Source organism: Pseudarthrobacter scleromae (assembly GCF_014644515.1).
Lineage (GTDB): Bacteria > Actinomycetota > Actinomycetes > Actinomycetales > Micrococcaceae > Arthrobacter > Arthrobacter scleromae.
In genome coordinates this window covers 514900-571661 of record NZ_BMKV01000003.1, presented here as the reverse complement: position 1 = coordinate 571661, position 56762 = coordinate 514900, and the positions used below count along the sequence as shown (strand labels likewise).

The window sequence follows — 56762 nt, the reverse complement described above, 5'->3', positions numbered from 1 at the left end:
GAGAACCAGATCCACGCCCAGGGCAAGCACGTGGTGATCCTCGGCGGCGGCGACACAGGCGCGGACTGCCTCGGCACCGCACACCGGCACGGTGCCGCCTCGGTGACCACTTTGGCAATCGGCAAGCAGCCGCCGGCGGAGCGCGCCGGCCACCAGCCGTGGCCGACGTTCCCCACGCTGTTCGAGGTTGCCAGCGCCCACGAGGAAGGCGGTGAGCGCACGTACCTTGCCTCCACCGTGGAGTTCGTGGGCGAGGACGGCAAGCTGACGGGCGTCAAGGTTGCCGAGACGGAATTCGTTGACGGCAAGCGCCTGCCCAAGGCCGGCACGGAACGGATCATTCCCGCGGACCTGGTGTTCCTGTCACTCGGCTTCACCGGAGCGGAGCCCGCAGGCATCACCGAGCAGGTCAAGGCGGAGTTCGACGGCCGCGGCAACGTGTCCCGCGACGGCTACTACATGACTAACACCGAGGGCGTCTTCGTGGCCGGTGACGCCGGCCGCGGCCAGTCCCTCATTGTGTGGGCCATCGCCGAAGGGCGCGCCGCCGCCGCAGCCGTGGACAAGTACCTGATGGGTAGCACCATCCTGCCCGCTCCCGTGGCCCCGACGGACCGCGCCATCGCCGTCCTCTAGCGATGCACCGGAGGTTCACCTCCGCGACAACTTAACCAATGCAAGAGACCAATAGGGTAGGTATATGAGACGCGCAAAAATTGTGGCTACGTTCGGCCCGGCCATCGCCAGCTACGAAAACACACTCGCGGTACTGGAAGCCGGTGTTGACGTTGCCCGCATGAACATGAGCCACGGCGACTACTCCGTGCACGACAACACCTACGAGAACGTCCGCAAGGCAGCGGCGGACCTGGGCAAGGCCGTAGCCATCATGGCCGACCTGCAGGGTCCCAAAATCCGCCTGGGCCGCTTCGTTGACGGCCCGCACGAACTCGCCGTTGGCGACACGTTCACCATCACCACCGAGGACGTTCCCGGCACCAAGGACATCTGCTCCACCACGCTGAAGAGCCTCACCGATGACGTCAACGTGGGCGACGCCCTGCTGATCGACGACGGCAAGGTGGCCCTGCGTGCCACGGCTGTTGACGACGTCAAGGTGGTCGCCGAGGTCACCGTGGGCGGCATGGTGTCCAACAACAAGGGCATCAACCTTCCCGGCGTGGCCGTCAACGTGCCGGCGCTGAGCGAAAAGGATGAGGACGACCTCCGCTGGGCCATGCGCCGCGGCGTAGACCTGGTGGCCCTGTCCTTCGTCCGGGACGCGTCGGACATTGTCCGCGTGCACGAGATCATGGACGAGGAAGGCCGCCGCGTGCCGGTCATCGCCAAGATCGAGAAGCCCCAGGCCGTGGAGCAGCTGTCCGAGATCATCGACGCATTCGATGCCATCATGGTGGCCCGTGGCGACCTGGGCGTTGAACTTCCCCTGGAGGAAGTGCCGATCGTCCAGAAGCGCGCCATCGAGCTGGCCCGCCGCTGGGCCAAGCCGGTCATCGTGGCCACCCAGGTCCTGGAATCCATGATCGACAACCCGCGCCCCACCCGCGCGGAGGCCTCCGACTGCGCCAACGCCGTCCTCGACGGTGCAGACGCTGTGATGCTCTCCGGCGAGACCAGCGTGGGCAAGTACCCCATCGAGACCGTCAAGGTCATGGCCCGGATCATCGAGTCCACCGAGGTCCACGGCCTTGAGCGCGTCCCCCCGCTGGGTACCAAGCCCAAGACCCGTGGCGGCGCCATCACGCGTGCCGCCGTCGAAATTGCCGACCAGCTGGACGCAAAGTACATCTGTGCTTTCACCCAGTCCGGCGACTCCGCACGCCGCCTGTCCCGCCTGCGCCCCATCAAGCCCGTCTTCGCGTTCACCCCGGTGGAGCAGGTCTGGAACCAGCTGGCACTGACCTGGGGCATCCAGCCGGTCCTGGTCCAGATGGTGGACCACACCGACGAGATGACCGCGCAGGTTGACCGCAGCCTCATGGAGATGAACCTGGTGGACGACGGCGACCTGGTGGTTATCGCCGCCGGTTCCCCTCCCGGAAAGGCCGGCTCCACCAACTCGCTGAAGGTGCACAAGGTGGGCGACCTCGCCGACTCCACCCGCGTTGGCGAAGCAACCAGCAACAAGGAAAAGCTCGGCCCCTGGCCGGAAAAGAAGAAGAAGGCCTAAGGCTTTCGGACTGACGAAAAGGACCCCTGCCAGCCGGCGGGGGTCCTTCTCGTTTGTGGTCTTATTGGTTGCGCCTGCCGGAATTTTGGCAGACCCAACCGGGCGTAACTAGTTGACCTGGTTGATGATGGTCTCGGCGACCTCGCGCATGCTCAGGCGGCGGTCCATGGAGGTCTTCTGGATCCAGCGGAAAGCTTCCGGCTCCGTGAGGCCCATCTTGGTGGTGAGCAGGCTCTTGGCACGTTCCACGAGCTTGCGGGTGGCGAACTGCTCCTGGAGGTCGGAGACCTCGCTTTCGAGGGCCTTGATTTCCTCGTGGCGGGAGAGGGCGATCTCCAGCGCGGGGATGAGGTCTGCGGGGGTGAACGGCTTCACCACGTACGCCATGGCGCCGGCGTCGCGGGCACGTTCCACGAGTTCCTTCTGGCTGAACGCGGTCAGCAGCACCACCGGGGCGATGCGGGCCTTGACGATCTTCTCTGCTGCGGAGATGCCGTCCATGACGGGCATCTTGACATCCATCAGGACGAGGTCCGGCTTCAGTTCCTCGGCGAGCTGGACGGCCTTCTCGCCGTTGTCCGCCTCGCCCACCACGTCATAGCCTTCGCCGCGCAGGATTTCGATGATGTCGAGGCGGATGAGGGTTTCATCCTCGGCCACAATGACGCGGCGCGCCGGCTGGGACGTGGGCTTTGACTCCGTCTGTTCAGTCACGGGATCTCCTTGGAAAGGTACGGCGGGGACATCACTATCTTAGGTGCGCCCGGTCCTGTACATGATCTGCATGGTCGGTTGCGGCGTCGGCGGCGCGATTCTGGAATTCAGCCTATCTGGCTGTAGAGTAATTCCGCGTACGTGAAGCGATCGCGTTGCTCACAATCAGCTGTGGGCGTACCGGTTTGCTTTGCGTATTCCGCGCCCGAGTGGCGGAATTGGCAGACGCGCCGCACTCAAAATGCGGTATCGAAAGGTGTGTGGGTTCGAGTCCCACCTCGGGCACAGTGTTTCCCAGATCAGACGCATTCGAAAGCGCATCAAAACGGACGGGTCGTCGTCCTACATGGTGTTGCGGCGAGACCCGAAGAGCCGCGAGGCCTGACAGCCGCCACGTTTCGTCGAAGCTGAAACTCTGAAGAGGCTTCTGTGCGCGAATGGTCAGTCGTTCGAGATCGCGCAGCATGCCATCCTGTCCAACGAGAAGCTCACGCCAACTGTGGCTGAGGTCATTCAGGAACACATCGACCTGCTGATCCGTCCATCCAGCGGAACCACGAAGACGTACCGGACCATGCTGGACCTGCATATCGGGAAACGTCATCGGCTATTTACCGTGGACAAGCTGGATTACCGACTGATGGCGCACTGGGTGAAGTTCAACCATGAATACCGCGGAGATTCTGGGGTACATTCCGTGGAACCCTTGCCGCGGCGTGCAACTGCCTCGTATCGAAAAGGGGGAGGACGAGGCCATCTTCCTCACCCATGCGGAGTTCAGTCTCATCGTGGAGGGTATGGGGAGCGGTTCAAGGCCTTCACGAACTTCCTGGTGATGACAGGCACCGCTTCGGAGAAGCAAGGGCTGACCGTGGCTGATGTGGACCTGCTTACCAAGCCACCCACCGCTCGGATCAACAAGGCATGGAAGCGGGACAGGCAGAACCAGTTCTGTGTTGGCGCGACGAAGACAGGTGCCGGTAGGCGCACTATAGGGTGCGGGCCCTGATGTTTAGGCCGACTTTCTGAGGTTCCCCCGGGCCGGGGCTGGCGACAGAGAGCCAGTAGTTGAATTCGCCGTCCTTTCCCTTAAAGAGGCAGATGGTGCTGTTCCCGATGACGTTGGGCTGTCGCTTGCACGGTCCGTCGGCAGTCATCTCGACACCGACCCCCGAGACTACTGCCGCGACGTCGTTATCGGTGAGCTCTTTTCCGGTCTCCCACCGACGCGACATACTCGGGCACGGGTTCGTGCTGATGCACATGAACCGCTCGGGCCGGACAATCTCGTCGATCAGCTTCCAGTCGGCCGGGATGGCGAAACGGTCTGCCTGTGACAGCATTCGGTCGGTCACCTTGTCCTCGGCGGAGCGGACCATGAAATGGGCCGTGGCAGCAAGAACCAGGATCACGGCGAAGGTCAACCAGAGTTTGTGCTTCACTGATCGGTACTTTTCGGGGCTCGCCGGCGGGCAAAGACCCAGCTGCCGGCCCACAGTAGGACGACGAGAAGCAGGGTTTCTATGCCGTTGGGGGCCAGGTTGAACACCGCCAGAACGTACGGGAGCACAAAGACAAGGAAGACCGTCCCGACGACGGCTACGAGCCGGCCGCGGGCAGTCACACTCCCTCGCTGCTGCTGTTGATCCCATCCCGCGCCTTCTGCCGCCGCTCATCGGCTTGGATGATGCCGTCACGGACGGCTGCGCGGATGACGCCGTAGAGGACGTAAAAGAAGATCGCCGCAAAGACGACTGCCAGGACCGGGTTTTCGAGTGCGGTCATTCCGGCCCGACCTCCTCCGGCCAGTACTGCTGAACCGCTGCTGCGGCCGCTCGGAGCCGGCTGCCGTCCAGGATGATGGAGGATTCGGGCATGCCCATGCTTGTCCATTGGGCAAGCAGGCGGAGATCCCCGGCTGGCGGCAGCGGCCACAGCCAGAGGGTTCCCATTGCCGACATGTCATCCTCCCCGCCGTTGCCCCCTCTGGGGCGGAACTCGAACACCGGCCCGCCAGGTTCCTGGTCCCGGGGCACAGATTGCTCATACATCGCGAGGGATGATGTGCTGGCCTTGGTGCCGTCCGGGAACTGCATTCCGAACAGGAGGACGGAAGCGACTGAAATGGCCCCGTCACGCAAGTGCGGCGCAGGCCGGTGGAAGACACCGTTCATCTCGGACCATCGCCGGTCATCCTGGTCAGTGCGGCGCAGCATCCAGGACATTTCAAAGACGCAGCCGGTCGAGTACACCTTGGCGGCTTCAATGGCCACCACAAAGGTGGGGGATTTGTGGATGAACTGGCCCACGGGAACGACGGCGGGCAGTTCGTATCGCGGGGCAGCAACCCAAGGAGGCGGAGTGAACTGCGGCGTCCTTGGACGGGAAGGCGGTGTAGGGATCGGATAGTCCTGGAAGAATGTCACGGTCATCCTTGATTTGCTGGCGGCGACCGACCAGCGGAGCAGCGGTACGAGCCGCCGTGGATCCCCCAATCCGTCCTTACTCGGCACAGTCTAACTCCGGCTGGCACCAGCTTGAGGACACGCCCGCGAGCTCCGCGAGACTATCCGTGCCCGGGAGCACCGTGGTCCTATGACGGCTCCAACTGTTGAGGCGGCGATGCACGAACTGATGGATCTTGCCTGGCATGTTGTTTATGACCTGCTCGAGCAACGGGGCCTGCTCGGGGACGGGTTGTTCGTCGAGGAATACACCGGGATCCATTCCTGGGTGGAGGACCTCGCCCGGTACACGGTGGTCCACTCCCGGACGGTTGCGGTCCTGTTCGTGGACACCCGGCCCGTGGACGCCATCGCCTTCAACCACGACCTCCTGGGCGCCGACGACCTGAAGAGCGTCTTCCGGGTTCCGGGGTAGGCGCAGGCTGCTCTAGCCATACTGACTGCCTCTTCTCCGGGTGGTTCCCGAGGGCCATGATTAGCCTTACGGGCACATTGCACGGTCTGCCAAAAGACAGCTGAGTAAGCCCCAGAAGAGACATCGCCATGATCCTAAAACTGCTTTGCAGATGGGGCATCGGACATCACTGGCTTGCCCAAATGAACGACGGATAGCTTCGTCGCCACTGCATCCACTGTGGGAAGGAAGATCCCCACAGTGCCCGATGGTCGGGGAGGCTCGCTAGCAGTGATCACCCCGAATACCCCAAACCCGCGACTACTACTAGGAGCTGGATTGTCATGCTCACGCAAATGCTGTGCAAGCTCAATCTCCATCATCATTGGCACGTCGATCACAACGATGACGGTGGCCTATACAAACGCTGCCTGCATTGCGGCAAGGACAGCGCCGACGGGGACGGGGCCGCCAACGACTGGGCGCTAAGGCGGTGGTGGTAGGTGACCACCATGGGCGGTACATAGCATCGTGATTTGAACCGGACACACCAGTGGTGGGGGCAACTTTGGGGCTTGGGCAGGCGGTTGAAACGCGGCAGCGCTTGTTCAAGTCAGAGGCTGCGTCAGCGGGCCGTTGACCACCTTTAGTTGGCCGGCTTGCAGATGCGGTCCAATGTTTCGTTGAGTGTGGACTCGATCCGGTCGTTCAGGTAGTCACGCTTGTCTTGGGTGGAGGGGTCCTCGAGTTCCGTGGGCATTGGTGGTGTTGTGACTGTCATCGCGGCCTGATACCGCCCGTCCGCGCTGCTGACCGCCACGGTCTGGTAGTCCCAGAACCCGCCACGGCCCTCGTGCCGCGAGTCTTCCGAGCAACCGTCCGCATGCTCCCACACGCCCAGCCCGTACGGGTGAAAGCCTGGGCTGGTCTTCATTTCCCGCAGGGACGACGCTGAAACCGCCCGCCCCTGGAAGATTCCAGCCATGAGGAGGTTCAGGTCCGCCATCGTCGATATAGCGCCCCCGGCCGGGTTGCCGGCCAGGAAGGTGTTGTCAGTGGTGTCTACTAGTTCACCGCGCAGGGTTACGTAGCCGTGCAGAATACCGGTTTCGTGCGGGTCAATACGGTCCAGGCTGGTGTTCTTCAAACCGAGAGGGCCTAAGACCTCCTCCTGCAGAACGTCGACGATGGGCTTGTCCCGCAGCGTCTGGATGAGGAGGCCGAGTGCGAGATAGTTGGTGTTCGAGTACTTGAATGCCCCGACATCATCAGAGCTCCAGGGAAGGGTCCCTGCCAGTTGCAGGCCCCGCTCCATCGTCAACGTTTGTGCGAGCACAGGGCGGAAGTCAACATCCTTCGGCAGGGCATCGGTGACTTCGGGCATTCCGGAGGTATGGCTGAGCAGCTGCCTCACAGTGATCGGGGCTGGTGGCGTGAGTGAAGTCGTGAATCCGGGAATGACGTCGTTGACGGGATCGTCGAGGCCGATGAGGTTCTCGTCCACGAGCTTCAGCACGGCCACGGCCGTCACCGTCTTGGTGACGCTGGCGACAGCAGCACGGTCCGTTGGCTGCGCCGGGGTCCTGGTCTCAAGGTCACGCACACCGTAGGCCCTGGACCACTCGCCCTCGGGCCAGCGAATCTGGACGACAGCGGCCACCGCGCCCTCGTCCAGAAACAGCTGGACCTGATGCTCCAAGGAAGCGAAGGGATTCGGCGAGCTTGATGACGGTGCGGGCTCATCGGTGGACGAGGTACAGCCAGATACAAGGAGGACGACTGCGAGGGCCGCCCGCCTCCACACGCGGTTTTTCGTGCTCATTGCCGCATCCACTCGGGACGTCGTTACAGGTTCGGGGCCGCCCGCGGCACCGGATCCGGGCAGACCTGCGGCGGCACCGTCGCCCCAGCCCCTCAATCTTATGACTGGGCTTCGTCGTGGCGAACCCTTTGCCCAGTAGCTATCTTCCTGGGTGCCAGCCGTACGGGCGCGGACGCCCAGGCCGATGCTGGTGGAGCCTTCGAAGCTTCCGGCGTAAACCACTTGCCGGAAGGTCTGGTAGCCAGCCACGTTGGACAGCTCAGCCTTGGCGGCCGGGTTGTAGTTGACGTTGCAGTTTTGTTTGGTGACGATGCGGTCCAGGATGCGGCTGCACTCACCAGGCGCGTCATCAGCAAGGCACTCAGGCGCGACTAAGCGGCCCTTTCATCGGAGCCCGGCATCTCCGCCCTCTGGGCCGTGCGTCTGGCCTGGGATGGCGGCCGGCGCCGGGCTCTGACCACCACAATCAGCATCGTCAGGACGGTGACCGTCCAGGCGATCGCGGCGAGGAACACCAAGACGATCGCCACTAAGGGGTGCATGCCGAAAGTCTAGGACCTTGCCGCTTCGATTCCCGGACGCAACTCCGCAGGATGGGAGCACGAAAAAGGTGCGCCCCTTTAGCTGAGCGTACCCTTCTCGATTCCCCTTCACACCACCGGATCCCCATCCGATTGGATCTATCATGAGCATGCTTAGCAATAGGTGTGCAAGCCCGCGGCCCACACCGCGACAGGTGTTCCAGCCAGCACATGCTCGTGGCTGTCTTTTGGATAGCGTCCTCCATCTCAGGGACGAGCGGAGGCGCGTCTGAGTACGTGGCGGCCGACGGCGTGAGCGACGCAACAGCGAGTTCCTCGGCGGCGTCGGCCTGATCCTGACGGCCGTCTTCACAACGCTTGGCCTCATCCTCATCGTTGCCGGACTGAGGGGGAGACGACGGGACAGAGTCCGCAGTTCGAACGTGGGCAGTGGTGCGGCAGAGTCCGGACGGACGAACGTGGAGGTTCCAGCGCACACAGCCATCCTGTTCGCCAGGCCCGCACCATTCGTTACGGACGTGGCCGACACCCAGCAACGGGTGCTGGCCCATCTCTGTCCAGCTGACTCGCGTCCTATGAAGCCACTCCGCAGCGCCAGTGTCCCTGGCGCTGCGGAGAAGGCCCTGCGTTACAGCCTGGGCCAGTCAAAGGCTAGGCCCAGGACTGGTCCCGGTCGAGGCATGCCCCGCCGTTGTAAGCCACATAGATTGAGCTGACCCTGTTTTTCATCGTGCCCAGGTTGAGACGGTCCCCTGGTTGGATGTACCAGGCGTAGCCTTCGCAGCCGGGGCTGTCGTAGATGGTGATGTACGCGTACGTGTTGTTGATCAGGGATGCTGCGTTGTTGTTGACCTGGACGCCCCATCCGTTCCGTCCGACGGGGCCGTCGGTGAATAGCTCGTTGCCCATGGTGGCGTCGCTGTTGGCGTAGTCGGCGCGTGCGCCCTGAAAATCGGAGTTGAAGTAGAAGCACACGCGGGCTGACGGACACGCGGTTCCTGTGCCCGACGCATTGGCAGCAGGCGCGCCCGCCAGGAATGTGCTGGCTCCGAGCGCCAGTACAGCCGCAGCAGTAGCCGCTTTATGCGTTGCAAGTTTCATGAAGTTCCCCAGTCATTTTTGTAGTCGGACGAACCAATATCGTCCGGGTCACCCAGCGGAGGCACCGTCATCATTCTCTGGCATTGACCTCTTGCGGGCCATCGGGACACCTCCCCAAATCCCAGGGGAAGGGACAAGCCCTCCATCCGTCGTCGGCCCCTTAATCCTGTGGCGGCACGGGACTAAGTGTCACAGTCCCGGCAAAAGACTTAGTAGGCCTGGCTGAGCCGGAAACGGCAGCGCGGACCACAGGGCTACCTGAGCAGATCCCCGCCGACGTGCCACTGAGCAGCCTCAGCAGCACCGAAGCAACAGCCCTGCGCACGGACCAAGGTCCCGCCGCCCTGCTCTCTAGAGTCCACCGCAGCACGCAAGACAAACCGCTGGGGCATCGGCGCGACGACCGCGAGCACGATCATGGCCATGAAGCGGCCACATCTGATTCCCATCTGGGATGAAAGGATCGGTGATGTCATTGGAGCGGGCAGTTCTAAAGACCAGCGGATGAACTGGCACCGTCTCCTCACCGACGCAACCGGCCTGCCTGAGCGCCTGGCGGAGATCAACCGGCTCTCGGACGTGGAACAGTCACTCTCCGAGCTGCGCGTCATGGACGTGATCCTGTGGTGCTACGGGAAAGGCCATGGACGCGGTGTCAGCCGCGGGGCTGGCCGAAAGCGAACAAGAGTCCATCCCGGGAAGCTTGGTACAAGGTTTTTCTACCCTGGTCTCATCGCAGTGATGGTAGCGGTGTTTTTGTGGCTTGCCCGCAACGTACTCCTTGAGGCGCTGCCGTTCTTTGGTGCACGCCATAGACACTGATTTCACTGCCGCCCAAAGCCGGAGAAAACCGCCGCGTTATACGAGCTACTGGCACACCGAGCGCACGTCAGCGTGCGGCGACCCCGCCTACGACCTCTGAAGGAAGCGGAGCATTGGGGACCGACGACGAAGCCGGGGTCCGCTGGCATGGGGGGGCACCAGATGGCTGTCCGACGCCGGCCGCCCCAAGTTTACTCTGCGGTCTCGCGTCACTCGCTGACCCGATCCAAGTATCATCCCGGACGGCATGTGCGAAAGTAAGTGGGCAACCTACCTCGGGGAGACACGAAGAAGTCAGCTGTGCCCGATGACCTGCAAAGAAGGTTCAAGAAATGGGACGCGAACGGTCGACCGTTGACCTTTCGTCAGCTACGCCCCATGAAGGCGCTAGTAGAGCAGCGTTCATTCCAGCTTCGCGTGGCGGAGGCACTGGTAGACGGTCTCTCTGCTGATCTCAAAGTTACGGGCAAGGAGCGCTTGATCAGCTCGGCGGCCCTATCCGGCATCAGCGCGTTTTCCGCCCGTTGTCGGGCTGCGCTGCTTGGCGAGGGCGATGCCTTCCCGCTGGCGTTCTCTATTGAGAATACGGCGAAGGCGCTATGACGGAGAGCAAGAGCTCGGCATGGGGGAATGACCGCGAGTAAAGACCAGGCGCTCTTTGACGAACTCCACACGCACACCCTTGTGTGAGGCGTTGGACCAGGGCGCCCGCAGATCGTCCACGTTGAAGCCGAGTAGTCCATGCTGTGCACAACCACAGTGTCCCCATCCCGGTTTAATCGTAGAAGTTCAGTGAGTTGCGGGCGGGTGTGTTGGATTAGGCTGCATCACTGGCGTACGCGTTTTTGGACGTGGAGTTTGTCGGCGTGGAGGAACAGTCTGCGGGTGTCTGCGCCGTTTGGGGTGACCCAGAATACGCTGCCGTCCAAGGCGAGCATGTCTATGATTCCTGACGTCACGAGTTTGCCGTTCTCGTAGACATCTATCTGGTCGCCACGGTGTAGTCGCGTCCAGTTGGGGATCGGTTCTGTGTGGTGGGCTGGCATGGCCATCCTTCAAGGTGCTGACCGGCGGAGCAGCGAGACTGATGCTCACGTCGTTGGTCAGATTGGGGACAAGTGAGAAGGCGGGCTGAGAGTTCAACCCGCCTTCTCTTGGCAGGTGGTTAGATCACGACGAACAGGAGCCAGGCCAGCAGGGGTGCTGCGACGATCATGGACATTCCCCAGATCATCATGCCGCGGAAGGTCTTTTCTCGTTTTTCTTCTTCAGTGTTGGCGACGACGAGTGCGCCGCCGGTGGAGAAGGGGCTGGAATCGACGGCCGAGGCGGCGATGCAGAGGGCGATCACGAAGCCCAGAACGCCGATGGAGCCGGTAGTGAGCAGCGGTGCTGCCAGTGGGACGAGCACGACGAACATGGCGTTGGTGGAGGCGAAGGCTGATACCACGCCTGCCACGACCAGCATCATGAGTGCGGCGAGGAGGGGTGTGCCGATGCCGGCGACGGAGTTGGCGAGTTCTTTGATGACGCCGGCGGTTTCGAGCATGCTGATGTAGGTGACAATGCCGCCGATGAGGAGGATGACGTTCCAGCCGATGTGGCCGAGGGCTTCCTTTGAGTGCTGCGGGTAGAGGGCCGACAGGGTCACGGCGGCGGCGAGGGCGAGGAACCCAACGTCGAGCTTGAAGCCCAGGGCGCCAACCAGAATGCTGACCATCAGTACCAGGGTGACTATTTTCTGGCCGGTCCAGGTTGCGGTCTTCGTGATGGTCGCGGTCCCGCCCCCCAGGTATGAGGTGGTGGGGTCGGCGGTCTCTTCTTCGCGTCCGCGGCGCATGAGCTCGGGTCCTCCGAGGAGGATGAACGCGACGGCGTTGATGACTACGTTGGCGATGAAGGTCCAGAGGAAGAGTTGGCCGGCATCGACTGAGATGCCGACTTTGTCCAGGACGCCGTCGACGATGTTGTAGTAGACGGCGATGGGGGAGAATCCGCCGGCGTTGGTGCCGTTGATGATGCACAGGCCCACGAGCAGTGGGTTGATCCTGTAGCGCTGGGCGAAGGCAAGGCCCACGGGGATGAGGATGGCGTTGGTGGCTGCGGAGAGCGCGCCGGATCCGGTGATGATGGCGGCGAGGATGAAGAATACCCATGGGACCAGGGCAACCCGTCCCCGCACAGCGCCTACCGCGCCTCCAACGATCTGGTCGATGGTGCCGTTAGCCCGGGCCATGCCGAAGAGGTAGGTAACGCCCAAGAGTGTGATGAGGAGACTGCCTGGAAATCCGGAGGCGATTCCGGAGGCTGTCTGGCCGAAGTACAGTACGCCGAGGAGGAAGGCGACAACCAGGGCGACGGCGCCCATGTTGATTTTGCGCCACATTGAGAGGCCGAAGATGAGGACAAGGCCGGAAACGGCCACGAGTTCTTGCATGGCTTAGTTGATCTCCACTTGGTATCGGAATGATGATGCCAGCCCATAGGACTCGCGGTACTCGGCAACGTCGCCGGTGTGGGTGCGTGCGATGCGGTTGATTTTGACGAGGGGGTCCCCGCCTTTGCAGTTCAGAAGTACGGCCTGGCCGTCGGTTGCCCGGGTGACCGAAAGTTCCTCGGTGGCCGAGCCGATGATGAGGCCGATCCGGTTTTCGTATTCCGGATACAGCAGGCTGCCGAGCTCATTGAGGTCAATCTCAGCGATCGGCTGAAACTGCGGCAGCGGGAGCCAGATGTCTTCGACCAGGAAAGGGGTGTCCTGCCACAAACGAAGACGGTGCAGGTGCAATACCGGGGAATGTCCCTGGACGTTCAGCGCGGCAGCAACGTGGGCGGGCGCGTCCTGCGTGTTCCGTTCGAGGATGCGGCTGCCGGGGGTCTGTCCGGTCCCTCCCTGCATCCGGAAGAAACGGAACAGGGAGTGCTGGAATGTAGCCCGACGAACATACGTGCCGCGTCCCTGGTGACGTTCCAGGATCCCGTCGGCGGCGAGTTCGGCAAGGACGCGCCGCAGCGTTCCCACTGAGATGCCGTACTCCGCAGCCAAGGCGGACTCGGGCGGCAGCGGTGTTGTGCTGGCCCATTCGTTCGCCCGAACGCGCCGGATCAGGTCGTCTTTGACTCGGGCGTGAAGCGGCAGTCGCTGATCGGTCTGAGCCAAAGCCGGGGAGCTGGAAGCTTGTGTCATGCCTCACAGCGTAGAACAAATACCTATATAGGTCTAGTCCTATAAAGGTTTACTTGATTCGGCTAGAGTTGTTGCATGCTTGGACTGCCCCCCGCCGCGATAGACACCCACGCGCATATCTTTATTCCGACTCTTACGCCCGTGGCTGATGCCAGGTACGTGCCGGATTACGCCGCCACCTTGGATCAGTACCTTGACGTGCTGAGCGCCCACGATGTGGACCGGGGCGTTCTGGTTCAACCGAGCTTCCTGGGATCGGATAACAGCTATCTGCTGTCCGCCCTCGCGTCCGCACCGGACCGGCTTCGCGGAGTCATCGTGGTGTCACCCGCACAAATCCGCTCCGAACTCTCCGAAGGGAAAGTGGAAAACCTGCACGGGTCAGGGATCCGCGGTGTCCGGCTAAATCTCATAGGCCAGCCAATTCCGGACCTCTTGAATCCAGCATGGCAATCCGCAGCCGCCGCAATGGCAAAGCATGGATGGCACCTGGAAATCCAGGCTTCCGGGCAGCAGTGGCTCCACCTCGCCCCGGCTCTTCGAGCCTGGCCCGGGAAGCTGGTCATAGACCACTTGGGACTTCCAAAACCTGAACATCCCGACGCCACCAACATGGTGCTTAAACTCGCCCTTCTGGAACATGTCTGGGTCAAAGTTTCCGGCCCGTACCGGTCCTCGCGCCAAGAAACCGAAACAGTATTCGCCGGGCTCGTGGAGCGGGGTTGCGCAGACAGGCTGGTCTTTGGCAGCGACTGGCCATTCACCAGGCACGAAGAACATACATTTACGGAAGTCTTGGCCTGGGCCCAAGCCCTGGCGGGGGAAGATCTCCTCCGGAAAATGATGACAGCAAACCCTGCTTCCCTCCTCGGCTGGCCGGCACCATCCGATGACCAGGCCTCAGAGCCAATGCTCCATTTGTGATCAGCGTCTGTACCTCCAGATCCGGAACCTGAGATGACGCATTTCAGCTGAGTTTCACAAGGCTGACTGATTGTCGGGAAGGAACGTCGTCGCCGTGCACCGGCCACAGGGTGCGGTGCGTGGCCAACCCAAGGAGGCCAGTCGTCCTGACCGGGGGAGGCCGAATGGGTACCCAATGATTTACCCAGCAACAGCCGAGGCGCATAGTATCTGACGGCGTTTCTGCAGAGATCCTCGAGGCCCCGTCAGACGCTCCACCTGCGCGGATGCTGCCAGGGGTGGTCTGGCAGACCACTGTTTATCCCGCCCTTCCGAGAGGCCGTGGCAGCGGGTTGACTTGAGGGTGGACCGAGAGGATTTACATGACAGCGAAGACGATCTCCCTGAACAACGGTGTGGAGATGCCGGCTATGGGGCTTGGGGTATTGCAGAGTGAGGGCGGCGAGGCGACGTCGGCGGTGTCGACGGCGTTGAAGTCGGGGTACCGGCTGATTGATACTGCGGCAGCTTATTTCAATGAGCGCGAAGTCGGTCAGGGCATTCGTGACTCGGGAGTGGACCGTGGAGATATTTTTCTCACGACGAAGCTGTGGATGACTGATTATGGATTCGAAGGTGCGCTGCGCGCTTTCGATACGAGCATCGCGAAGCTCGGTGTGGACTACCTCGACTTGTACTTGCTGCACTGGCCTTGGCCAGCGAACGTCAGCCAGACCATCGCCGCCTTCAAGGCGGCCGAACGCCTGCTCGCCGAGGGACGGGTTCGCGCGATCGGAGTTGCGAACTTCAAACCCGATCACTTGCGGGCGCTCGTGAGGGAGACGGACGTGGTGCCGGCGGTGAACCAGGTCGAGCTGCACCCGAACTTCCAGCAGCCTGACCAGGTCGCCCTGCACCGGGAGCTAAGCATTGTGACACAGGCGTGGTCGCCGATCGGCGGTGTGTACGGCTGGGCAGGCGAAAACGGTGCTGTTCGCCCGCTGCAGAACGAAACCATCCAGGCCATCGCCGAGGCGCACGGAAAGACCCCCGCCCAGGTGATCCTGCGCTGGCATCTGCAGGAGGGGCGCAGCGCCATCCCCAAGTCCGTGACCCCCGAACGGATCGTCGAGAATGTTGACGTGTTCGACTTCGAGCTGCCTGCCTGGGACATGGCGGCCATCGCAAAGCTCGACACCGGCCGGCGAGGTGCAATCGACCCTGACGATGCAACTCCTGAGGTTATTGACCTCACCATCGATGCGGCCTGAGATGTCCTCTCAAGAGGAGATCAGCAGCTTCCTTACCTCGCGGCGGGCACGGATCAGCCCCGAGCAGGCGGGCGTGCCGGTTTTCGCCGGCAACCGGCGTGTCCCAGGCCTCCGGAGGGAAGAAGTCGCGCACCTGGCGGGCGTTAGCACGGACTACTACTCGAAACTTGAGCGAGGAAATACGCGGGGCGCTTCCCGCGAGGTCCTCGATGCTATCGCCCGCGCCCTGCAGTTGGACGACACCGAGCGCGAGCATCTGATGAATCTCGTAGACATCACAACATCTCCGCATCGACGAAAAGCCCGTCCTCAGAGCCGGACGGTAGTGGCCCCGGGAACGCAGGCGGTGCTTGATGCCATGACCGTTCCCGCCCTGGTGCAGAACTCCCGGTTGGACTTCGTCGCAGTCAACCGCCTTGGGGCCGCTTTATATGGTCTCCACTATCCGGCCAAGAGCGGCCAACTGTTCAACGCCGCGCGGTTCCAATTCCTCGACAGCCAGGCACAGGATTTCTTCGTCGACTTCGAGCGGGCCAAAAGAAATGCAGTCGCGTTGCTGCATCAAGCGGCTGGGCGGGACCCGTTTGACGACGAACTCATCAGGCTCGTCGGCCAGCTTTCCACTCAGAGCCCGGAGTTCCGGGCGCTCTGGGCATCCCACGACGTCATCCGCTACCAGCGCGGCACCAAAAGATACCGGCACCCGGGCGTGGGTGACCTCGAGTTCGGCTACGAGTCATTCGACCTCACTACCGAACCCGGCCTGACCATGCTCGTTTACACCATCGAGCCGCACTCTCCCACGGCCGAACGGATGGCACTTCTTGGCGCCTGGGCCAAAACCCCCGTCACCATCGACAGCCATGAAACAGACACAGACGCCGCGCCACACGCCGCCCCAGACGGCCAATCCCGATCACTTTTCCTACCGGAGGACCCATGAACAATGCAATGACACTGAACAACCCACTGGCACTGAACAACGGCGTGCGCATGCCTGCGCTGGGCTACGGCGTCTTCCAGAGCGCACCGGAAGAAACTGCAGTTGCAGTCGAGGCGGCCCTGGCCGCCGGTTACCGGCATATCGATACGGCCGCAGGGTACGGAAATGAACGCGAAGTCGGGGAGGGCATCCGCCGCTCCGGCGTTGACCGGGACGATGTATTCATTGAAACCAAGGTCTGGGTCAGCGACTACGGCTACGACCAGACGCTGCACGCGTTCGAAAAAAGCGCGGCGAAGCTCGGAGTCTCACAGATCGATCTGCTCATCCTGCACCAGCCCATGCCGCAGCACTTCGAGCGCACCCTCGAGGCGTACCGGGCCCTTGAGCAACTTCTCGCGGACGGGCGCGTGCGTTCCATTGGCGTCAGTAACTTCATGCCGCATCACCTGGCGGCGTTGCGCGAGCGAACCACTGTGGTCCCAGCGGTAAACCAGGTGGAACTGCACCCGTATTTCACCCAGCCCGCCGTGCAGCGTGCCAACACTCAGCTCGGAATTGTCACGCAGGCGTGGTCACCGATCGGCGGCATCACCTTCTACCCGGGATGGGGAGAAAACCGGGAGAGCGTTTTGGAGGATCCGACGATTGGCCGTATCGCCGAGGCACACGGCAAGACCCCTGCCCAGGTGATGCTGCGCTGGCACCTGCAACGGGGCCGGTCCGTGATTCCCAAGTCAACAAACGCGGAACGGATCGCGCAGAACATCGATGTGTTCGACTTCGCCCTCACGGACGACCAGCTCAAGAACATCGACGCGCTTGACCGCGGCGTGCGTGGCGGACCCGATCCCGACGACGTCGACCCCTCGACGTGGAACCTCGAGATCCCGGAACTCTGAGCCCGTCACGTTCGACGAAAGGAAAAACTACTATGCACACACGGACTCTGGGCCGCAGCCTCGAAGTGTCCGCAGTCGGTTTGGGCTGTATGGGAATGTCCCAGGGTTACGGACCCAACCCGGGGGACCGCGCCGACATGGTCCGTGTCCTGCGGTCAGCGCTCGATTCTGGGGTCACATTCTTCGATACGGCCGAGGTGTATGGCCCCTATGTTAATGAGGAACTCGTCGGGGAAGCCTTGGAACCCGTGCGTGACCAGGTGGTGATCGCCACGAAGTTCGGATGGCAGATCGAGAGCGGCAAAAGCATCGGCCTCGACAGCCGTCCCGAGCAGATCCGCCGGGTCGCCGAGGAATCGCTCAACCGCCTGCGCACCGACGTCATTGACCTGTTCTACCAGCATCGCGTCGACCCCTCGGTGCCCATCGAGGACGTTGCCGGGACGGTCGGAGAACTCGTTGAGGAAGGAAAGGTCAGGCATTTCGGCCTCTCAGAGGCATCAGCGGCGACCATCCGCCGTGCGCACGCGACGTTTCCGGTCACAGCGCTTCAGAGCGAGTACTCGTTGTGGACGCGGGACCCGGAGCCTGAGGTGCTCCCCACATTGTGGGAGCTTGGAATCGGGTTCGTTCCCTTCAGCCCGCTCGGCAAAGGCTTTCTCACCGGCACGGTCGGCGCGACGACAACGTTTGACCCGGCCGACATCCGCGCCAGCATCCCTCGGTTTGAACAACAGAACCGGACCGCCAACAGGGCTCTCGTCGACTTCATCACTGAGCTTGCCCGCAGCAAAGAATCCACGCCAGGGCAGATCGCCCTCGCGTGGCTGCTAGGCCAGAATCCGTCCATCGTCCCGATCCCCGGAACCCGCCGGACCCCGCGGGTCGAAGAGAATGCCTCCTCGACGACGGTGGCGCTGTCAGCCGACAACCTTCACGATCTCGACTCTCTCGCGCGACGCCTCGGCGTCGCCGGTGACCGATACAACCCCCATCACCTAGCACTCGTGAGTCGCTAGCCCGTCGACACGTTGATGGGATCGTAGATCGCTGGGCGAATGTTTCCCACACCGGGAGCATTGCATTGGTCCCGTGGGACCAGCCTTTTCTGAAGGAGGGGGCAGGCCCGCCCTGAGCTCGCTCTGAATGGGCTTTCGGGAGGGAGGCCCTGGAAGGGACTCCCTCTTGCCCGGGGGTTGGCCTAGCGTGGAAAGCATGGACAACCGAGCTGAAGTACGCGAATTCCTCGTTTCGCGGCGTGCCCAGGTTTCGCCCCAGCAGGCTGGTTTGCCTGCCGGGGCGAACCGGCGCGTCAAGGGTCTACGGCGAAGTGAAGTAGCAGTCCTTGCCGGTTTGAGCTTTGAGTACTACACGCGCCTGGAGCGCGGGGCCATCAGCGGCGCCTCTGGCCAGGTGCTGGAGAGCATCGCCAGGGCTTTGCGCCTGGACGACGCCGAGCGGGCGCACCTGTTCGACCTTGCGCAAGCTGCGGGCCCGGCCGCGCGGCCGCCGCGGCGGCGGAGCTCGAAGTCCTATGTGCCGCACCAGAGCCTGCAGTGGGCCCTTGATGCGGTCACGGCCGGTCCCGCGTTCGTCCGCAACGGCCGGATGGATCTGTTGGCCGGCAACCCCCTGATGCGTGCGTTCTAAAAGGACTGCTATGACATGCCCGGCCAGCCACCGAACATCGCCCGGTTCACGTTCCTGGATGAACGGGCCCGCCGGTTCTATCCGGATTGGGATGCCTTCGCGGAGGTGACTGTTTCGATCCTGCGGACGGAGGCTGGCCGGGATCCGCGCAACAAAGAACTCCATGACCTCGTCGGTGAGCTGGGAACCCGCAGCGAGGAGTTCCGCAAGCTGTGGGGTGAGCACAACGTCCGTCATCACGGCACCGGGTTCAAGACCTTCGACCACCCCATCGTGGGCGAGATGACCTTGGCGTTCGAGGGGTTGGAGATGGCCGCCGAGCCGGGACTGACGCTCACGATCTACACAGCTGAGCCCGGATCGCCGTCGGCTGAGCGCATGCAGCTGCTCGCCTCCTGGGCGGCCAGCGAGTACGGGAATGCCGTCCATGCTGAACCTGGACGGACCCGGACAGAGAGCTGACGCAGAGCCCGGCACTGGGGGCACCGTGCCGAAGGTCCTTCACGAAAGAGAACACATGAAAACCACCATCGCAATTATCGGTGCAGGGCCGGGCCTGGGTCTTGCCTCTGCCCTACGCTTCGGAGCCGAGGGCTTCAACGTTGCCCTCCTGTCCCGTAGCCAGGACCACGTTGACGCCCTTGCCGCTGAACTGGCCGGTGCCGGGGTCATCGCCCGCGGGTACGCCACGGACGTCCGTGACCAGCAGTCCCTGACGTCTGCCCTTACCCACGCCGCCGACGAACTGGGGCTTATCGAAATCCTCCAGTACAGCCCCGTGCCGTCCAAGGAGTATTTACGGCCCGTTCTTGAAACAACGTTCGAAGAGCTGCGCTCGGCGCTTGAATTCTCCGCGCTCGGCGCTGCCGCTGCCATGAACGCGGTCCTTCCCGGCATGCGTGCGCTGGGGCGCGGGACCGCCCTGTTTATCAACGGCTCCAGCGCCGTCCGGCCCAATCACAACTACGCCGGCACCTCCGCCGCCTTCGCCGCAGAATCCGCGTACGCCCAGATGCTCCACGACGCCCTGGCCCCGGAAGGAATCCACGTAGCGCAGCTCATCATCCCGTTGGGCATCGGCGGAGGCAACCCAGCGCACGAACCGGCCGCCCTGTCCGAAACCCTCTGGCGGATCTACAGCGACGGGACCGGCTTCCGAACCTTTGTGACACCACTCGATTGAGCTCCACGAGCCTCAACCACGGGCAACATCTACAGATGGGCAGGAAAGGACTATGACCATGGTCAGCTATGCCTTCAACGGCAAGGTCGCCTTCGTCACGGGCGGGAGCGCGGGGATGGGCGCAGCAACAGCGCGGGCGTTCGCCGAGGCCGGCGCCGCCGTCGCCATTGCAGATCTCGACGGCGGCGCGGCCGAGCGGTTTGCGGCTGAACTCCATGCCGCAGGGCACCGTGCCCTCGCCATTCAATGTGACGTCTCCGACGAAGCCGCGGTGCAAACGGCCGTTGCCCGCACAGTAGACGCCTTCGGCGGTCTCGATATGGCGTTCAACAACGCGGGGATCATGCTTCCGCCGGTGGACTCTGCCGACGAGACGGCCGAAGCGTTCGACAGGATCGTCGCCGTCAACCTCCGCGGCGTGTGGGCGTCCATGAAGCACGAGCTGGTGCAGATGCGAAAGCAGGGACACGGCGCCATCGTGAACTGTTCGTCGCTCGGAGGGCTCATTGGAGGCAACGGCCGGGCCACCTACCACGCGACCAAACATGGGGTGATCGGACAGTCCAAGAGCGTCGCGCTGCAGTACGCGCCGCTCGGCGTGCGGGTCAACGCTGTGTGCCCCGGGACGATTGAAACGCCGATGGTTGCCAGGATGACCGCTGGAGGAGAGCTGGATCCCGAAACCGCGGTTTCGTCCATCCCGCTGGGCAGGCTCGGACTGCCAGAGGAAGTAGCCGCCGCCGTCCTGTGGCTCTGCAGCGATGCCGCCAGCTACGTCACCGGCGTCGCACTTCCGGTCGATGGCGGCTACACGGCCTGAAGAAACCCAGCTGCCGGAGGCGCTGTCCCTGGCGTGCCCGCCGGGGACAGCGCGGAACCGCTGAAGATCGGCTACTACGCGCCCGATCAGGCCCTTGTCCTCTATTCCGAGGGCGTCGGGTACTCCCACGGAATTGTGGGATCGGATCGTTCGATGACCTCGAGTCGATCCGGGACCAAACAAACGGTTTTACCGCCAGGCTGGCTCCCGCTGACTGAGCGGGAGGATACGGCTGCTCCGAACAGTCTCCACAAAAGGGGACAGCACCTCCTGCTGGACGCCGGTCCGCGTAGGCGGCGTTCCTGCTGAGGGCGGCCTTCCTGCTTAAGGGGGCCCTCCCGGTACCCCTACCAAGAGAGGCTCCCGCCCGCCGTCGTCAGCTGGTTTGCTGGAATGGACCCGATGCAGAGAGAAGAGGACCATCAGCCATGCGAACAAAGAATTGGACCCTGCTTGCGGTCGTCGCACTGGCATTCCACATCACTGGGTGCAGCGCCCCTTCGCCAGGCCAGGCTCTGGCCGGTACGTCACCGTCCGCCGCTCCGGGAACATTTTCGGATCCGGTTCTGATCGTTGACCTTCCCCGCAAGCCCGGCTCCGACCCCGCTCCGTGCCCCGAAGGCCCGGAGGTTGCTGTGAAAGGCGTGGACGAGGCATGAGCACCGAAGCGCGCGCGGCAGGCACTCCGATCACCATCAGCTTCGACGGTGCCGCCGTCAGTGGACGACTGTTGGGCAACGCGACTGCGCGCTCTTTGATCGACCGGCTTCCCCTGAAGCTTTCCTTCAGCGGTTTCGGTGGACAGGAAAAGCTCGCAAAACTTCCGGCGCCCCTCTCGCTCGACGGCGTTCCGTCCGGTGACGACGCCGATCCACTGACGATCGGGTACTACGCACCGGGCCAGGTCCTGGTCCTCTACTACGAGCACGTCGGTTATTACCCCGGGATCGTCCGGATCGGGACTTTCGATGATCTTGGGGCCATCCGGGACCTCAAAGGCCGCTTTACCGCGACCCTCAGCCTTGGATCGTGATCACCGGCGACCGGGCGCACTCCCGTGAATTCAGCGAGAAAGCCTACCGGCGTGCCATCGGTCCGAAGGAACTTTTCTGGGTTCCGGGTGCCTGGCATGTGGACCTCCACGACCGCACCGGCCTCATACCCTTCGACAGGCTCACGAGCTTCTTCCGCTGGACCCTGGTCTGATAGGGACGAAAAGCCGAACGCAAGAAGACTGCTCCCGGGAGCTGGGCTGGGATCTCAGTTCCGGCTCCCGGGAGCAGTTCTCTTGCCATCATCGACCGGCCTCTGCCTGAAGCGGCTACGACCGCTTGAGCGCGTCCGCGGCCCAGCACCGCCAGATCCCACCACCTCCGAAAGGAAAGCCCTTGAAGACCGTCCCCCTCGGAACCACCGAGCTGAAGGTCCCAAACGTCGTGGCAGGCATGATGCGTATCGCCGGCGACTCCAACGAACAGATCCGCGCCCTCTATACGGCATCCCGGGATGCCGGGATCGACTTCTTCGACCACGCCGACCTGTATGGGTTCAACCACCCCGGCGGCGGCTTCCACCTGTGCGAGCGCCGCTTTGCCGAGGCCCTGCGGCTGCGCCCGTCCGAGCGGGAGCAGATCGTCCTTCAGACGAAGACCAGCATCGTCGACGACCCGTGGGGCTACGACCAGTCCTACGAGCACATCGTGTCCTCAGCCGAGGAGTCCCTGAAGGCACTGGGCACGGACTATCTTGATGTGCTGCTGCTGCACCGTCCGGACGCGCTTGTGGAGCCTGAAGAGGTTGCCCGCGCCTTCGACCACCTCCAGTCCAGCGGGAAGGTGCGCGCCTTCGGAGTCTCCAACCACACCCCCCGCCAAATCGAACTGCTGAAGACCGCGGTGAGGCAGCCGATCGTGGCGAACCAGGTGCAGCTGTCGCTTACGCATTCCACGATTATTGCCCAGGGCCTTTCGTCGAACATGACCGGCTTCGATGACTCGATCACCCGCGACGGCGGTGGGATGGTCGATTACGCGCGGATCAACAAGATCACCCTGCAGGCCTGGTCGCCCTTCCAGAAGGGCTTCCAGGACGGCGTCTTCCTTGGCTCGCCCGATTACCCGGAGCTGAACGCCGGGCTTGACCGCCTCGCCGCGAAGTACCAGGTCACGCCGACGGCGATCGCGGTCGCGTGGATCACCCGTCACCCTGCGGGCATGCAGGTCGTGCTCGGCACCACGAAACCTGAGCGTGTCGCCGACGCTGCGGCAGGCTCCGACATCCCGCTGACCCGGAGCGAGTGGTACGGGCTGATTCAGGCTGCGGGCCACAACGTCCCCTGAGACGTCGCCACAGCGATCGCTCGCTGTCAGCCCTGTACCGGCGACGGACGAAAAGAACCCCGAGTCAGGCTGGACTCGGGGTTCTTCGTGGTCGACGACCGCGACGTTTGCGCCGGTATTGGTTCTGTCCATGCATGCCTTGGTTGCACGGCACGAGCACATCAGATGTAGGCCAGGAATCGTCCCGCGAAGATCACGCCCGTCCATGTCGACATCGATACGATCGCCGAGATGCGGGCCGCGACGGGTGCCGCGTGGGCATCCGCCAACGCATCGAGTCGAGGGTAGACACCACGGTGAAACACGAGGACGTTGAGCCCAGCCAGGAGCAGGAGTCCGAGCTTCCACGGCGCAGCACCTGAGCCGGCAACGCCGACGGCCTGCGCGCTGAACATCAGGATGCCTGTTACGACGGCGATGGCCAGGCCTAGGTGGGACACGGGCAGGAGATAGCGTGCGGCCTTCGTAACGGACACCAGGCGACGCCCGACGCCCAGCAGCCGGAGATCAAACGCGAAAGCCGGACCGACGAGCACAGCGATGCCAAGGATGTGGAGGCTTTCGAGCGTCGGATACATGAAGGGGGTGGAACGCACGGCGTTACCGACTGTGGAGTCCTGCAGCCAGCGCAGGATCGGTTCAAGCCATTCAGGCATCCTGGTCCCGTTCATCCTGGCGGGTACGGTGGCGTACGTAGAAGACGCTGCCCGCGGCCGCCGCGACGACGACAGCAGCGAACACAGCCCACACGACCCACGCCTCTGAGCCGCTGTCAGCGGCGGCATTGGCACCCTGTGCCGGAGGGGCCATCTCCACGGGATCCTCCACCGTGGAGGGCACGTCGGCTGGCTCGTCGCTTGCCTGCGCGGCGCCTGGCAGCGGCGCCCGGACGGGAAGCGTGTTGCCGATCACCTGGTTGACGGGCGCATTGTCGTCTCCGTACCAGAATGCGACCGGACGGAAGAGGCCGTCATCGGTGCTGTTGATGTATCCGACGCCTTGGAAGCGTTCTCCGACCTCCAGCTCGCGGTTCAAACCGTTGCTGCTTGACCACCATGGTGGAGCGATGATGATCTCAAGCTCGTCATGGGGTCCGTCATACGCGAGGGCGGCTTCGACCCGGATGCTGTCCTCTGGGCCTGACAGGTCCTCGGGGATCGGCAGGTCTGGAGTGCTGGCCGGCAGCTGGGCATCCAGTGTCACATCGAAAAGAGAATGCGGATCGCCCCAGATCCCTTCGGACGAGACGGTGCCGGCGATGTAGACAAGGTCGTTGGTTTCGAAGCCGTCCCAGCCGTGGTGCGCGGCTGCCGGTGATGCCGGAACCAGCGCCATTGCGGCCGTGACGAGGAGGGCCGCCGAGGCCAGAAGGCCGCGACTGCGTGGTCGGCCTGAGTGTGTGGAGACGGTCATTGTCGTCGATCCTTCGGTGTTGGGTGTATGGGTTCTCGTCCGGCGGGGATGGGGCCGGAGATCAGCCTTCTGTGGGGAATGCGACGCCGGTCCGCTCGGCGTAGGCGGCTAGCAGCTGGTCCTGCGCCCGGGTGTCGTACACCAGTTCGTTCACGCGCGTCTCGACCTGCTGGTGGAAGAGGAACTCGCCGGTGACATCGCTGCCGGGCTCCACTCCCTCTGCGAGCCAGACCTGGGTCATGTAGCCGTCGCGCAGGCTGTCGGGCGTGGTGGTGTTGCCGTTGTGGAAGCCCATCAGGGTGGGGATCCAGCCGGGCGCGACGGCGTTCACCTGCCGGTCGGGCCACAGGCGGGCCGCCGCCGTTGCGATCATCGCCATGTGCAGCTTGCTGTCGCCGTAGCCGATACCCTCACCCGACCGCACCTCGTCGAGCCTCAGGCCGCCGCCGAGATGCAGGTCCGAAGAGAGGTAGCTCAACTGCCGCGGCGGGGTCACCAGCGCCGTGAGGAGGTACGGCGCGAGGGAGTTGGAGTTGAGCAGGTCGGAGTCCGGTAGCCCGTACTCGCCGGCATTGTGGATGATGACGTCGAACCTGCCGAGGGCGTTGATCTGCCCGGCCAACGCCCTCGTCTGTTCGAGGTCGAGCAGATCGCCGATCACGACGTCCTCGAGTCCAGGCAGGTCGCGGTGCACGTCCGCGGCGCGCTGCTCGTTCCGGGCGTGCGCGACGACGGTGTGCCCGCGCTTCAGGAGATAGGCGGCGGCGAGCTGCCCGGCGCCGGCGGTGGACCCGGTGATGAGGATGCGCTTCCTGTCGCCGTCGAGCGGTTGGACGTTCTCGTCGATCCACATCAGCTCGTCGGCGACCTGCCGGGTGTTGTACAGGCCGACTCCGTAGTGGTCGCCCTGAGCCTGTACCCCGGTCGGGTCGGGCGCAGCGTCCCTGGGCGCGGGCGTCGGAGCGTCCTGCGGTGGAGTGCTGGTGCAGCCTGCCAGAATCCCCGCGCCAAGCGCTGCTCCGGTCAACAGGAGACCGCGTCTTGTCAGAGGCGCCGTAGTGAGCGTCATTTTAGTCGTATCCTTCATTCGGCCAGCGACCGCCATAATGATCTGTTGCGCGTCCAGCAACTTGATCTGGTCGGCGTCCTTGGTCCTGCCGAGATGGCAGTTCCGGTCAGTCGCATCGCGGAGCCCTTACAGATTGGTCCGAGCAGTACTCCATCCATGGAACACGGAGAAGAAGCACAGCGGGAGTCCCTGTCGAGAGGGGTACCAGGAGGGACTCCCACCCCTGAGATCGCCGGGGTTCGCTGGATATGTACGGCCTCCACCAACCCAGAAAGGGCCATCATGACCCCTCGGCAGACTCCCGTGAATGGATGGGCGCGGAGCACACCGGCCGCGGGCTGCAGCGCCGTCGCCCGCTGAAGTGGACTAGGCGAGTTAAGGTGTTGCACTCACCACCTGAACTCGCCGCCGCAGGTCTATGGTCAACGACCCGGGTTTGGACGTAACGCCGCAGTAACGCCCACGCCATTAGGGTCCCACTACCTTTACGTTGCGTTCACGGTGCCCGGGGAGCTGACATGGCCAATCTCAAACCACAGGAACGCTGTCACCAGCAGACCAGGCGTACATTTATCCAGTGTCGAATAAGCGTGCGCTTGCACACGGGCGCAGAGGACGACGGCGGACCGTCGGCCACTGAGGACCGTTCCCGTCGAACGGTTCTGTCATGAGCCTCTGGGACGATCTCCCGTCCGACCTCCGCAACACTGGAGCACTGGATCCGCTGGAGAATGCCCTCAGGGCGATTGACACAGCCGGCCTGACGCCGCGCGAGGTCACCGACGTGGATGGCACCTGGAGCGTCCGATCCGTCGCGGTGGACGTGCCGCAGCTCGCTGGGGTCAGCGTCGACCCCGCGACCGGGCGCTGGGGCGGGGCAGGGTCATCCACGCCCATCGAGCTCACCGGCACCCAGGTCACCATCGCGTACGGCCGCCACCTGACCGGCCCGGGCGGCACGGAGGACGGCGGCTGGCACCTGGACCTGGACGTGCCCGGGATCCGGCTGCTCGTGCCCTATCTGCGGGGCGCGATGCTGGACACCCGCGGCCAGCTGGTCTTCGACCCGGCCAACCCGCAGGTCCGTTTCATCCTGCCGCGCATCGTCATCCGGACCATGCAGCTGGCCGGGGCCACGGTCGGCACCCGGCTGCGCTCGGCGTCGACCTCGGGCAGCCCCGTCGACGACATCTACTCCTTCATCCGCATGACCCCGGGCCACGCGCTTATCGGCCCGGGTAACACGGTCGGCTTCGCGTTCCGCACCGCCGAGCTCGACCTCTCAGCCCTGGCGGACCCGCCCGGCCTGCCACCCGGGGCGCGAGCCGTCCCCGGCGAGTGGCAGGGACTGCACCTGCCGGAGGTCCGGCTGTTCGTGGCCCCGGACGGGCTCGAGGGCCTGGCCGTGTCGGCGGGCGTCCGGGACCTGTGGATCGGGATCGGAGTGCACGACGGCGTGACGGGCGCCTTTAGTGCCGAGGTCGTCAACCGCGGCGGCTCCCCGACAGTGCTGGCCCGGTTCATCAGCCCGGCCGGGCGGCACATCGCGGCGGTCGCCAACGGGGCGGTCGAGGCAACGGACCAGAGCGTGTTCATCGTCGACGCCTCGGGCGGGCTGGCCCCGCACACCATCAGGATCGAGGTCGTCGGCGGGCCGACGGTCGCGGGGGACCGGCTGCCCGTGACAGTGCCCGCGGCCGGCACTGTCGAGCTGCGGGTCACGGTCACCGACGCCGGCGGGCACTCCCACGGCCCGGTCTCCTTCCGGGCGCTGCGGCCTGCCTCCGGTGAGGGGGCCGCTCCGGCGCTGGCGAACCCGGCCGCCCTGCGGCTGCTGACGCCCGAGCGCGGGCGGATGGTCGTCGTCTCCCAGACCGCCATCGACGTGACCGTGCGGCTCGACCCCGAGGTTGCTGCCGACTGGGTGTGGCCCGGCGGTACCTCGACCGGGACCCGGGCCACCGTAGCCGTGGCAGCCGGCAGCACCGCGGCGGTCTCCGGCACTCCCACCCAGCCCGCGGACGCCCGCCCGACCACGCTGGACTGCTACTTCCGGTTCAACCACCCCTTCCCGAGCGAGACCATCGACGCCTGGTGGCGCAACCCGGCCAACACCGGCTCGGCACCCGCGTCCGGGCGGACCGCCGCCCCCGCCGGGGACGCCTTCACCGACCTGGCGCGGTCTCGGCAGGCAGACATCGGCGCCACCCCGCTCGTCGTGGACGGCTACGCCTCTTACGAGGGCAACGACACCCCCACGAAGCGGACCAACAACCTGGAGCTCAGCCAGCGCCGCCTCGACGCGGCGGTCGAGATCCTGCGCGATCTGGGCTACGCCGCAACCGCCGGCACCCCGCACGGCCACGCCGACGCCCGCGACCACACCCCACTTGACCCGCCCACGCCGGCGCCGGCCGAGACGTCGGGGGAGTGGTGGCTCGCCCGGGCCCGGGCCGCCGCGGCCCCCGCTCCGGTGGCCGTCCGCGCCGAGCTGTCCCGCACTCCGGCCAGCCAACCGCCCGGGCAGCGTGACCCCCAGCCCCCGGCGTCCGGCCGGCCGGACTGCTTCCGCCGCCTCGGCGTGGAGGTCGAGCTGATCCGGACGACCTTCGTCCGGCTCGAAATCTGGGGCGAGTTCGACGTCCAGACGGCCATCGAGGCCTCGCTCGACGAGGGCGGCCAGCCGCCGCTGGGCGGGCGCGGTCCCAACCCGGGCGACGGCCTGTGCGCGTTCCGGGTCCGGCTCCGGCTGGCCACCGACCGGGAATCCTGGCAGGTGTTCGGGGAGTTCCGCGCCCTCGAGGCCGACCTCGACGGGCTCTGGGAGGGCCGCCACACGGACGCCGGCATCGATGCCGGCAGCCTCAATGTGCTTGGAGCGCTCTCCGTGATGGGTCCCCTCGCCGCCGGCGCAGCCGAACTCTCCCCGGCGGCCGGGACCCTCGTCCAGCTCGGTTCGGTCGCCCTCGGCGCCAGCAGCCTCGTACGGACCCGCGTCCTGACACTGCGCGGCGCCGAGGTCATGGTGAGCGACGGAATCATTGCGCCGGACGGCTCGACCACCACCGACCGCGGCACGCAGGTCAGCGTCCTGCTGGACGTGGAGGTGCAGTTCTGGTTCGACCTGGCCGTGATCCGCGTGCCGGAGGACCGGCCGATCCGGACCCGCTACAAGGCGGTCGGCGTCCGGTCGGAGTGGGGCACCGGCAGCGAGGCCGAGTACGTGCCGATCCCGGTGTTCGACCCCTCCCGGGGCTACGAGCTCGACATCCAGCCCGGCTCCCTGGTCGCCACGCCTCCGCTGGACGAGATCCTGCGCGTGTTCGGCGTGCGCGTCAGCCGCGACAACCCGACCTACCTCGAGGTCGAGGCCGGCATCGACGTCCCGCTGGGCCCCGTGACGGTGGATACCATCCGGGTCCGGGCGAGGCTCGACGCCGTCGAGCTCCCGCAGCTGACCAAGCTCGGCGCTACGCTTGACATCCCCGGCACGGTCCACGGCGCGGGCTCGATCGAGCTTACCGGCGCCGGGTTCAAGGCGGCGTTCGACCTGACCATCGTGCCGCTGGGCATCCGCGCCGCCGCGACCCTCGCGATCGAGACCAAGGCCGGCGTCACCGGCCTCCTGATCGGCGTTGAGGTCGAGTTCCCCGCGCCCCTCCCGCTGGGCAACTCGGGCCTGGCCCTGTACGGGCTGCTCGGCGGGGTCGGCGTCAACTACGGCCGGCTGGAGAACACCGCGGCGCGGGTCCCGGCGCTCGACTGGCTCATGGCGCAGCTCGCCCCGCCGCGCAAGAGCGTGATGCATCCGGACGGCTGGACCCACAGAGCCGGCTCCTTCGCCGTCGCGGCCGGATTGCTGCTCGGGACCACCGAGGGCGGGTTCATCCTGCACCTCAAGGGCATCCTCCTGATCGAGGTCCCCGGGCCCCGGCTCCTGCTCGTGATGAAGGCGGACGTCCTGAGCCTCCCGCCGGCCCTGGGCTCCACCCAGGAGGCCACCTTCCTGGCAGTGCTGGACATCGACTTCGGTGCCGGCACCATCACAGTCGGTGTCGTCGCGGACTACGCCGTCGAGCGGATCCTGCGCATCCACGTCCCCGTCACCGCCTTCTTCGACGCGCGGAACCCGGAGAAGTGGCTGGTCGACCTCGGCTCCTACGACGACCGGGTGACCGTGAAGGTCCTCGACGTGTTCACGGGCACCGGCTACCTCATGGTGCACGGCGACGGCATCGCCATCCCGCCCCTGCCCGCCACGACCGGCCTGTCCGTAGCCACCGGCTTCCACATCCAGGCCGTGCTGATGGGCTCCAAGGCGGCGAGGCTGTACGTCGAGGCGGCGGCGGGGTTCGACGCGGTGCTCGGCTTCGACCCGTTCTTCTTGGCCGGCAAGGTCTACGTCCGGGGAGAGCTGCGGCTGTTCATCGTCTCGATCGGCGTGAGCGCCGAGCTCACGCTCATGGTGGGCACCCGGATCGAGGACGGCGTGCCCCGTGACGACCCGTACGTCCACGGCGAAGTCTGCGGCCGGGTCGACTTCTTCTTCTTCAGCGTCAAGGGCTGCGTCGAGCTCACCATCGGCCACGAGCCGGACCCTGACCCGCCCGTGCGCGACCTCGTAGCCGGCCTGTCCCTGGCCGGACGGACGCCGGCGCTGCTCGAGGGCACCGCCGGCCGGCCCGCCGACTCGACGGTCGGCCAGGCTGCCGGGGTGGACGGTGCCATTGCCCACGGCGAGGTGCCGACCGTGCCGCTTGATGCCGTCCCCGTGCTCAGGTTCCAGGTGGCCCCCGACGCCGAGGGTCTGAGCGTGCTGGGCCAGGCACCGCTCGGCTCGACCGGGGCGGCGGGCGCCGGCGCCTGGCGCCGGATCGGGGAACGCTGGTGGGCCTACAAGGTTACGGGCGTCACCCTCAGCGGCGCCCTCACCGCGGGCACGACGCCGTCGGTCTGGTGGAGCGCGTCGGCGCCCGGCTCGTCCACCGCCGAGCCGCCGGCGCTGGCCCTGCTGCACTGGCTGCCGACGCCGTTCACCAGCACCGTCACGTATGGCGAGGTGCTGCGCGAGCAGGTCGAGCACCGCTGGGGGACCGTCTGCCGCCCGGCCGCGCCGCCCCAGCCGCAGCTCTGGACCTTCCTGGGTGAGGCGCTCGGGCCCAGCGCCACCGGTTGGCGGCTGGACCCGGTGCTGTGGCCGGACCCCGACGGGCTCCTGCGGACCTCCCCGGCCGGGCGCCGGCTGCGGGTCACCGAACCGTGGCGCACGGGCGACGAGGCGGCCGACCTGCTCGCGGGCGGATCCACGGCCGAGGTGGCCGGCGACGCCGTCGCCTGCCCCACCGACCGTACCCCGCCCGAGGACCCGTTCAGCCGCTGGGTCCAGGACAACGGCCCCCTTGACCCGACCACCTGGGCGGGTGCCGGGGCCGCCACCTACGCCGAGCTGGCCGGGCTGCTCGCCGCCGGGGCCACCGTCAATGACGTCACTGGGCATTGGCTCGAGCGCAGCCCCGACCCCGAGGCCGGCCGGCTCAAGGGCTGCGAGGGACGCATCCTCGCCTCGCCCGTGCGCACCGACGGCGAGCCGCTGACCGGCAGCCAGGCCGACCGGGAGCTCGTTGAGCGGGCCCGTCAGGAGGCCGACTGGCGGCCCGACCCGCTGGCCGACGCCGTCGCGTTCTCGCTCGGGGAGGACCTCGCCGCGTTCGACCTGCTGCTGCTCGTTCCCCGGGAGAAGCACCGGACCCTGCTCATCGAGGTCCGCTCGGGGACGGGGGAGACCCTCGACCGCCGCGAGGTGGACTGGGCGGCGATGGTCGGCCCCGCAAACCCCCTGCCAAAGCGCTGGGTCGCCCACGACGGGCCCTGGGCCGAACCGGTCGAGCTGGCCGGGCGAATGGCGGCGAAGGTCGCCCAGTCCGACCGGGACCGGCCGATGCCCGCCCTGATCCGCTGGGAGGAGCTGCCGGAAGGTGCGGCCGCCGTCGTCGTCGGCTGGGGCCAGGAGCACGGCCAGCGGATCCGCGCCCAGCGCTACTGGGTGGTCGCGGCCGCCGGCCTCACCCGGGCCGAGGTGCGCCGGTACGAGTACGACGAAACGATCGTCTCCCGCGACCGGGATGCGCTCGAGACCGGCCTGACGCAGGACCCCTCCGACCACGCCCTGCTCGAGCCAGGGCGGACCTACGATGTCGCCGTGAGCTGGACATACGACGTCGAGACCGGCGACGAGGTGCCGACGCGGACACCGTCCTTCGCCGACGAACACACGCAGACCTTCCGGTTCGCGACCGCCCCGGCATCCGAGGTCCCCGCCGACCTGGGGCCGTGGCTGCTCGACACCAACCCGGGGATGGGCGATGCCGGCGTGTTCTGCCGGGAGCCGCTGCGGGTCACGCTCGCCACCCAGAACGTGCTCCGGCTGTTCGATGCCTACCACCACCGGCTCGAGGTGACCGTGCTCGCAGCCTCCGGCCACCACCCAGCCCCGCCCGGCGGAGGAGCCCCCGGCCAGGCGCTCGTGCTGCCGGTCGAAGCGGTGCTCGCTGCCGGGTCGGCGTTGCAGCCCAAGGCCAACGCCGTCGTGCTCACGCCATGGGACCGGGCCGTCGGGGAACTCGTGGACGCCCTCGAGTGCATCGGGGCCGGGCACGTCACCCGCGAGGTGGAGGAGATCGTGCTGGCGTACGAGCTCGAGCCGCTGACCGACTACCTGCTCGACATCCACGCGGTGCCGGCTGGCGGCGCCGGGCCACGGAAGCGTGTGCACCGGGCGAACTTCACGACCTCGCGCTTCGACGCCCCCGACCATCTGGCCTCGTGGATCGCGCCGGCGCCGATCGATCACCGCGTGGTCCGCGACGCCGCCCCCCTGGCCGGCCTGCCGGACAGGCCGACCGGGCGGGAGTGGGACGACGCCGTGCAGCTGGCCGGGCTGCCCGTCCCGCAGACGCCGTCCGCGCCGGCGGTGCAGGTCTGGTGGTCGGCCGACGCCGTGCCGCAGCCGCTCGCCGTCGTCGTCGAGTGCTCCGAGCAGCTCGTGCGGGAGCGCGTCATGCCGGTCCAGCTGAGCTCGCCGCCCGACGGCGTCGACCCCTCGCACGCGTGGTGGGCCGCCCGCCCGGCAACCTGGCTGGACGTGCGGCCCACCACAGCGCCCCCGGACCCGGCGGCCGCCGCCAGCGTCGGACGGGTGGTCCGCGGGCCGGGCGGCACCCGGGCGATGGTGCTGCTGGCCGCGGGGCAGCGCGGCCGGCGCCTGACCCTCGAACTGGTGCAGGCCCCCGACCCGCTCGCGTCCGACCCGGGCCGGGCCGTCACGATCGTCGACGTGACCCTGACAGGGGCACCGTGGGAGGTGGAGTTCTGATGCGCACGCACGACGTGAGGAAGTTCCGGGCCGTGGGCGCACGGCTCGACTGGCTGGACATCGCCCGCCGCATGTTGCGGGCCGGGCACGGCGAGGGGATCGACGACGCGCTGCTGGAACGGCTCAAGGAGCGCGGCCCGGACACCCGGCTGGCCTGGGGGTGCTCCGCAGACCTGGGCGTGCCGCGCGATGCGTTCATGGTGTGGGGCCGGCCGGTGCGGGACCGCCGGCTGCGAAACGCCGAGCTAATCGGCGTCCCCGTCGACGAGGGGGAGCTGGTCTGGTGGGGCGGTGAGGAGGCCGCGCACGTGCAGGTCCGGTGCCAGGTGCAGGACCCGGCCCGGCCGGTCGCGCTGTTCCTGCTGCGGACCGGGCTGGACCCGGCCGGCGCCGTCGGCACCGCCGCCGTGGCACCTGCCGGCAGCCCCACCGTGACGCTTACCGCCAGCGCGGGTGCGGCCACCCACGCGGTCCTGGTCAATGCGCACGCGCTCGCGGTGCGGATCCAGACCGTGCAGGAGGTGGTCGACGCCGACGACTGGCAGCCGCTTGAGCGCGTCGGCCTGCCGGTCGACGGCCACGAGCTCGGCGAGTACGTTCCCGACGAGCAGGGCCTCGTCGTGGCGCCGGCCGCCCCGCCGAAGGCCGCCGCCCAGCGCATCGACCGGGCCGGGGTGCCGCTCGGCTGGTACCCCGTGACTGAGACCGGCAGGGCCGCCCCGCCGTGGATGTCCGCGGACCCCGACGGGCTGGTGGAGGAGACCCGCACGTTCCTCTTGCCCGAGCTGCGCCCGCTCTACGCGTCCGGGACCGCCGAGACGGACCAGCACGCGCTCGAGGACCGGCGCGCCGTCGACCCTCCCTCCCGCGCTGACGGCACCGCCGCCGACCAGCCCGCGACCGCCCGGCTCAAGCCGCTAGCCCTCCTGCTGCTGGCCGCGGGCACCGACCCTGCGGGGAACCTCGCGACGGGCTTCGGCACCGCCTACCGGGCCGCCGACCTGGCCCAGCTTATGCCCGGCCGGCAGGGCGAGCTCGAGTACCTCGTCACCGGGCACTACCGGCGCTCGGTCCTCGGCGACGGAGTCGAGGCGGCCGCGTACATCCCGCCGGTGCAGCGGCACGCGGTGGTGCCGCCGGTCGTGGACCTGCGGGCCGCCCGGGCGGCGTTGCTGCCGCCGGCGCTCCCCGACGGGCCGTTCCGCGAGGCGATCGAGGTCAGCTGGCGGCCGGGCCCGCGCCTGGCGACGATGTCCGGGCCGGTCGCGCACGCCTTCGCCGGCTGGCGTCACGGCGGGGGATCTGCCGAGGACCTGATGCCGGGGCGGCTGCTCGGCGGGTCGCAGCCGCGGGCCATCCCCCGCCCCGACGCCGATGACACCACCCTGGCCGGCGCGGACAGGCCAAAGGTCGTTCAGGGCGACCAGGAGCTGCCCGTCGACGGGTCGGTCGACCGGGGGTACGCGGTGGCGCAGTGCGACATCTTCGGCGTCTGGTCGCGCTGGGAGGACGTGGAGCTGACCACCTCCTCGCCGGGTGTGGCGCCGCCGCGGCTCACGCATCTCACGCTCCTGGCCACGTATGCGGGCTCCCCGGTTTGTCCGTCGCTGCTGACCATGGACCTGGCCACAGAGTGGACGCAGCGCACACCCGCGGCGATAGAGCTGCGCGCGGTGTTCTACCCGATGCCCACCGGCGCGACGCCGCCGCCGTTCGGGGCGCCGCCGACGCTGCCCCCGCCGGCGCCCAACCTCGGGCAGGCCAATACCCTCACGTTCACCGGCGACGAGGCCACGGCGTCTGCGGGGACCGTGGTGCCGCTGCGCGAGGACGGCTCGGTAGCGCCGGGCTGGGGCGCCCCGGAGCAGGGCGGCGAGGCGCGCTCCTACCGACTCACTTTGCTGGGACCCGGCCTGGACTTCGGGGCGGTCTCGCGCTGGGGAGTCCAGGTTTGGGCCCGGCAGGCCGCGCCCGGCATCGCCGCCCCCAGCGTCTGGGTGCCCGTGCCCGCACAACCTGCCACGGCGGTCGCGGGCAGCCCGGTCCCCGCCGTGCCCACGCCGCCGCCGCTGCCGCCGGGGGTGCCGCTGGGCAGCACCCCTGACGCGCAGGGCGTGTCCCACGTGAAGGTGGGCTGGTCGGGCCTGGCTGGCCCGCACGTGGACCGGGTCGTCGTCTGGGAGGCCTCGGAGACCACGCTGCGCCAGCGGCTCGCCCCCGGCAGCCCGCCGGACCGGACGCTTCCGCTGGGCGTCCGGCTCCAGCAGCTGTGGGACCTGTACGACGCCGCGCCCGCCGCCCAGCGCCCCCTCGGCTTCCGCCGGGCCGCCGAGGTGCCGGCCGTCCCGGCCGCCGCCGATCTGACCCTGGCCCGGGGGAGCGAGGACATCCACGTTTTCCTCGTCACGGCCGTCACCACCACAGGGGTCGAATCGCCCTGGCCGGCCGGGGGCGGCGGCCTGCCCCCGCACGCCCACCTGCAGGCGGTGGCCGCGCCGCGGCTGCGGCGGCCCGCCACGCCGCTCGTCCGGCCCGCCGTCCAGACCGACGGCGGCCTCACCGTGGCCATCGAGACGGCCTCGCCGATCCCAGTCACCGCCTTCGAGGTGTTCGCGACGCGGTCCGAACTCGCGGCCCGCGACCACCTGACGATGGGACCGCCCCTGGCCCAGGTTCCGGCGGGCGCCGCATTCGACCCTGTGACGGCGGATCCGCGGTTGGACCCGATCACTCGCCAGCGGGTCTGGACCGCGGACTGGTCCGGCGCCCTGCCGCCCTCGTGGGAGCCGTGGCACCTGCGGGCCGTCGCCGTGCCGGAGCGCACAGTACCCGTTTCCGCCGAGCGCGGCGTGGTGTCACCGGCCTCGGACGTGGTCACCGCCGTCGTCCTGCCGCCGGCGGCGCCGCAGCTCGACGAACTCGTCGCGGAGGTGGTCGGGGCAGACAACACGGGGCTTCTGGTCCGGACGGCGACCACCGCCGCGGACCGGGTGGTCCCCGCGGGGTCGCATACGGTCCAGGTGACGCTGGGCGCGGTCACCGGTCCGGTCCAGCCGCTCGAGGCGACCGCACGTGTGGCGGATGAGTCCACCCCGCCCGACACCACCGCAGGTCCGGTCGTGCAGCGGCTGCCGCGTACGGCCGGGCGCACGCCGCTGCTGGTCTGGGGACGCCGCGACGACCCGTCCGTGCCGGTTCAGGCGACCGTGCGGGTGGCAGACCCACTTGGACGGGTCGCGGAGCAGACCCTGCTCGTGCCAGGCTGGGTCGAGCCGCGGCCCGAGCTGACCCTGAAGATCATCGACGTGCTCCGGATCGCAGGGCGCGGCTACGTGGCCAGCCTGCTGACCAGCGCCGATCCAGAGACCGAACCGCCCCATGTCCTCACGGTCGTCGCTACACTGCCCGGCACCTTTCCGCCGGGCCCCATCAGGCGCCGTCCCTTGCGCGGCTCCTGGGAGCTCCCGGACATCCCGACACGGCGGTCCCCGGTGCCACCGCGGGGCGCAGAGATCATGGCCGTGCGGTCGACGAGCTCGCAGGGGACAGAGATCGGCCTGTGGATACCTGCCCAACGGATCATCGGCCTGACCGCGGCTATCACCCACCCGATCGAAGGTGAGGTGAACGACGGCTGGCGCCCGGCCTGAGCTAACTTCTTTCGCGGCATCGGCTCGGTCCTCATGATCAATGGGTATGTCCTGGATGATCTTTCAGGCAGGGTCACGACTGTCAGCGCTGCGCCCCATACCAGGTCGGCTTTGTTCGCGAAATGGCGGACCTTCTGCTGGAGGCCTGCGCACAGCGCACAGGGGCTACGCTCAGCTAACGGGACGCGAATGCCGCCACGAGCACGGACGCCTGCGCTGACTAGGATTTCTGGACGCGCCGGCGGTAGGTCCGCGGTGTTTCCCCGGCGTCGTTCATGAAATGTCGGTTGAAGTTGGAGAGGTTGGTAAAGCCGACTTCGTAGCAGATTTCGGAAATTGGTTTATCGCTGCGTTCCAGCAGGCTCCGGGCGTGGGCCAGGCGGAGCTTCCTTACGAGATCGCTGAAATTCTGGCCGGTGGCGCGCTTGAAGTACTTGGAAAAAGTGGGTTCGGGCATGCCCACCAGTGCCGCTGCCTCGGACATCTTGACGCTGCCGGCGTGGTTGCTGAACACATACTCCAGGACAAGGTCGACGACGGCGGCGGCCTGTCCGTCGAGCTGCGGCCTGAACCATTCCTCGGCAAGGTAGCGCCGCTCCTCCTGGGGGGCCCGGGTCAGGATTCCGAAGAGGGAGAACAGATGCTGGAGCCGCTCCAGTCCGGTAGAAGTGCCCATCGCCTCGATGGCCGCGGCCGCCTCCTCAGCTGAAACGCCCAGGAACTCAATCCCCCGCTGGGACTGCTCCAGCAGCGGCCTCACCTCGGCCAGTTCGGGAACCAGGGCCGCCGCCTGCTCAACCCATCTGCCGTCGAACTGGATCACGGCATCCCGGTTCTCAAGTACCTCACCGGGCTCAAGGTCACTGACCCAGTCGTGCGGCAGGCCGGACCCCACCAAGGCAACGTGGCCAGCCTCGAACGTGCCGATATGGTCTCCAACAATGAACTTTCCCGTGCCCTTGCGGATTAAGTGGATCTCGTACTCGGGATGGTAGTTCCACCGTGCCAGCGGGCTGGGATAGCTGTGCTGGTGCCACCGGACCGAATGGTTGGGGTCAGGCGGGATGACCTCGCGGTTTGCCCGCATCCCCAGCAAGCGTTCGGCGAGCCTTGCCGTGGCTCCGTCAGCAGTATTCACGGCGGTCATCGTGGTGCTCCGTTGGCGATGGGCGGTTATGAACTCCGGACAGGCGTTGGTGGTCCTGGTCCCAGAGTAGCGCCTTCCCCGGGGTGGCGGCGGGAAAATAAGTATCAGAAATCGGCAACCAGGGCGCTAGTTGTGACCTGCACCTCCCACCTAATCTGGAAGAACATCAGCGAGGCACAACGGAAACTCCGGTCAAAGTCCTCGCCCCGGTCCTGTACCCCGACACGGCAGTCGAGGTGCGGTGACTGTGCACCCCTGAAGAACAAAGGAGTCCTTAATGCGCCCAAAAATGCGTGCTGCGACCCTGGCCGCCGGCGCTCTGTGTGTTGCGCTGAGTGCCTCGGCCTGTGCAGGTGCCGGCGGCGGCAATTCCGCCGGAGACCCGAACAGCATCAGTGTCCTGATGGTCAACAACCCCCAGATGGAGGACCTGCAACGACTCACGGCAGATAACTTCACCAAGGAAACAGGGATCAGGGTCAATTACACGATCCTGCCGGAGAACGACGTCCGGGCCAAGATCAGCCAGGAGTTCTCCAGCCAGGCCGGTCAGTACGACGTCGCCTCCCTGTCCAACTATGAGATTCCGTTCTACTCCGCCAACGGCTGGCTGGCGCCGCTGGACGACGTGGCGGAGGACCCGGCATTCGACCAGGACGACATCCTGCCCGCCTACACAGCGTCCCTCACCGGTGAGGACGGCAAACTGTACGGCGAACCGTTCTACGGGGAGTCCTCCTTCCTGATGTACCGCAAGGACATCCTGGAGGCCGAGGGCCTGACCATGCCGGCCAAGCCCACCTGGGATGAGGTGGCTGACATAGCGGCAAAGGTGGACGGCGCGGAACCGGGCATGAAGGGCATCTGCCTCCGCGGGCAGCCGGGCTGGGGCCAGGTTTTCGCACCCCTGACCACCGTGGTGAACACCTTCGGCGGGACCTGGTTCGACAAAGACTGGAATGCCCAGGTCGACTCCCCGGAGTTCACCGAAGCTGTGGAGTTCTACACCAAGCTGGTCCGCGAGCACGGACAAGCAGGCGCCGCACAGGCAGGGTTCACGGAGTGCCTGAACAACATGAGCCAGGGCAATGTGGCCATGTGGTACGACGCGACGTCCGCCGCAGGCGCCCTGGAAGCTGACGACTCCCCGGTCAAGGGCAAGATCGGCTACGCGCAGGCGCCGGTCAAGGAAACCGCCTCTTCCGGCTGGTTGTGGACTTGGTCCTGGGCTATGCAGGCCGCGTCCAAGAAGCAGGACGCTGCCAAGCGGTTCATTGCCTGGGCCAGCTCCAAGGACTACGAGGAACTCGTCGCCTCCGAGCTCGGCTGGGCGAAGGTCCCGTCCGGCAAGCGCATCTCCACATACGAAAACGCGGAGTTCCAGAAGGCCGCCCCGTTCTTCGAGGCAGAACGCTTCGCCATCGAAAAAGCAGACCCGAAGAACCCCGGTGCGCAGGAACGTCCCGCCGTCGGGATCCAGTTCGTGGGCATCCCCGAATTCGCAGCCCTCGGCACAAACGTGTCCCAAGGCGTCAGTTCCGCCATCGCCGGCCAGGGCAGCGTGGCAGACGCGCTGGCCAAGGGCCAGGAAGCCGCCCAAAAGGTCGGCGACAAGTACAAACAGCCTTAACCGAACCGCAGGAGAACATCATGACTACCGCAACGGCGCGCATCTCCCGTCCGGGACGCAATGCAGCCACACCTTCACAAAATGCCCGGCAACGGGACCGCGCCCTGGCCTGGGCACGGCGTGCACCGCTGCTGCCGGCCCTGATCTTCCTTATCCTGGTCACCCAGCTTCCGTTCGTGGCCACACTGATCATCTCGTTCATGAACTGGAACAGCCTCAGCCCGGACAAGACCGCCTTTGCAGGGCTGGAGAACTACGCCACGGTCCTGACCGACCCTGATCTGCGCCAGGCAATCTTCACCACCATCCTCCTCACCGTCTCCGTAGTGCTGATCAGCCTGCTGATCGGCCTGGGACTGGCCCTGCTGCTGGACAAGAAGTTCATTGGCCGCGGCCTGGCCCGGACCCTGCTGATCGCCCCGTTCCTGGTGGTGCCGGTGGCAGCGGCCCTGATCTGGAAGCACGCCCTGCTCAATCCCACCTACGGGCTGATCAACGGAATCCTGACCTGGATTTGGTCGCTGTTCGGCAGCGCTGCGGCGCCGCAACTGGACCTGCTCTCGCAGGCACCCATGATGGCTGTGATCCTCTCCCTGGTGTGGCAGTGGACGCCCTTCATGATGCTCATCCTGCTGGCCGGCCTGCAGTCCCGTCCCATGGACACCGTGGAAGCTGCCCAGATGGACGGCGCCACACCCTGGGGGATCTTCCGGCACCTGACCCTGCCGCACCTGCGCCAGTACCTGGAGCTCGGCGGACTCTTGGGCGCAATCTACATCGTGCAGAACTTCGACGCGGTCTTCACCCTCACCGCCGGTGGACTGGGCACTGCCAACCTGCCCTACGCCATCTACCAGACGTTCTACTTCGCCAACGAATACGGCCTGGCATCCGCCGCCGGCGTCGTGGTGGTCATCGGCACCATCATCGTGGCCACCTTCGCACTTCGCACCGTCTTTTCACTCTTCAAGAAGGAGGCAGCACGATGAGCACCCTCACCCCCGCTGCACCGCAGAACTTCGGCCCTGCCCGTTCCACATCGCCCACCGCACTGAACTCCGGCCGCGCTCCACGCCGCGGCAAGGCACGCATGGACCCCACCCGCAACAACACCGCCGCCGGCATTGCAGCCTGGTTGCTGGCGCTTCTCTTCGCAGTCCCGGTCCTGTGGATGATCCTCACCTCGTTCCACTCCGAGACCGACGCCGCAACAAACCCGCCGTCCATCGCCGCAAACCTCACCCTGGACGCGTACCGGGAATTCTTCGGCGAAACGTCCGGCGTCAGCCCGTGGCCATCGCTGATCAACTCCGCCACCGCCTCGATCCTGTCCACGGTCCTCGTGCTGCTCCTGGCCTTCCCGGCAGCGTACGCGCTCTCCATCCGGCCGGTGAAGAAGTGGACCGACGTCATGTTCTTCTTCCTTTCGACCAAAATGATGCCCGTGGTCGCGGCCATCCTCCCGCTCTACCTTTTCGCGCGGACCGTGGGGGCCCTGGACAACATCTGGTTCCTGATCCTGATGTACACCTCCATGAACCTGCCCATCGCCGTCTGGATGATGCGGTCCTTCCTGGCCGAGGTGCCTGAAGAAATGCTGGAGGCAGCACAGATCGACGGCGCCAACCTCCTGCTCATCCTCCGCAAAATCATCGCCCCCGTGGCCATGCCCGGCATCGCCGCCACCGCCCTGATCTGCTTCATCTTCAGCTGGAACGAACTGCTCCTGGCCCGGGTCCTCACCGGCGTGGTGGCAGGCACGGCGCCCGTGTTCCTCACCGGCTTCGTTTCCGGCCAGGGCCTCTTCCTCGCCCAGGTCTGCGCGGCCGCCGTCGTGATCTCCCTTCCGGTGCTGTTCGCAGGCTTCGCCGCCCAGGACAAACTCGTCCAGGGCCTCTCCCTCGGCGCCGTGAAATAGCCCTCGCCAAAACCTCATCAAACTCTTTCAAGGATTACTTCAATGACAACAACAACCGCCCAGTCACCCGCCACGGGTCCCGTACTGCCCGCCACCATGCGCGCCAACATCCTCAAAAGCCAGGGCGAGATGACCATGGAGACCCTGCCCCTCCCGGAACTCGACGCCGACCAGGTCCTGGTGCAGGTGGCCGCCGTCGGCGTCTGCGGCAGCGACGTCCACTACTACGAGCACGGCCGGATCGGCCCCTACGTGGTGGACCACCCGCTCATCCTCGGCCACGAACTCTCCGGGCGGATCGCCGCCGTCGGAAGCGCCGTGGACCAGGTCCGCATCGGCCGGCGCGTCGCCGTCGAACCCCAGCGCCCGTGCCGGACCTGCAAGCAATGCAAGGCCGGTCGGTACAACCTCTGCCCGGACATCGAGTTCTACGCCACCCCGCCGGTGGACGGCGCGTTCGCCGAGTATGTGACCATCCAGTCCGACTTCGCCTACGACATTCCGGACAGTGTCAGCGACGAGGCAGCCGCCCTCATCGAACCGCTCTCCGTCGGTCTCTGGGCCTGTGAACGGGCAGGGATCAAGCCCGGCAGCCGGGTGCTGATCGCCGGAGCCGGGCCCATCGGCATCATCGCCGCCCAGGCCGCGCGCGCCTTCGGCGCCACCGAGATCTACATCAGTGACATCGCCGAAGACCGGCTCGCGTTCGCCCTGGAACACGGCGCAACGCACGCGCTCAGTGCCAGGACGGACAGCGTGGAAGGGCTCGACGTCGACGCGTTCATTGACGCGTCCGGCGCACCTCAGGCGGTCCGTTCCGGGATCAAGGCCGTAGCCCCGGCCGGCAGGGTCATCCTCGTCGGCCTGGGCGCGGACGACGTCGAACTCCCCGTCTCCTGCCTCCAGAACCGGGAGATCTGGCTCTCCGGGGTGTTCCGCTATACCAACACCTGGCCCCTGGCTATCCAGCTGATCGCCGACGGGAAAGTGGACCTCGACATCCTGGTCACCGGCAAGTTCGCCCTCTCCGAGTCCGAAGAGGCGCTCACGGCAGGCAAACAGCCCGGCCAACTCAAGGCCGTGGTCTACCCGGGCCGCTGAACCTGGTAGCCCGGAAGCATCAGCAGCCACATCCAGCACCGACCTGCAAGGAAGCAGCCATGTCATCACAGGGGATCGGCCCGGAACCGAATCTTTCCGACAGCAAAGCCCTGGTCACTGTCATCGGGGAAGCGCTCGTGGACATTATCGAAGGTCCCCGCCAGGGGAATGCAGCACCCGAGACGCACCCGGGCGGGAGCCCCCTGAACGTGGCCGTCGGCTGCGCCCGGTTGGGCCTTCACACCAAACTCGTCACCCACTTCGCCGAGGACGCGGACGGCCAGTTGATCGCTAAGCACCTGGCCAACAATGGTGTCGAACCAATCGTCGGCGGATCCCAGCCCACCTCAACAGCTCTGGCGACTCTGGACGACACTGGAGCCGCCCGCTACACCTTCGCCATCAGTTGGGACATCAACGGGGCCTCCATCCCGGCTCTTGCAGCGGCGGAAAGCTCCCGGCACGTCCACACCGGAATCCATCGCCACGGTTCTGCCCCCGGGCAGCAAATCAGTGATGGGCCTGCTCGAAGGAGCCCGCCGTCACGCCACCATCAGCTTCGACCCCAACTGCAGGCCGGCAATCAGTCCGGACAAAGCAGCCGCCCGGAAACAGGCAGAGGACTTCGTTGCTGCCAGCGACATCGTCAAAGCCAGCGATGAGGACCTGCTCTGGCTCTACCCCGACAGGACCCTGGAAGAATCAATGAACGCATGGCTGGCCCTGGGGCCGGCCCTGGTGGCATTGACCCGCGGCGCCAACGGGCCCGTCCTCCTCAGCCGCTCCGGAAGGGTGGACATCACCGGCGAAACGGTCAAGGTAGCAGACACCGTCGGAGCGGGGGACTCCTTCATGTCCGCACTGATCTCCGGGCTTCGGCAGTTGGACGCACTCGGTGCCGCAGGCCGGGGACGCCTCCAAGAAATCACGCAGGACCAGCTTCATGTCCTGGCCCGCTACGCGAACAAAGCAGCCGGCATCACCTGCTCCCGGCCGGGAGCCAACCCACCGGGACTGGCCGATCTGGGCCCGCTGGCAAACCCATCGTTCCTCCTCGAAGGATAGGCACACCATGGCAACCCTGAGCAATTACACCCTGTCCAGCATTCCCGGTCCGGTCAGCGAGCCTGCATACAACAGGTCAAGGCTGACAGAGGGCATCGTCCATTTCGGAGTCGGCGGCTTCCACCGAGCGCACCAGGCGATGTACCTGGATCGGCTCATGAATGCCGGAAAAGCCCATGACTGGGCCATCTGCGGCGTCGGGGTCCTGCCCGGCGATGCCCGCATGAAGAAAGTCATGGACAGCCAGGACTGCCTTTACACCCTTACTGTGAAGCATGCCGACGGCACCAGGCAGGCCGGAATCATTGGCTCCATCACCAGCTACCTCTTCGCCCCCGACAATCCTGAAGCAGTGATTGAGAAGATGGCTTCGCCTGCCATCCGAATCGTCTCACTCACCGTCACCGAAGGTGGATACAACTTCCACCACGTCACGGGAAAGTTCAACGCGGACAACCCCGACGTCGTCCACGACCTTCAACCGGAAGCCGCCCCTCGAACAACCTTCGGCCTCATTACCGCCGCCTTGGCCCGCCGGAGGCAGCGCGGACTCGCCCCGTTCACCGTCATGTCCTGCGACAACATCCAGGGAAACGGTGACGTTGCCCGTGAGATGTTTACGGCCTTCGCTGACCTCAAGGATCCAGAACTTGGCGAATGGGTCCGAGGCAATGTCCCCTTCCCCAACAGCATGGTCGACCGCATCACTCCCGTGACCACCGACGAGGACCGCCTGACCGCAGTGCGGGAATATGGTGTCGAGGACGCCTGGCCGGTGGTCTGCGAACCATTCGAGCAATGGGTCCTCGAAGACCATTTCAGCCTTGGGCGCCCTCCATTGGAGGATGTCGGAGTACAACTCGTCGCCGACGTAGAACCATATGAGCTCATGAAACTCCGCCTGCTCAACGCCAGCCATCAAGGCATGTGCTACTTTGGCCACCTCGCCGGCTACACCTACGCTCATGAAGCCGCGCAGGACCCATTGTTTGCCCGGTTCCTGTTGGACTACATGAACAAAGAAGCAACCCCGACCCTGGAGCCTGTGCCGGGAATAGACCTCGACAGCTACAAGCAAACCCTTATTGACCGTTTCTCCAATGAGCACATTCGGGACACCCTCGCCCGCCTGTGCGCCGAAAGTTCCGACCGCATCCCGAAATGGCTGTTGCCTGTCATCCGGACGAACCTCGAACGGGGCGGGGAAATACACCGCTCTGCCGCAGTAGTGGCCAGCTGGGCCCGTTACGCAGAGGGTCTTGATGAGCAAGGAAACACCATTGACGTCGTTGACCGGATCAAAGAGCCCCTGATGGCAGCTGCGGCCCGCCAACGCCAGGAGCCCTTGGCGTTCCTCTCCAACCGCCAGGTTTTCGGAGACCTGGCAGACAACGAGCTGTTCATCCGTGCCTACTCCGAAGCGCTGAACAAGCTCCACGAGGGCGGGGCCAGGGCCACCCTTGGATCTCTTGCCTCTCAGCCTTAACCTGAGGACGCCACAGGTTCAGTTACTTTCGTATGACGGGCAGGGCCGAAAAATGTACGGCGACTGGGAAGGCGTGTACCTTACTCCGTCGCCGCGTGAGCATGGTCGCGACTCGTGTCAGGTGACTGAGTAACCTATTTTGGAACAAAGGGGGCGTATTGCTCCAATGTTCCGTCGAGTACGGCCACGTCAAAAGTCATCGTGTCGCCCTGAGCTTTGACGGTCAGGTCGGTGCGCGCGCCCGGCCTTGCTTCTGTGCTGCCGAGGACGGCCGGGGAGTCCTGAAATTCCACCTTCCCCCCAGCTGGAATGCTCAAGGGCAGCTCGTCGTCTCGGTCCCCTATGACAAGATCGATGTTCTTGTCAGTCTTATTGAAGATCGTGCCCAGGATACGGCCCGGCTCGCTTTCCGCAGAGCTGACAATGAATATGCTGCGCAGTTCAAGACCGGCAAAGTCGTCGTCTGACCCCACCGCTATCGCGTATAGGTCCTCTTCAGGCGGGGGCGTGCACCCCGTTAGAAGTAGGGCCGCAATACCTGGTGCCAGCATTGCGCCGAGAAAACGTTCTGCGTTTTTCATGTAGCGTCCTTCCGGGTTGCCCGTCGATCTGATGGCCGTACGGGGTTCTATGTCAATCGGGACTTCGGCGAATCGCACCAGGGCGGCTGCTAGCTTGCGTGTCTTCGCAACAGCTGTAACCTCAGGCTTTTAGGGGCAGCCGAATGGTGTTCCTTCCCGGCGGGCGCATAAGAGCATACTCGCGTGTTGGTTGATGCCGGCGACTGCTGCGCCGGGGCCATATTGCCGTGGGAAGCGTCCCGGATTTTCCGGGCCCCGGGATGGTAGGTCCCCATCCCTGCCCGCACTCGGTAGGTTCCGGTACCGGCTCCGCGATGCCCTCCACTATTCAGGCTACGTGCCTGACCTGTTTGGACAACCCGGTGTTATGCACACGTGATGGGGCTGGGTCATTCTTGACGCGCCTGTAACTCTTCTTGAAGTCCATCCCCACCGGCTGCGGGCACGTAAAAAGACATCCGTTCCCGGGCTACGGGCCACGCTGATTGGCGGGCAGCAGGGGGGCGATATGGACCTTGAACTTCGGTTTCCTCATTCCTTTTGTCGGAGGAAGAAGGCTCCGAGGGTACCTGCAAGCGTGGCGAAGACGGCCACCGAGTAGATGGCCAGCAGGACCTGGATGATGCGTGAGAAGGTGCTTGTGCCGGTGATGCCGTCACCGGTGATGGCAGCCATGGCCGACTCGTACAGGGACTGGGCGTAGGAGCTGTGCTCTCCTGTTACGTAGAGGAGTTGGCTGGAGGCGAGGATGACCACCGCGGTGACCGCGCTAAGCCAGCCGATCCTGCTGGTCAAAAGGCGTCCTGCCGAGCGGGAACCCCGGATGCCGGCTGAAAGGATGGAGCCGTAGCGGGCGACTCTCGCGACACGTAGGAGCCGAAGTGCCTGCAGTGCCCGGAAGAACCGCAGGAACGGTAGCAGCAGGAAGATGACCTGCCACCAGCTTTTCCGCCAAAAGTCCTTACTGAAACCTGCAATGTAGGCGCGTAACAGGAATTCAGCGACGAACACAGCCCAGAACAACCAACCCGCGACCGTGAAGGCGTTGACCATGGCGGGATCTTTGGCCACCAGCTGGCCGAGTACTACAAAGAGGAAGATCACGCCGAGGATCCCCATCGGTTTATCCAACCGTCGGGCCAGTATTTCAGCGCGGCGAAGCCGGCCGCTTCCTAAACGCGCGCCCTTGCCGCCAGACGGGTGTTCGTGGTCCGTCATGGATGTCCGGGCCGGGGAGCGTCCTGGACACCATCAAGAGCAGACCCGTTACCGAGTTTGCTGTTGGGAATGACGCTGATGGTCCCGTTGGTTTCAAGAACCACCGCTGCAATGTCAGATAGGTCACCGGAACCGGTGGCACGGACCGCCTGCAGCACCTCGGACTCGCTGAGACGGTTGCTGCGCAGCTGGGCATGCTGAAGTTCCCCCATCACCACCAGTGCCACCGGCCGTGACGTCACAGCTGACCTGGCTCCAGGCACATGCGCAGAGGCCCACGCCACGAGAAACTGAAGGCCCGCCAGCAGCGCGAGTGCCGTCAATCCCTCAAGGAAGGCGACATCTGAATTGAGCAGGATGGTCGCCAGCGTGGATCCGAAGGCGACTGTCACGATGAAGTCGAACGCGTTCAGCTGCCCCAATGTCCTTTTGCCCGTGACCCGTAGGAGCACTACCAACGCGGCATACGACACCGAACCGATGATCAGGACACGGAGAATTTCCGGCCACGTATCAAACCACATACGCTTCATGCTCCTTCGATAGAAAAGTCGCCAATATCTAGGACAGGGACGCCGCTACTGACAGTACGCTGAGTATTTCCCCTTCGGTTAGCCGTTTCCAACGTGCCATGGGGCGGCGCTATCACACCGGGGGTGCCGTGGCAGGAAGCAGGAGCTCATGTTTGAAGCCCTCTCACAAAGGATGGAGTGCTGCTGATGTACTCGGACGATGGGTCCGGCTACCTGTCCGTTCCTCACTCACGCCGACAGGCAAGCCCCAGTCCGGGCGACAGATAGGCTGGCAGCATGACGTTGGGGGACGCGGCCGCGGAGCCGCTTGTGCACATTCGAAACTTGCGGACGGACTTCCTGGTCCTGCGCCTGGCCGTACACCTCCTTCAATGCTGGTCCACCGGGTACGGCAGAAAGCTCTCTGTCGCGGGGACCTTCCGCCGCAAAGAACTCGCCGCAAAATGAGCTGGGGGATGAGCGGACAGCAGCGGGTCGTCCTCGACGCCTCCTCGTTCATCAAGGGCTGGCTGATCGCCACCACGCTCTGGGTGGGCGCCATGCTCACCGTTGCCCTCTTCGTGCTTGGTGTGCCGACGGTGCGGGACGGCGAAGATGCCGGGTACCTCTGGGGCGCCGGACTCTCCCTGGCCTTCTACGGGTACGGGATAGCCCTGGTGTTCGCCGCGCCCCTGGCGTGGGTACTGGCTTACCTGCTGCGCCCGGTACTTGAACAGTGGATCCATATTGCGGCGTTCTTTGTGGTGCCGACACTGGCTTTCTGGGCCGTGGCCGGGCTGCTCGGCTTCGGATGGCACCCCGGGTGGCTGGGGCTCTGGGCGACCGTCGGTGCGGCCTCAGCGATCGGGCGCTGGTCCATCCGCAAAGACGCGCGCGTATCCGAGGCAGAAGACTCGCATACATGACATATGGGTGGTAAGCCCGACCCCAGGGAACGCCCCAATGGGGCCCATCTTGCTGGCAGTACCCGCACGGCTAGGATCTAAACGACGGGGGAGGCCCCGGATTGGGGGAGTCATGAAGTTGATCATCGTTGCAATTGCAGCCTGGGTTCTTACCGGATTGATTGCAGTTTTGGGCGTTAGCGCCGGTGCCACGATCTGGTTCTACATGGAACCGGTAGTCGATTCCGTACCTGATCCGGCAAGCTACTTTGTTGCCGTCGCGGTCGGGTTCCTGGCTTTGTTCCTTAGCTTCATGATCAGCATCGCCATTACTGTCCACGCTGCTCAGTGCAACTCCAGACAAAACGTCCTCTGACCGGCATCAGGACGCCCGGCAGGCAGCGGGAGTAACCGGGCCGGTGGGTCCGGGGAGTGGTCCCGGCGGCGCCGTACACATAAAATTCGAATTCCACCCCCTATAGAAAGACCCCCGTGAAGCAGAGTATTTTCGCCCGCGTTGCCCAGCTCGCCAAGGCCAATATCAACGCCCTCCTGGACTCCGCGGAAGACCCGCAGAAGATGCTGGACCAGATGGTCCGGGACTACTCGGCCAACATCCGCGAAGCCGAAGCCGCCGTCGCGCAGACCATCGGCAACGTCCGCATGGCCGAAGAGGACTACAGGCGGGCCGTGAACGACGCCAACACCTGGGGCAACAAGGCCATCGCCGCATCCCGCAAAGCTGATGAGTTCCGGGCCGCCGGGAACGGTGTGGACGCCGACAAATTTGATGCCCTTGCCAAGCTCGCTCTTCAGCGGCAGATGACCGCCGAGTCGACGGCCAAGGGGCAGGAGCCCGGCCTGGCCGCGCAGAATGAGATCGTCGACAAGCTCAAGGGCGGGCTCGACCAGATGAAGGGCAAGCTGCACGAGCTGACCGCCAAGCGCAACGAACTGGTGGCCCGGTCCCGGACGGCAGCCGCCCAGTCCCAGGTCCACGATGCGCTCACGTCCCTGGACGCTGGCGACCCGACGTCGGCCATCGGCCGGTATGAGGAGCGCATCCGCCGCCAGGAAGCCACGGTCCGCGGCCAGCAGGAACTCGCCTCCTCATCCCTGGATGCCCAGTTCGCCTCCCTGGAAGACCTCGGTGAGCAGACCGAGGTGGAAGCACGGCTCGCCGCCCTCAAGTCCATCGACCGGAAAGCCATCGACGACTAGGAACGGCTCCCTCAAGGGCCCTGGATCTGAACGGCCGGGCCCTTGGTGTTGCTGCGGCGCGGGCAACCGAGTGGGCGCCTATAAAACTGCATTAAGCGGTATCCGCCGGTGCGCGGCCGAGAGGATTGCTGCCGGCGATCTCGAATTTGGGGCCAGGACCGAGGCCCAGGAGAAGCCAGTCCGGCACCTATTGGGGACTGTGGCCCTATCCTCGGCGGACCGCATTACGAAGAACGCAGCAGCCTAGCCGTGCGAGCCAAAGCGGAGGACACGCCCGCCGGTGGCACCCAGCCTCGGCTAAGCCGCTCTTTCATCGGAGCTTTGGATCTCCGCATCCTGGACTGCTCGCCTGACGTGGGCTGGCGGCCGGCGCCGGGCTTTGACCAGAACAATCAGCATGGTCAGGATGGTGACCGACCAGGCAATCGCGGCGAGGAACACCAGGCCGATTCCCACTAAGGGGTGCATACCGAAAGTCTAGGACCGTGCCGCTTTCATTCTCGGACGCAACTCCGCAGCATCAGGGCCGGAATTGCCCACGCAGGGACCAGAAGTCAGCGGACAAGCCTCCGGGCACGAAAAAGGTGCGCCCCGTTCGCTGAGCGCACCCTTCCCGATTCCCCTCACAGTCGCATCCCCATCCGACTGCAACCATCATAAGCATGCTTAGGATTTGGTTCGCAAGCCCAAGGCCGTCACCGGGGTGGACTTCGCGCCGGGCCCGGGCGTTGCTGACCTCGGACGGCTTGCCGGTCAAACCGAGGGAGGGCCGCGGGTCGACGTGGAGCTGTCCGGTGAGCTCGACGATCTCAGCCCCGTGGTCGGGGCCGCGCTCTACCGCCTGGCCCAGGAGTCGGTCACGAATGCGCGACGGCACGCCCGCTACGCGACGCGGGTAGCCGTCCGAGTCGTGGGTGACGCCGAGCACGTGCGGTTGACGGTCGATGATGATGGTGCCGCCAGCACGGCCGGCGGCGGCCCGTCGGGCGACGGCCTGGTCGGAATGCGGGAACGCGCCAGGCTGCTGGGTGGCACGTTCCACGCTGGCCCGTCCGCGGGTGGGTGGCGGGTCGAGGCGATGCTGCCCCGAGCGGGCGCTCCCCGATGACCATCCGGGTGCTCATCGCCGACGATCAGGACATCGTGCGCACCGGCCTGACGATGCTGCTGAACGCCCAGCCTGACATCGCGGTCGTGGGCGCCGCTGCCGATGGGCGCCAGGCGGTGGGCCTGGCGCGTCAGCTGCACCCGGACGTGTGCCTGTTCGACATCCGCATGCCGCTGATGGACGGCATCGAAGCCACCCGCCAGCTCGCCGGACCCGACGTCACGGACCCCCTGCCGATCGTGGTGATCACCACTTTTGACCTAGAAGAGTACGTCCATGGGGCGTTGAAGGCCGGTGCCCGGGGCTTCCTGCTCAAGGACGCCGGACCTGCGCTGCTGACCCAGGCGATCCACGCTGCAGCCGACGGTGATGCTCTGATCGCTCCTAGCGTGACCGTCCGCCTACTTGCGGCGTTTGCCAGGTCGCAGAAGGGACCATCCGCGCAGCCAATAGAACCGCTCACCTCCCGTGAGGAGCAAGTGCTCCTCCGCGTGGCGCAGGGCGGAACCAACAGTGAGATTGCCACCGATCTCCACATCAGTCCCAGCACCGTCAAGACCCATCTGGCCAGCCTGATGCGCAAGCTCGGCGCGCGTAATCGGGTGGAGCTCGCCATGTGGGCACATGAGACAGGCCGCACCTGAGGTTGGGGCGGGGGCCGTAGAGGCCAGCGTCGCGGGGATCAAAAAACCGAGATCCAGGAAGGCAAGGGGCTCGAGCAGGGCACCGGGCAGCAGGAAAGCCACGGTATGCCGCAACGTTGGGAGGCTTTCCGGCCGGGCAGGAGATACAGGCCCCGATCAGTGCCGCCGGTTGAGCCCGTTGTCAATGGTGGGGGCTTTGGATGGTTTGATTAGTCGGTGCTTCGTCTCAGACGCCTCCTGGTCCTTGTCCTGTTCGCGGTTTGCGCCATCACCGCGTCCTTTGTCTGGGCGCTTGGGCAACCTGCCGCGAACGCTCCTGGTGCCTTTTCTCCACCGCCGAGGGCCGAGGCTGAGCTCGAGGTGCTGTCCTCCGGTATGACCACCGCTGTGAACGTGACCAGAAACCCGGATGCCGCTTGGGTATTCCGGGCTGCAGGGCAGACCGGAATCCCTGAACGCGCGCTGCGGGCGTATGTTGCCGCCGCCGTGAGCGTGAATGCTTCTGCTCCGGCGTGCGGGATCGGTTGGAACACTCTGGCGGCAGTGGGTTTCGTTGAAACAGCCCACGGGACGTACGGCGGCGGTAGCCTCACCGCTTCGGGGCAAGGGAGCCGTCCGGTTATGGGCCCGGTTCTCAACGGTGCCGGGTTCGCCGCCATCGCCGACACGGACGCAGGTCTCCTGGATGGGGATGCCCGCTGGGACCGTGCCGTGGGGCCGATGCAGTTCATTCCTTCCACGTGGCAGCTCGTTGGGCGGGACGGGAACGCGGACGGAACGGCGGATCCCTTCAATATCGACGACGCCGCCCTTGGTGCGGCGATTTATCTGTGTGCCGGCGGCCGTGACCTCACAACCGCGGAAGGGTGGACCGACGCGATCTACGCCTACAACCAGTCCGATGCCTACATCCGGAAAGTGCATGATGAGGCCAGGGCGTACGCCGCGAAGGCAGGCGCCGCGGGATGAGCCCCACTCTTAGATAGCCATACTCCCTGGCGTAACGCGGAACGTTGGATCTCTCGGTTCAGCGTGGTTTCGCGCCTTCCCGTGCAGCCGCCCATTAAAGACCCGTGCCGGCCATCTTGTGGATGACCGGCACTGGGCAGGTTCCATGCTGCTGTATGAGTTGGTGGTGGTGTACTGCTCCCGGTTCAGGGAAAGAGGCTCCGGGTACCGTCAAAAATGTCGGCCATGGTCCATGCGTTGAGGGACAATACCTGTGCCGTGCCTTCGGCGGCAAGGCTCACGTGGTCCCCGCCCAGGGTGGGGTAGACGCGGGCGGTGAGCGCTATCCCGTTGGCAAAAATTTCGACAGCGGACCGGTCCAGGATGACGCGCAGGTGCACCCGTCCTCCGGGCATGGGGACAGGTCCTGACTTGTCTTCCGCATCAACGGCTGGATCAAGGCTGCTTCGAGTGCGGTCCAGGCGGAGCGAGCCATTGCCGGCGCCGTCAACCGCCCTTCGCACCTCGATGACCGTTTCCTCGGCGGGGCTGCCGGAGGTGGCTCCGCCAGTGGAACCCAGTACACCGACCCGCACCAGAGCACCCGGTGCCAGCTGGAGGTCCAGTTCGAGGTCGAGTTGCTTGCCGGACACACCGGTTTCCAAAGGCGCCAACAAAGTGCCCAGCACTTGTCCGGGCAGGCTGGCGTGGTCACGGCGCAGCTTCTTGATTTCCGGTACGGGTGCGAAGCGGAGGGTCCCGTCCTCCGCCGCCGTGACGGTTCGCGGCAGGCTCATCACCCCTGACCAGCCGGCCTCCACCATCGCGGCATCGCTTCGGCCCTCCTGCATCCAGCCGAACATGACGCGCCGGCCGGACTCATCCTCGAATGATTGCGGTGCGTAGAAGAAGCGGCCTCCGTAGTCGAGCCGGTGCAGGGCCGCGGGCTCGAAGCTGTCCCCGGCGTATCGGCCGGTCCAGTACAGCGGGTGGCGGGTGTCGCCGTCGTTCCAGGCGGAGAAGACCAGCACATCCGGCGAGCCGTCGGCAGGTGCAGACCCCAGCGAACCGTGGCCCGCCCGGAAAAGGTCCACGCATTCCCACATGGTCCCCGTCCAGTCAGTGTCCGCAGGGTCGCCCTGCGAGGCATCGCCGATGAACAACGGCCCGATGTAGTCCCACCTCCGCAGGTCCGCTGACTCGTACAAGAACGCTGTACCGCCGCGCTGGCGGATCCCCGAACCCACCAGTTGCCGCCACTTCGTTCCTTCACGCCAGACGCAGTGATCACGGTACGCCGTGACGTCTACTCCAGCCGGCGGCGCTGCGATCACGGGATTTGCGGGGTCCTTGGTCCAGTTCAGAAGGTCCGGGGATCCTACGGCGACGCAGGGTAGCTCCCTGTCCTCGAAGCGCCCCGAATACACCAAGGTGGGCGTACCGCCGTCGTTCACCAGGACCCCCGACCAGCAGCCCTCGGCGTCCGGTCCTGCAGACGGTTCCAAGGCAACGGGCTGGTCCGTCCAGGTGACGAGGTCCGTGCTGGTGGCGTGACCCCACTGGATGCGGTGGTGGAACGCGCCCTCCGGGTTGTACTGGTAGAAGAGGTGGTAAGTGCCGTTCCATTGGCTGACGCCATTGGGATCGTTCAGCCACCCGGCCGGTGACACGAAATGGAAGCGTGGCCGGAGCGGGTCGGCTTCGGCCCGGGCAACCAACTCGTCCTGTGGAACGGTTGCGAGCGGGTGGGTCAGTTCAGTCATGCGGAAGCCTCTTCTTGAGCGGACGACGCCGGGCGGTTGGATTGGGTTGGTTCGCCCGCCAGGGCATGGCCGGCGGCGCCGGCCCACGGCCGGTAAAGGTGGCAGCGCACCCAGTGGCGGTTTTCGGGGTCTCCAACCTGGTGGCGCACGGGTTCTTCGGCCGAACAGGCCTGGTTCGGGTCGCCGTCGAAGGCGCACGTGGTCGAAGCCATGACGGCCTGCCGCAGTTCGGCCCGGCGGACGGGATCGTACGAGCCTGCCCGTGCGGGGTCCGGGACAGCGGAAACCAGGAGTTGCGTATAGGGGTGTGCGGGATTGGCCAGCAGGTCCAGGGACTCGCCTTCCTCAACGAGTTCACCGGCGAACATGACTGCCGTGCGGTCCGCCAGGTAGCGTGCGGACGCGAGGTCGTGGGTGATGTAGAGCATGGAGATGCCCTGCTCGTCCCGGAGCTTGCGCATCAGGTTCAGCACACCGATCCGGACCGAAACATCAAGCATGGAAGTGGGCTCGTCGGCCAGGATAACCTGTGGTTCAACGGCGAGGGCCCGGGCAATCGCAACGCGCTGGCGTTGACCTCCGGAAAGCTCGTGCGGATACGAGTTCAGCATGTCAGCCTGCAGGCCAACAGTGGTCATCAGCTCTTCGAGCCGCCGCACGGTCTCCTCCGCAGAACCGCCGCCCTTGCCGTGGATCGCCAGCGAACGCCGCAGGAAATGCTCGATCCTGTGGGCCGGGTTCAGCGAACCGAAGGGGTCCTGGAAGACCATCTGCAGCTGGGACCGGAACGCACGCGACGCCTGGAACCGATCGCGCTTGAGGATGTCGACGCCGTCGATCAGGATCGCGCCGCAGGTCGGCTTCTCGAGCCGGGCAACGCAGCGGGCCAAGGTGCTCTTGCCGGAACCGGACTCTCCCACGAGCGCGACGATTTCGCCGCGGTTGATTGTCAGGTCCACACCGTACAGGGCGCGGACCGACTCCCGGGAGAACAGCCCTCCAATGGGGAACGACTTGCCCAGGCCACGAATTTCAAGGGCCGGAGTGCGTGTGGCGGACGCAGCCACCGTGGATGTCAGGGAGTGGCTCATCGTGCGGCTCCTGCCAGGTCTTCGGAATCAATCACTGCAGCGTCGGCACCAAGCGGAGCCACGAAGTGGCCCGGTGCCGCCTCGGTGAGGTCCGGGATGTTCCGGAACTTCACGCCGTCGGGCAGTCCCGTCAGCGGAACCCGCGGGCCGGTGAGCGGCGGGAACGCGCCCATCAGCGCCTGGGTGTAGGGGTGGCGGGGGTTGGTGTAGACGTCCTGGGCCCTCGCGGTCTCCACGATCCGGCCGCCGTACATCACGGCCATGCGGTGGGAAAGTTCCACCATGAGCGACATGTCGTGCGTGATGAACAGGACGGAGAAGCCGAGCTCGCGCTGGAGTTCCTTGATCTGGGCCATGATCTCCTGCTGCACCACCACGTCAAGGGCGGTGGTGGGTTCGTCGAGGATCAACAGGGACGGCTTGAGGGCCACGGCCATGGCAATCACGGCCCGCTGCCGCATGCCGCCCGAGAGCTGGTGCGGGTAGGACTTGAGGCGTGCGGGGTCGATCCTCACGAGTTCCAGCAGTTCAGCCGCGCGCCGCAGGGATTCCTTGCGGGAGTAGCCGGCGTGGGTGGTGAAGATGTCCACGATCTGTTCGCCGATGGTCAGCACCGGGTTGAGCGAGTTCATGGCTGACTGGAAGACCATGGCCACGTCCTGCCAGCGGAAGCGCCGCAGCTCCTCCGGGCTCATGGCCAGGACGTCCTTGCCGCCGAAGGAAATGCTGCCGCCTGCGATCTTCGCGGGATCCTTGAGCAGCCGCATGATCGAATTGGCAATGGTCGATTTTCCGCAGCCGGATTCCCCTGCGAGACCGAACACCTCACCGGTGCCGATGCTGAAGGAAACGCGGTCCACGGCGGTGGTGGAGCGGGTGTCGCCGATGTACTTGACGATGAGGTCCTTGACGTCCAGGACGGGTTCGTGGGAGCCGAAGGACACTTGGGAGATGGTCATTTGGAGGCGCTCCTTTCGGTTTCTTTCGGGGTTTTGATCTTCCGCAGCCGCGGGTTGGTGACCTCGTCCACGGCATAGTTGATGAGGGCCAGGGCGAAGGCGACCAGCGCGATGCAGACGCCCGAGGGCACGAACACCCACCAGCTGCCAGTCAGCAGGGCGCCTTCGTTGCCTGCCCAGAAGAGGTTGTTGCCCCACGAGACGGTGCTGGCATCGCCCAGACCCAGGAACTCCAGGCCCGCTTGGGCGCCGATGCCGTAGATGACACAGGCCAGCAGGGTGCCCATGACGATCGAGGCCATGTTGGGCAGGATTTCGCGGAACATGATCCGGCCGGCCCGTTCGCCGGACACCACGGCCGCGGCCACAAAGTCCTTGGAGCGGATGGAGAGCGCCTGTGAACGGAGGACGCGTGCTGAGCCTGCCCAGCCGGTGACCACAAGGACAAGAATCACTGTGCCCAGTCCCGGAGGGAGGAACGCGGCCAGGATGACCAGCAGCGGCAGGCCGGGAAGGAGCAGGAAGACGTTGGTTACCAGGGACAGCGCTTCGTCGATGAACTTGCCGAAGTACGCCGAGGCAAGTCCCACCAGGATGCCGATGAAAGTGGACGCGAAGCCCACAGTGAGCCCCACGAAGAGGGAACTCCGGGAGCCGTGGACGGTCAGTGCGAGCACGTCCTGTCCCTTGGCGGTGGTTCCCAGCCAGTGCT

At 65.7% G+C, this 56762-nt stretch carries 51 protein-coding genes, 1 tRNA gene and 3 pseudogenes (2 of these 55 only partly in view); 32 read left to right on the top strand and 23 right to left on the bottom strand.

The genetic code is table 11. From position 1 onward, the window contains the following. Nucleotides 1–636 carry the final stretch of a glutamate synthase subunit beta gene (locus IEX33_RS10730; protein ID WP_188729983.1) on the top strand. It extends 822 nt beyond the left edge of the window, so only the last 636 of its 1458 coding nucleotides appear in the window; its start codon lies off the left edge, out of view; its stop codon occupies nucleotides 634–636. 64 nt (nucleotides 637–700) lie between these two features. Then, complete coding sequence (gene pyk / locus IEX33_RS10725) at nucleotides 701–2191, top strand: pyruvate kinase (RefSeq protein WP_188729981.1); 1491 nt, start codon at nucleotides 701–703, stop codon at nucleotides 2189–2191. 108 nt (nucleotides 2192–2299) lie between these two features. Here pyk and IEX33_RS10720 read toward each other — a convergent pair whose 3' ends face one another. Next, a complete protein-coding gene (locus tag IEX33_RS10720; protein WP_009358190.1) occupies nucleotides 2300–2905 on the bottom strand; it encodes an ANTAR domain-containing response regulator in 606 nt (201 codons plus the stop codon). 203 nt (nucleotides 2906–3108) lie between these two features. Here IEX33_RS10720 and IEX33_RS10715 point away from each other — a divergent pair. Continuing rightward, nucleotides 3109–3190, top strand: a tRNA-Leu gene (locus IEX33_RS10715). A gap of 704 nt (nucleotides 3191–3894) precedes the next feature. Here IEX33_RS10715 and IEX33_RS10710 read toward each other — a convergent pair. Genes IEX33_RS10710 through IEX33_RS10695 form a run of 4 tightly spaced genes read right to left on the bottom strand, consistent with a single transcriptional unit; the run spans nucleotide 3895 to nucleotide 5331 of the window. Next, nucleotides 3895–4347, bottom strand: coding sequence for a hypothetical protein (locus tag IEX33_RS10710; RefSeq protein WP_188729979.1), 453 nt, complete (start codon nucleotides 4345–4347; stop codon nucleotides 3895–3897). Next, nucleotides 4344–4529 carry a hypothetical protein gene (locus IEX33_RS10705; RefSeq protein WP_188729978.1) on the bottom strand — a complete coding sequence of 62 codons (186 nt, stop codon included), beginning with the start codon at nucleotides 4527–4529 and terminating at the stop codon, nucleotides 4344–4346. Before IEX33_RS10705 ends, IEX33_RS10710 begins: the two co-directional genes overlap by 4 nt. Next, nucleotides 4526–4690: a hypothetical protein gene (locus IEX33_RS10700; protein ID WP_174174739.1), complete on the bottom strand. Its 165-nt coding sequence runs from the start codon at nucleotides 4688–4690 to the stop codon at nucleotides 4526–4528. Before IEX33_RS10700 ends, IEX33_RS10705 begins: the two co-directional genes overlap by 4 nt. Further along, nucleotides 4687–5331, bottom strand: coding sequence for a hypothetical protein (locus IEX33_RS10695; protein ID WP_188729976.1), 645 nt, complete (start codon nucleotides 5329–5331; stop codon nucleotides 4687–4689). Before IEX33_RS10695 ends, IEX33_RS10700 begins: the two co-directional genes overlap by 4 nt. A gap of 169 nt (nucleotides 5332–5500) precedes the next feature. On the opposite strand from IEX33_RS10695, the gene IEX33_RS10690 reads away from it, so the two are divergent. After that, a complete protein-coding gene (locus tag IEX33_RS10690) occupies nucleotides 5501–5785 on the top strand; it encodes a hypothetical protein (RefSeq protein ID WP_188729974.1) in 285 nt (94 codons plus the stop codon). Between the two features lie 625 nt (nucleotides 5786–6410). On the opposite strand, the gene IEX33_RS10685 is transcribed toward IEX33_RS10690, so the two are convergent. The 4 genes and pseudogenes from IEX33_RS10685 to IEX33_RS10675 all read right to left on the bottom strand — a co-directional run bounded on the left by IEX33_RS10685 (nucleotide 6411) and on the right by IEX33_RS10675 (nucleotide 9229). Continuing rightward, on the bottom strand, nucleotides 6411–7586 hold the full coding sequence (locus IEX33_RS10685; RefSeq protein WP_188729972.1) for a serine hydrolase domain-containing protein: 1176 nt from the start codon (nucleotides 7584–7586) through the stop codon (nucleotides 6411–6413). A 162-nt stretch (nucleotides 7587–7748) separates the two neighbouring features. Next, a pseudogene (locus IEX33_RS19555) lies at nucleotides 7749–7868 on the bottom strand (AMIN-like domain-containing (lipo)protein); the annotation flags it as partial. 89 nt (nucleotides 7869–7957) lie between these two features. Next, on the bottom strand, nucleotides 7958–8128 hold the full coding sequence (locus IEX33_RS10680; RefSeq protein WP_188729970.1) for a hypothetical protein: 171 nt from the start codon (nucleotides 8126–8128) through the stop codon (nucleotides 7958–7960). Nucleotides 8129–8779: 651 nt separating this feature from the next. Next, entirely contained in the window at nucleotides 8780–9229 is a 450-nt protein-coding gene (locus IEX33_RS10675) for a peptidase inhibitor family I36 protein (RefSeq protein ID WP_188729968.1), read from the bottom strand. Nucleotides 9230–9619: 390 nt separating this feature from the next. Here IEX33_RS10675 and IEX33_RS10670 point away from each other — a divergent pair, with 390 nt between their 5' ends. Together IEX33_RS10670 and IEX33_RS19550 are read left to right on the top strand one after the other, a co-directional pair. Then, the gene (locus IEX33_RS10670; RefSeq protein WP_377090138.1) at nucleotides 9620–10051 is read left to right on the top strand and encodes a DUF6308 family protein; all 432 of its coding nucleotides are present in this window, start codon (nucleotides 9620–9622) and stop codon (nucleotides 10049–10051) included. Nucleotides 10052–10351: 300 nt separating this feature from the next. Further along, nucleotides 10352–10654 (top strand): hypothetical protein, encoded by a 303-nt coding sequence (locus IEX33_RS19550; protein ID WP_188729965.1) that lies wholly within the window; start codon nucleotides 10352–10354, stop codon nucleotides 10652–10654. Between the two features lie 562 nt (nucleotides 10655–11216). Here IEX33_RS19550 and IEX33_RS10660 read toward each other — a convergent pair. Both IEX33_RS10660 and IEX33_RS10655 read right to left on the bottom strand, forming a co-directional pair. Then, nucleotides 11217–12488 (bottom strand): SLC13 family permease, encoded by a 1272-nt coding sequence (locus tag IEX33_RS10660; protein ID WP_188729962.1) that lies wholly within the window; start codon nucleotides 12486–12488, stop codon nucleotides 11217–11219. 3 nt (nucleotides 12489–12491) lie between these two features. Then, the gene (locus tag IEX33_RS10655; RefSeq protein WP_188729961.1) at nucleotides 12492–13238 is read right to left on the bottom strand and encodes a GntR family transcriptional regulator; all 747 of its coding nucleotides are present in this window, start codon (nucleotides 13236–13238) and stop codon (nucleotides 12492–12494) included. Between the two features lie 75 nt (nucleotides 13239–13313). Here IEX33_RS10655 and IEX33_RS10650 point away from each other — a divergent pair, with 75 nt between their 5' ends. The 11 genes and pseudogenes from IEX33_RS10650 to IEX33_RS10600 all read left to right on the top strand — a co-directional run bounded on the left by IEX33_RS10650 (nucleotide 13314) and on the right by IEX33_RS10600 (nucleotide 23249). Next, the gene (locus tag IEX33_RS10650; protein WP_188729959.1) at nucleotides 13314–14162 is read left to right on the top strand and encodes an amidohydrolase family protein; all 849 of its coding nucleotides are present in this window, start codon (nucleotides 13314–13316) and stop codon (nucleotides 14160–14162) included. Nucleotides 14163–14524: 362 nt separating this feature from the next. Then, the gene (locus IEX33_RS10645) at nucleotides 14525–15412 is read left to right on the top strand and encodes an aldo/keto reductase (RefSeq protein ID WP_188729956.1); all 888 of its coding nucleotides are present in this window, start codon (nucleotides 14525–14527) and stop codon (nucleotides 15410–15412) included. Nucleotide 15413: 1 nt separating this feature from the next. Then, nucleotides 15414–16355 carry a helix-turn-helix transcriptional regulator gene (locus IEX33_RS10640; protein WP_188729955.1) on the top strand — a complete coding sequence of 314 codons (942 nt, stop codon included), beginning with the start codon at nucleotides 15414–15416 and terminating at the stop codon, nucleotides 16353–16355. Between the two features lie 8 nt (nucleotides 16356–16363). Then, nucleotides 16364–17257 (top strand): aldo/keto reductase, encoded by an 894-nt coding sequence (locus IEX33_RS10635; RefSeq protein ID WP_229675326.1) that lies wholly within the window; start codon nucleotides 16364–16366, stop codon nucleotides 17255–17257. 32 nt (nucleotides 17258–17289) lie between these two features. Further along, entirely contained in the window at nucleotides 17290–18276 is a 987-nt protein-coding gene (locus IEX33_RS10630) for an aldo/keto reductase (protein ID WP_188729951.1), read from the top strand. A 196-nt stretch (nucleotides 18277–18472) separates the two neighbouring features. Further along, a pseudogene (locus IEX33_RS10625) lies at nucleotides 18473–19369 on the top strand (helix-turn-helix transcriptional regulator). A 55-nt stretch (nucleotides 19370–19424) separates the two neighbouring features. Then, nucleotides 19425–20090, top strand: a complete 666-nt coding sequence (locus tag IEX33_RS10620; protein WP_188729949.1) for an SDR family NAD(P)-dependent oxidoreductase — start codon at nucleotides 19425–19427, stop codon at nucleotides 20088–20090. 52 nt (nucleotides 20091–20142) lie between these two features. After that, complete coding sequence (locus tag IEX33_RS10615; RefSeq protein ID WP_188729947.1) at nucleotides 20143–20910, top strand: glucose 1-dehydrogenase; 768 nt, start codon at nucleotides 20143–20145, stop codon at nucleotides 20908–20910. Between the two features lie 655 nt (nucleotides 20911–21565). Continuing rightward, nucleotides 21566–21943: a cyclophilin-like fold protein gene (locus IEX33_RS10610; protein ID WP_188729945.1), complete on the top strand. Its 378-nt coding sequence runs from the start codon at nucleotides 21566–21568 to the stop codon at nucleotides 21941–21943. After that, entirely contained in the window at nucleotides 21940–22116 is a 177-nt protein-coding gene (locus IEX33_RS10605) for an alpha/beta hydrolase family protein (protein ID WP_229675325.1), read from the top strand. Before IEX33_RS10610 ends, IEX33_RS10605 begins: the two co-directional genes overlap by 4 nt. Before the next feature lie 182 nt (nucleotides 22117–22298). Further along, nucleotides 22299–23249 carry an aldo/keto reductase gene (locus IEX33_RS10600; protein ID WP_188729943.1) on the top strand — a complete coding sequence of 317 codons (951 nt, stop codon included), beginning with the start codon at nucleotides 22299–22301 and terminating at the stop codon, nucleotides 23247–23249. Nucleotides 23250–23410: 161 nt separating this feature from the next. Here the strand turns inward: IEX33_RS10600 and IEX33_RS10595 are convergent, their stop codons facing one another. The 3 genes from IEX33_RS10595 to IEX33_RS10585 form a co-directional block, all read right to left on the bottom strand. Next, entirely contained in the window at nucleotides 23411–23905 is a 495-nt protein-coding gene (locus IEX33_RS10595) for a DUF6644 family protein (RefSeq protein WP_188729941.1), read from the bottom strand. Continuing rightward, entirely contained in the window at nucleotides 23898–24662 is a 765-nt protein-coding gene (locus IEX33_RS10590) for a hypothetical protein (protein ID WP_229675324.1), read from the bottom strand. The genes IEX33_RS10595 and IEX33_RS10590 overlap by 8 nt, the downstream gene beginning before the upstream one ends. A gap of 61 nt (nucleotides 24663–24723) precedes the next feature. Next, entirely contained in the window at nucleotides 24724–25731 is a 1008-nt protein-coding gene (locus IEX33_RS10585) for an SDR family NAD(P)-dependent oxidoreductase (protein ID WP_229675323.1), read from the bottom strand. Nucleotides 25732–26398: 667 nt separating this feature from the next. On the opposite strand from IEX33_RS10585, the gene IEX33_RS10580 reads away from it, so the two are divergent. Then, nucleotides 26399–33103: a DUF6603 domain-containing protein gene (locus IEX33_RS10580; protein ID WP_188729940.1), complete on the top strand. Its 6705-nt coding sequence runs from the start codon at nucleotides 26399–26401 to the stop codon at nucleotides 33101–33103. Further along, nucleotides 33103–36753, top strand: a complete 3651-nt coding sequence (locus tag IEX33_RS10575; RefSeq protein ID WP_188729938.1) for a hypothetical protein — start codon at nucleotides 33103–33105, stop codon at nucleotides 36751–36753. Before IEX33_RS10580 ends, IEX33_RS10575 begins: the two co-directional genes overlap by 1 nt. A gap of 220 nt (nucleotides 36754–36973) precedes the next feature. On the opposite strand, the gene IEX33_RS10570 is transcribed toward IEX33_RS10575, so the two are convergent. Beyond that, entirely contained in the window at nucleotides 36974–37900 is a 927-nt protein-coding gene (locus IEX33_RS10570; RefSeq protein WP_188729936.1) for an AraC family transcriptional regulator, read from the bottom strand. 277 nt (nucleotides 37901–38177) lie between these two features. On the opposite strand from IEX33_RS10570, the gene IEX33_RS10565 reads away from it, so the two are divergent. From IEX33_RS10565 to IEX33_RS10540, 7 genes and pseudogenes are all read left to right on the top strand, one after another. Then, nucleotides 38178–39530 carry an ABC transporter substrate-binding protein gene (locus IEX33_RS10565; RefSeq protein ID WP_188729934.1) on the top strand — a complete coding sequence of 451 codons (1353 nt, stop codon included), beginning with the start codon at nucleotides 38178–38180 and terminating at the stop codon, nucleotides 39528–39530. A gap of 20 nt (nucleotides 39531–39550) precedes the next feature. Then, nucleotides 39551–40519, top strand: coding sequence for a carbohydrate ABC transporter permease (locus IEX33_RS10560; protein ID WP_188729932.1), 969 nt, complete (start codon nucleotides 39551–39553; stop codon nucleotides 40517–40519). Next, complete coding sequence (locus tag IEX33_RS10555; RefSeq protein WP_188729930.1) at nucleotides 40516–41448, top strand: carbohydrate ABC transporter permease; 933 nt, start codon at nucleotides 40516–40518, stop codon at nucleotides 41446–41448. Before IEX33_RS10560 ends, IEX33_RS10555 begins: the two co-directional genes overlap by 4 nt. A 42-nt stretch (nucleotides 41449–41490) precedes the next feature. Continuing rightward, entirely contained in the window at nucleotides 41491–42549 is a 1059-nt protein-coding gene (locus IEX33_RS10550) for an NAD(P)-dependent alcohol dehydrogenase (RefSeq protein ID WP_188729927.1), read from the top strand. A 59-nt stretch (nucleotides 42550–42608) separates the two neighbouring features. After that, nucleotides 42609–42914 (top strand): annotated as a pseudogene (locus tag IEX33_RS19485) (PfkB family carbohydrate kinase); the annotation flags it as partial. Between the two features lie 151 nt (nucleotides 42915–43065). After that, nucleotides 43066–43614: a PfkB family carbohydrate kinase gene (locus tag IEX33_RS19480; protein WP_308421971.1), complete on the top strand. Its 549-nt coding sequence runs from the start codon at nucleotides 43066–43068 to the stop codon at nucleotides 43612–43614. 7 nt (nucleotides 43615–43621) lie between these two features. Next, a complete protein-coding gene (locus IEX33_RS10540) occupies nucleotides 43622–45100 on the top strand; it encodes a mannitol dehydrogenase family protein (protein WP_188729924.1) in 1479 nt (492 codons plus the stop codon). A gap of 134 nt (nucleotides 45101–45234) precedes the next feature. Here IEX33_RS10540 and IEX33_RS10535 read toward each other — a convergent pair whose 3' ends face one another. From IEX33_RS10535 to IEX33_RS10525, 3 genes are all read right to left on the bottom strand, one after another. Beyond that, nucleotides 45235–45681 (bottom strand): hypothetical protein, encoded by a 447-nt coding sequence (locus IEX33_RS10535; protein WP_188729923.1) that lies wholly within the window; start codon nucleotides 45679–45681, stop codon nucleotides 45235–45237. Between the two features lie 531 nt (nucleotides 45682–46212). Continuing rightward, entirely contained in the window at nucleotides 46213–46800 is a 588-nt protein-coding gene (locus tag IEX33_RS10530) for an ion transporter (RefSeq protein ID WP_188729920.1), read from the bottom strand. 95 nt (nucleotides 46801–46895) lie between these two features. Beyond that, on the bottom strand, nucleotides 46896–47423 hold the full coding sequence (locus IEX33_RS10525; protein WP_188730154.1) for a DUF421 domain-containing protein: 528 nt from the start codon (nucleotides 47421–47423) through the stop codon (nucleotides 46896–46898). Between the two features lie 464 nt (nucleotides 47424–47887). Between IEX33_RS10525 and IEX33_RS10520 the strand changes: the two genes are divergently transcribed. From IEX33_RS10520 to IEX33_RS10510, 3 genes are all read left to right on the top strand, one after another. Continuing rightward, entirely contained in the window at nucleotides 47888–48337 is a 450-nt protein-coding gene (locus IEX33_RS10520; protein WP_188729918.1) for a hypothetical protein, read from the top strand. A 112-nt stretch (nucleotides 48338–48449) separates the two neighbouring features. After that, on the top strand, nucleotides 48450–48692 hold the full coding sequence (locus tag IEX33_RS10515; RefSeq protein ID WP_188729916.1) for a hypothetical protein: 243 nt from the start codon (nucleotides 48450–48452) through the stop codon (nucleotides 48690–48692). 116 nt (nucleotides 48693–48808) lie between these two features. Continuing rightward, nucleotides 48809–49537, top strand: coding sequence for a PspA/IM30 family protein (locus tag IEX33_RS10510; RefSeq protein WP_188729914.1), 729 nt, complete (start codon nucleotides 48809–48811; stop codon nucleotides 49535–49537). Between the two features lie 297 nt (nucleotides 49538–49834). Here IEX33_RS10510 and IEX33_RS10505 read toward each other — a convergent pair whose 3' ends face one another. Next, the gene (locus tag IEX33_RS10505; protein WP_188729912.1) at nucleotides 49835–50005 is read right to left on the bottom strand and encodes a hypothetical protein; all 171 of its coding nucleotides are present in this window, start codon (nucleotides 50003–50005) and stop codon (nucleotides 49835–49837) included. A 205-nt stretch (nucleotides 50006–50210) separates the two neighbouring features. Here IEX33_RS10505 and IEX33_RS10500 point away from each other — a divergent pair, with 205 nt between their 5' ends. The 3 genes from IEX33_RS10500 (at nucleotide 50211) to IEX33_RS19475 (ending at nucleotide 52258) form a co-directional block, all read left to right on the top strand. Further along, nucleotides 50211–50645, top strand: coding sequence for a sensor histidine kinase (locus IEX33_RS10500; RefSeq protein ID WP_188729910.1), 435 nt, complete (start codon nucleotides 50211–50213; stop codon nucleotides 50643–50645). Beyond that, a complete protein-coding gene (locus IEX33_RS10495; protein ID WP_188729908.1) occupies nucleotides 50642–51289 on the top strand; it encodes a response regulator in 648 nt (215 codons plus the stop codon). Before IEX33_RS10500 ends, IEX33_RS10495 begins: the two co-directional genes overlap by 4 nt. 621 nt (nucleotides 51290–51910) lie before the next feature. Then, nucleotides 51911–52258: a lytic transglycosylase domain-containing protein gene (locus IEX33_RS19475; protein ID WP_308421970.1), complete on the top strand. Its 348-nt coding sequence runs from the start codon at nucleotides 51911–51913 to the stop codon at nucleotides 52256–52258. A 185-nt stretch (nucleotides 52259–52443) separates the two neighbouring features. Here IEX33_RS19475 and IEX33_RS10485 read toward each other — a convergent pair whose 3' ends face one another. The 4 genes in view from IEX33_RS10485 to IEX33_RS10470 are tightly spaced (each overlapping or abutting the next) and all read right to left on the bottom strand, a layout consistent with a single transcriptional unit that may run on beyond the window. Next, nucleotides 52444–54000 carry a glycoside hydrolase family 32 protein gene (locus IEX33_RS10485; RefSeq protein WP_188729904.1) on the bottom strand — a complete coding sequence of 519 codons (1557 nt, stop codon included), beginning with the start codon at nucleotides 53998–54000 and terminating at the stop codon, nucleotides 52444–52446. Then, on the bottom strand, nucleotides 53997–55091 hold the full coding sequence (locus IEX33_RS10480; protein WP_188729903.1) for an ATP-binding cassette domain-containing protein: 1095 nt from the start codon (nucleotides 55089–55091) through the stop codon (nucleotides 53997–53999). Before IEX33_RS10480 ends, IEX33_RS10485 begins: the two co-directional genes overlap by 4 nt. Then, on the bottom strand, nucleotides 55088–56050 hold the full coding sequence (locus IEX33_RS10475) for an ABC transporter ATP-binding protein (RefSeq protein WP_188729901.1): 963 nt from the start codon (nucleotides 56048–56050) through the stop codon (nucleotides 55088–55090). The genes IEX33_RS10480 and IEX33_RS10475 overlap by 4 nt, the downstream gene beginning before the upstream one ends. Then, nucleotides 56047–56762, bottom strand: the 3' portion of a protein-coding gene (locus tag IEX33_RS10470) for an ABC transporter permease (RefSeq protein WP_188729899.1). 223 nt of this gene lie beyond the right edge of the window; only the last 716 of its 939 coding nucleotides appear in the window; its start codon lies beyond the right edge, outside the window; it ends in the stop codon at nucleotides 56047–56049. The genes IEX33_RS10475 and IEX33_RS10470 overlap by 4 nt, the downstream gene beginning before the upstream one ends.

Bases quoted from the DNA above. Each gene is read 5' to 3' on its own strand.
- IEX33_RS10690 (WP_188729974.1), top strand. From the start codon at position 5,501: ATGACGGCTCCAACTGTTGAGGCGGCGATGCACGAACTGATGGATCTT.
- IEX33_RS10655 (WP_188729961.1), bottom strand. From the start codon at position 13,238: ATGACACAAGCTTCCAGCTCCCCGGCTTTGGCTCAGACCGATCAGCGA.
- IEX33_RS10700 (WP_174174739.1), bottom strand. From the start codon at position 4,690: ATGACCGCACTCGAAAACCCGGTCCTGGCAGTCGTCTTTGCGGCGATC.
- pyk (WP_188729981.1), top strand. From the start codon at position 701: ATGAGACGCGCAAAAATTGTGGCTACGTTCGGCCCGGCCATCGCCAGC.
- IEX33_RS19475 (WP_308421970.1), top strand. From the start codon at position 51,911: ATGGGCCCGGTTCTCAACGGTGCCGGGTTCGCCGCCATCGCCGACACG.
- IEX33_RS10675 (WP_188729968.1), bottom strand. From the start codon at position 9,229: ATGAAACTTGCAACGCATAAAGCGGCTACTGCTGCGGCTGTACTGGCG.
- IEX33_RS10630 (WP_188729951.1), top strand. From the start codon at position 17,290: ATGCACACACGGACTCTGGGCCGCAGCCTCGAAGTGTCCGCAGTCGGT.
- IEX33_RS10660 (WP_188729962.1), bottom strand. From the start codon at position 12,488: ATGCAAGAACTCGTGGCCGTTTCCGGCCTTGTCCTCATCTTCGGCCTC.
- IEX33_RS10615 (WP_188729947.1), top strand. From the start codon at position 20,143: ATGACCATGGTCAGCTATGCCTTCAACGGCAAGGTCGCCTTCGTCACG.
- IEX33_RS10520 (WP_188729918.1), top strand. From the start codon at position 47,888: ATGAGCGGACAGCAGCGGGTCGTCCTCGACGCCTCCTCGTTCATCAAG.
- IEX33_RS10620 (WP_188729949.1), top strand. From the start codon at position 19,425: ATGAAAACCACCATCGCAATTATCGGTGCAGGGCCGGGCCTGGGTCTT.
- IEX33_RS10560 (WP_188729932.1), top strand. From the start codon at position 39,551: ATGACTACCGCAACGGCGCGCATCTCCCGTCCGGGACGCAATGCAGCC.
- IEX33_RS10595 (WP_188729941.1), bottom strand. From the start codon at position 23,905: ATGCCTGAATGGCTTGAACCGATCCTGCGCTGGCTGCAGGACTCCACA.
- IEX33_RS10580 (WP_188729940.1), top strand. From the start codon at position 26,399: ATGAGCCTCTGGGACGATCTCCCGTCCGACCTCCGCAACACTGGAGCA.
- IEX33_RS10505 (WP_188729912.1), bottom strand. From the start codon at position 50,005: ATGCACCCCTTAGTGGGAATCGGCCTGGTGTTCCTCGCCGCGATTGCC.
- IEX33_RS10680 (WP_188729970.1), bottom strand. From the start codon at position 8,128: ATGCACCCCTTAGTGGCGATCGTCTTGGTGTTCCTCGCCGCGATCGCC.
- IEX33_RS10475 (WP_188729901.1), bottom strand. From the start codon at position 56,050: ATGACCATCTCCCAAGTGTCCTTCGGCTCCCACGAACCCGTCCTGGAC.
- IEX33_RS10565 (WP_188729934.1), top strand. From the start codon at position 38,178: ATGCGCCCAAAAATGCGTGCTGCGACCCTGGCCGCCGGCGCTCTGTGT.
- IEX33_RS10570 (WP_188729936.1), bottom strand. From the start codon at position 37,900: ATGACCGCCGTGAATACTGCTGACGGAGCCACGGCAAGGCTCGCCGAA.
- IEX33_RS10650 (WP_188729959.1), top strand. From the start codon at position 13,314: ATGCTTGGACTGCCCCCCGCCGCGATAGACACCCACGCGCATATCTTT.
- IEX33_RS10635 (WP_229675326.1), top strand. From the start codon at position 16,364: ATGACACTGAACAACCCACTGGCACTGAACAACGGCGTGCGCATGCCT.
- IEX33_RS10610 (WP_188729945.1), top strand. From the start codon at position 21,566: ATGAGCACCGAAGCGCGCGCGGCAGGCACTCCGATCACCATCAGCTTC.
- IEX33_RS10685 (WP_188729972.1), bottom strand. From the start codon at position 7,586: ATGAGCACGAAAAACCGCGTGTGGAGGCGGGCGGCCCTCGCAGTCGTC.
- IEX33_RS10540 (WP_188729924.1), top strand. From the start codon at position 43,622: ATGGCAACCCTGAGCAATTACACCCTGTCCAGCATTCCCGGTCCGGTC.
- IEX33_RS10515 (WP_188729916.1), top strand. From the start codon at position 48,450: ATGAAGTTGATCATCGTTGCAATTGCAGCCTGGGTTCTTACCGGATTG.
- IEX33_RS10480 (WP_188729903.1), bottom strand. From the start codon at position 55,091: ATGAGCCACTCCCTGACATCCACGGTGGCTGCGTCCGCCACACGCACT.
- IEX33_RS10590 (WP_229675324.1), bottom strand. From the start codon at position 24,662: ATGACCGTCTCCACACACTCAGGCCGACCACGCAGTCGCGGCCTTCTG.
- IEX33_RS10640 (WP_188729955.1), top strand. From the start codon at position 15,414: ATGTCCTCTCAAGAGGAGATCAGCAGCTTCCTTACCTCGCGGCGGGCA.
- IEX33_RS10585 (WP_229675323.1), bottom strand. From the start codon at position 25,731: ATGACGCTCACTACGGCGCCTCTGACAAGACGCGGTCTCCTGTTGACC.
- IEX33_RS10645 (WP_188729956.1), top strand. From the start codon at position 14,525: ATGACAGCGAAGACGATCTCCCTGAACAACGGTGTGGAGATGCCGGCT.
- IEX33_RS10550 (WP_188729927.1), top strand. From the start codon at position 41,491: ATGACAACAACAACCGCCCAGTCACCCGCCACGGGTCCCGTACTGCCC.
- IEX33_RS10485 (WP_188729904.1), bottom strand. From the start codon at position 54,000: ATGACTGAACTGACCCACCCGCTCGCAACCGTTCCACAGGACGAGTTG.
- IEX33_RS10575 (WP_188729938.1), top strand. From the start codon at position 33,103: ATGCGCACGCACGACGTGAGGAAGTTCCGGGCCGTGGGCGCACGGCTC.
- IEX33_RS10530 (WP_188729920.1), bottom strand. From the start codon at position 46,800: ATGGGGATCCTCGGCGTGATCTTCCTCTTTGTAGTACTCGGCCAGCTG.
- IEX33_RS10535 (WP_188729923.1), bottom strand. From the start codon at position 45,681: ATGAAAAACGCAGAACGTTTTCTCGGCGCAATGCTGGCACCAGGTATT.
- IEX33_RS10525 (WP_188730154.1), bottom strand. From the start codon at position 47,423: ATGTGGTTTGATACGTGGCCGGAAATTCTCCGTGTCCTGATCATCGGT.
- IEX33_RS19480 (WP_308421971.1), top strand. From the start codon at position 43,066: ATGGGCCTGCTCGAAGGAGCCCGCCGTCACGCCACCATCAGCTTCGAC.
- IEX33_RS10555 (WP_188729930.1), top strand. From the start codon at position 40,516: ATGAGCACCCTCACCCCCGCTGCACCGCAGAACTTCGGCCCTGCCCGT.
- IEX33_RS10495 (WP_188729908.1), top strand. From the start codon at position 50,642: ATGACCATCCGGGTGCTCATCGCCGACGATCAGGACATCGTGCGCACC.